53 protein-coding genes and 2 pseudogenes (2 of these 55 cut by a window edge) are annotated in these 57,671 nt (G+C 50.3%); 13 read left to right on the top strand and 42 right to left on the bottom strand.

Annotated elements, in window-relative coordinates:
* From AYY16_RS06155 to AYY16_RS20920, 4 genes are all read left to right on the top strand, one after another.
* Positions 1-621: the final stretch of a catalase gene (locus AYY16_RS06155; protein ID WP_067363409.1), read on the top strand. The gene continues 822 nt to the left of window position 1, outside the view; the window shows 621 of its 1,443 coding nt (coding positions 823-1,443); its start codon lies beyond the left edge, outside the window; the stop codon is at positions 619-621.
* Positions 622-879: 258 nt separating this feature from the next.
* Complete coding sequence (locus AYY16_RS20910) at positions 880-1,800, top strand: nucleoside/nucleotide kinase family protein (RefSeq protein ID WP_235846227.1); 921 nt, start codon at positions 880-882, stop codon at positions 1,798-1,800.
* Entirely contained in the window at positions 1,757-2,173 is a 417-nt protein-coding gene (locus tag AYY16_RS20915) for a cytidine/deoxycytidylate deaminase family protein (RefSeq protein ID WP_235846228.1), read from the top strand. The genes AYY16_RS20910 and AYY16_RS20915 overlap by 44 nt, the downstream gene beginning before the upstream one ends.
* 119 nt (positions 2,174-2,292) lie before the next feature.
* On the top strand, positions 2,293-2,505 hold the full coding sequence (locus tag AYY16_RS20920; RefSeq protein WP_235846252.1) for a deaminase: 213 nt from the start codon (positions 2,293-2,295) through the stop codon (positions 2,503-2,505).
* A 206-nt stretch (positions 2,506-2,711) separates the two neighbouring features.
* Here AYY16_RS20920 and menE read toward each other — a convergent pair whose 3' ends face one another.
* The 7 genes from menE to AYY16_RS20535 form a co-directional block, all read right to left on the bottom strand.
* Positions 2,712-4,106: an o-succinylbenzoate--CoA ligase gene (menE, locus tag AYY16_RS06170; protein ID WP_067363419.1), complete on the bottom strand. Its 1,395-nt coding sequence runs from the start codon at positions 4,104-4,106 to the stop codon at positions 2,712-2,714.
* A complete protein-coding gene (menC, locus tag AYY16_RS06175; protein WP_067363422.1) occupies positions 4,106-5,077 on the bottom strand; it encodes an o-succinylbenzoate synthase in 972 nt (323 codons plus the stop codon). The genes menE and menC overlap by 1 nt, the downstream gene beginning before the upstream one ends.
* Complete coding sequence (gene menB, locus AYY16_RS06180) at positions 5,077-5,934, bottom strand: 1,4-dihydroxy-2-naphthoyl-CoA synthase (RefSeq protein ID WP_067363426.1); 858 nt, start codon at positions 5,932-5,934, stop codon at positions 5,077-5,079. Before menB ends, menC begins: the two co-directional genes overlap by 1 nt.
* Positions 5,935-5,948: 14 nt before the next feature.
* Positions 5,949-6,734: a 2-succinyl-6-hydroxy-2,4-cyclohexadiene-1-carboxylate synthase gene (gene menH, locus AYY16_RS06185; RefSeq protein ID WP_067363429.1), complete on the bottom strand. Its 786-nt coding sequence runs from the start codon at positions 6,732-6,734 to the stop codon at positions 5,949-5,951.
* On the bottom strand, positions 6,731-8,401 hold the full coding sequence (gene menD / locus AYY16_RS06190; protein ID WP_067364799.1) for a 2-succinyl-5-enolpyruvyl-6-hydroxy-3-cyclohexene-1-carboxylic-acid synthase: 1,671 nt from the start codon (positions 8,399-8,401) through the stop codon (positions 6,731-6,733). Before menD ends, menH begins: the two co-directional genes overlap by 4 nt.
* 166 nt (positions 8,402-8,567) lie before the next feature.
* On the bottom strand, positions 8,568-9,080 hold the full coding sequence (locus tag AYY16_RS20925; protein WP_235846229.1) for a chorismate-binding protein: 513 nt from the start codon (positions 9,078-9,080) through the stop codon (positions 8,568-8,570).
* A complete protein-coding gene (locus tag AYY16_RS20535) occupies positions 9,013-9,906 on the bottom strand; it encodes a chorismate-binding protein (protein WP_235846230.1) in 894 nt (297 codons plus the stop codon). The genes AYY16_RS20925 and AYY16_RS20535 overlap by 68 nt, the downstream gene beginning before the upstream one ends.
* Before the next feature lie 184 nt (positions 9,907-10,090).
* Here AYY16_RS20535 and AYY16_RS20930 point away from each other — a divergent pair, with 184 nt between their 5' ends.
* From AYY16_RS20930 to AYY16_RS06205, 3 genes are read left to right on the top strand one after another with little or no spacing between them, the layout of a single operon-like run.
* The gene (locus tag AYY16_RS20930) at positions 10,091-10,702 is read left to right on the top strand and encodes a hypothetical protein (protein WP_235846231.1); all 612 of its coding nucleotides are present in this window, start codon (positions 10,091-10,093) and stop codon (positions 10,700-10,702) included.
* Positions 10,626-11,291: an alpha-xenorhabdolysin family binary toxin subunit A gene (locus AYY16_RS20935; protein ID WP_235846232.1), complete on the top strand. Its 666-nt coding sequence runs from the start codon at positions 10,626-10,628 to the stop codon at positions 11,289-11,291. The genes AYY16_RS20930 and AYY16_RS20935 overlap by 77 nt, the downstream gene beginning before the upstream one ends.
* Before the next feature lie 9 nt (positions 11,292-11,300).
* Positions 11,301-12,290, top strand: a complete 990-nt coding sequence (locus tag AYY16_RS06205; RefSeq protein WP_223861122.1) for an alpha-xenorhabdolysin family binary toxin subunit B — start codon at positions 11,301-11,303, stop codon at positions 12,288-12,290.
* Positions 12,291-12,353: 63 nt separating this feature from the next.
* On the opposite strand, the gene nuoN is transcribed toward AYY16_RS06205, so the two are convergent.
* The 14 genes and pseudogenes from nuoN to hexA all read right to left on the bottom strand — a co-directional run bounded on the left by nuoN (position 12,354) and on the right by hexA (position 28,879).
* Positions 12,354-13,811 (bottom strand): NADH-quinone oxidoreductase subunit NuoN, encoded by a 1,458-nt coding sequence (nuoN, locus tag AYY16_RS06210; RefSeq protein ID WP_067363435.1) that lies wholly within the window; start codon positions 13,809-13,811, stop codon positions 12,354-12,356.
* Positions 13,812-13,817: 6 nt separating this feature from the next.
* Positions 13,818-15,338, bottom strand: a complete 1,521-nt coding sequence (nuoM, locus tag AYY16_RS06215) for an NADH-quinone oxidoreductase subunit M (RefSeq protein WP_067363438.1) — start codon at positions 15,336-15,338, stop codon at positions 13,818-13,820.
* Positions 15,339-15,357: 19 nt separating this feature from the next.
* Positions 15,358-17,199 (bottom strand): NADH-quinone oxidoreductase subunit L, encoded by a 1,842-nt coding sequence (gene nuoL / locus AYY16_RS06220; protein ID WP_067363442.1) that lies wholly within the window; start codon positions 17,197-17,199, stop codon positions 15,358-15,360.
* The gene (nuoK, locus tag AYY16_RS06225; RefSeq protein ID WP_067363445.1) at positions 17,196-17,498 is read right to left on the bottom strand and encodes an NADH-quinone oxidoreductase subunit NuoK; all 303 of its coding nucleotides are present in this window, start codon (positions 17,496-17,498) and stop codon (positions 17,196-17,198) included. The genes nuoL and nuoK overlap by 4 nt, the downstream gene beginning before the upstream one ends.
* Positions 17,495-18,031, bottom strand: coding sequence for an NADH-quinone oxidoreductase subunit J (nuoJ, locus tag AYY16_RS06230; RefSeq protein ID WP_067363448.1), 537 nt, complete (start codon positions 18,029-18,031; stop codon positions 17,495-17,497). The genes nuoK and nuoJ overlap by 4 nt, the downstream gene beginning before the upstream one ends.
* Positions 18,032-18,044: 13 nt before the next feature.
* Positions 18,045-18,587 carry an NADH-quinone oxidoreductase subunit NuoI gene (nuoI, locus tag AYY16_RS06235; RefSeq protein ID WP_067363451.1) on the bottom strand — a complete coding sequence of 181 codons (543 nt, stop codon included), beginning with the start codon at positions 18,585-18,587 and terminating at the stop codon, positions 18,045-18,047.
* A gap of 13 nt (positions 18,588-18,600) precedes the next feature.
* Positions 18,601-19,578, bottom strand: a complete 978-nt coding sequence (gene nuoH / locus AYY16_RS06240; RefSeq protein ID WP_067363456.1) for an NADH-quinone oxidoreductase subunit NuoH — start codon at positions 19,576-19,578, stop codon at positions 18,601-18,603.
* Positions 19,575-22,298: an NADH-quinone oxidoreductase subunit NuoG gene (nuoG, locus tag AYY16_RS06245; protein ID WP_150384631.1), complete on the bottom strand. Its 2,724-nt coding sequence runs from the start codon at positions 22,296-22,298 to the stop codon at positions 19,575-19,577. Before nuoG ends, nuoH begins: the two co-directional genes overlap by 4 nt.
* Positions 22,299-22,356: 58 nt before the next feature.
* Positions 22,357-23,709, bottom strand: a complete 1,353-nt coding sequence (nuoF, locus tag AYY16_RS06250; protein WP_067363462.1) for an NADH-quinone oxidoreductase subunit NuoF — start codon at positions 23,707-23,709, stop codon at positions 22,357-22,359.
* Positions 23,706-24,209 (bottom strand): NADH-quinone oxidoreductase subunit NuoE, encoded by a 504-nt coding sequence (gene nuoE, locus AYY16_RS06255; RefSeq protein WP_412778952.1) that lies wholly within the window; start codon positions 24,207-24,209, stop codon positions 23,706-23,708. Before nuoE ends, nuoF begins: the two co-directional genes overlap by 4 nt.
* A gap of 48 nt (positions 24,210-24,257) precedes the next feature.
* Positions 24,258-26,054, bottom strand: a complete 1,797-nt coding sequence (gene nuoC, locus AYY16_RS06260; RefSeq protein WP_067364802.1) for an NADH-quinone oxidoreductase subunit C/D — start codon at positions 26,052-26,054, stop codon at positions 24,258-24,260.
* 77 nt (positions 26,055-26,131) lie between these two features.
* Positions 26,132-26,806: a NuoB/complex I 20 kDa subunit family protein gene (locus AYY16_RS06265; RefSeq protein ID WP_067363468.1), complete on the bottom strand. Its 675-nt coding sequence runs from the start codon at positions 26,804-26,806 to the stop codon at positions 26,132-26,134.
* An 18-nt stretch (positions 26,807-26,824) separates the two neighbouring features.
* On the bottom strand, positions 26,825-27,271 hold the full coding sequence (locus tag AYY16_RS06270; RefSeq protein WP_067363471.1) for an NADH-quinone oxidoreductase subunit A: 447 nt from the start codon (positions 27,269-27,271) through the stop codon (positions 26,825-26,827).
* Between the two features lie 692 nt (positions 27,272-27,963).
* A pseudogene (gene hexA / locus AYY16_RS06275) lies at positions 27,964-28,879 on the bottom strand (transcriptional regulator HexA).
* A gap of 815 nt (positions 28,880-29,694) precedes the next feature.
* Here hexA and AYY16_RS06280 point away from each other — a divergent pair.
* The 3 genes and pseudogenes from AYY16_RS06280 (at position 29,695) to AYY16_RS06290 (ending at position 32,088) form a co-directional block, all read left to right on the top strand.
* The gene (locus tag AYY16_RS06280) at positions 29,695-30,909 is read left to right on the top strand and encodes a pyridoxal phosphate-dependent aminotransferase (protein WP_067363474.1); all 1,215 of its coding nucleotides are present in this window, start codon (positions 29,695-29,697) and stop codon (positions 30,907-30,909) included.
* Positions 30,910-31,105: 196 nt separating this feature from the next.
* Positions 31,106-31,688: pseudogene (yfbR, locus tag AYY16_RS06285) on the top strand (5'-deoxynucleotidase).
* A 148-nt stretch (positions 31,689-31,836) separates the two neighbouring features.
* Positions 31,837-32,088, top strand: coding sequence for a hypothetical protein (locus AYY16_RS06290; RefSeq protein WP_082970603.1), 252 nt, complete (start codon positions 31,837-31,839; stop codon positions 32,086-32,088).
* Here the strand turns inward: AYY16_RS06290 and AYY16_RS06295 are convergent.
* The 4 genes from AYY16_RS06295 to yfbV all read right to left on the bottom strand — a co-directional run bounded on the left by AYY16_RS06295 (position 32,071) and on the right by yfbV (position 35,873).
* The gene (locus tag AYY16_RS06295) at positions 32,071-33,900 is read right to left on the bottom strand and encodes an SLC13 family permease (RefSeq protein WP_067364805.1); all 1,830 of its coding nucleotides are present in this window, start codon (positions 33,898-33,900) and stop codon (positions 32,071-32,073) included. The two genes, AYY16_RS06290 and AYY16_RS06295, sit on opposite strands and share 18 nt — an antisense overlap.
* A gap of 117 nt (positions 33,901-34,017) precedes the next feature.
* Positions 34,018-34,686 (bottom strand): sugar phosphatase, encoded by a 669-nt coding sequence (locus tag AYY16_RS06300; protein WP_067363477.1) that lies wholly within the window; start codon positions 34,684-34,686, stop codon positions 34,018-34,020.
* A 43-nt stretch (positions 34,687-34,729) separates the two neighbouring features.
* Entirely contained in the window at positions 34,730-35,224 is a 495-nt protein-coding gene (locus AYY16_RS06305; RefSeq protein ID WP_067363481.1) for a YfbU family protein, read from the bottom strand.
* Positions 35,225-35,417: 193 nt separating this feature from the next.
* Positions 35,418-35,873: a terminus macrodomain insulation protein YfbV gene (gene yfbV, locus AYY16_RS06310; RefSeq protein WP_067363484.1), complete on the bottom strand. Its 456-nt coding sequence runs from the start codon at positions 35,871-35,873 to the stop codon at positions 35,418-35,420.
* A gap of 368 nt (positions 35,874-36,241) precedes the next feature.
* Between yfbV and AYY16_RS06315 the strand changes: the two genes are divergently transcribed.
* The gene (locus tag AYY16_RS06315) at positions 36,242-37,444 is read left to right on the top strand and encodes an acetate kinase (RefSeq protein ID WP_067363487.1); all 1,203 of its coding nucleotides are present in this window, start codon (positions 36,242-36,244) and stop codon (positions 37,442-37,444) included.
* Between the two features lie 72 nt (positions 37,445-37,516).
* Complete coding sequence (pta, locus tag AYY16_RS06320) at positions 37,517-39,661, top strand: phosphate acetyltransferase (protein ID WP_067363489.1); 2,145 nt, start codon at positions 37,517-37,519, stop codon at positions 39,659-39,661.
* Between the two features lie 86 nt (positions 39,662-39,747).
* On the opposite strand, the gene AYY16_RS06325 is transcribed toward pta, so the two are convergent.
* The 6 genes from AYY16_RS06325 to yfcD all read right to left on the bottom strand — a co-directional run bounded on the left by AYY16_RS06325 (position 39,748) and on the right by yfcD (position 46,008).
* Positions 39,748-40,965: a 3-deoxy-7-phosphoheptulonate synthase class II gene (locus AYY16_RS06325; RefSeq protein ID WP_208020721.1), complete on the bottom strand. Its 1,218-nt coding sequence runs from the start codon at positions 40,963-40,965 to the stop codon at positions 39,748-39,750.
* Between the two features lie 19 nt (positions 40,966-40,984).
* Positions 40,985-41,383 carry a cupin domain-containing protein gene (locus AYY16_RS06330; RefSeq protein ID WP_067363492.1) on the bottom strand — a complete coding sequence of 133 codons (399 nt, stop codon included), beginning with the start codon at positions 41,381-41,383 and terminating at the stop codon, positions 40,985-40,987.
* Between the two features lie 61 nt (positions 41,384-41,444).
* Entirely contained in the window at positions 41,445-41,969 is a 525-nt protein-coding gene (locus AYY16_RS06335) for a prephenate dehydratase domain-containing protein (protein WP_067363495.1), read from the bottom strand.
* Between the two features lie 21 nt (positions 41,970-41,990).
* Positions 41,991-42,686, bottom strand: a complete 696-nt coding sequence (locus AYY16_RS06340) for an RraA family protein (RefSeq protein WP_067363498.1) — start codon at positions 42,684-42,686, stop codon at positions 41,991-41,993.
* Positions 42,687-42,858: 172 nt separating this feature from the next.
* Positions 42,859-44,937 carry a M48 family metallopeptidase gene (locus AYY16_RS06345; protein ID WP_067363501.1) on the bottom strand — a complete coding sequence of 693 codons (2,079 nt, stop codon included), beginning with the start codon at positions 44,935-44,937 and terminating at the stop codon, positions 42,859-42,861.
* 438 nt (positions 44,938-45,375) lie between these two features.
* On the bottom strand, positions 45,376-46,008 hold the full coding sequence (yfcD, locus tag AYY16_RS06350; protein ID WP_082970605.1) for an NUDIX hydrolase YfcD: 633 nt from the start codon (positions 46,006-46,008) through the stop codon (positions 45,376-45,378).
* Positions 46,009-46,373: 365 nt separating this feature from the next.
* On the opposite strand from yfcD, the gene AYY16_RS06355 reads away from it, so the two are divergent.
* Entirely contained in the window at positions 46,374-47,285 is a 912-nt protein-coding gene (locus AYY16_RS06355) for a TIGR01777 family oxidoreductase (RefSeq protein ID WP_067363504.1), read from the top strand.
* A 21-nt stretch (positions 47,286-47,306) separates the two neighbouring features.
* On the opposite strand, the gene AYY16_RS06360 is transcribed toward AYY16_RS06355, so the two are convergent.
* From AYY16_RS06360 to AYY16_RS06410, 11 genes are all read right to left on the bottom strand, one after another.
* Positions 47,307-47,897, bottom strand: a complete 591-nt coding sequence (locus tag AYY16_RS06360) for a UbiX family flavin prenyltransferase (protein ID WP_067363507.1) — start codon at positions 47,895-47,897, stop codon at positions 47,307-47,309.
* Between the two features lie 23 nt (positions 47,898-47,920).
* Complete coding sequence (gene purF / locus AYY16_RS06365) at positions 47,921-49,438, bottom strand: amidophosphoribosyltransferase (RefSeq protein ID WP_067363510.1); 1,518 nt, start codon at positions 49,436-49,438, stop codon at positions 47,921-47,923.
* A 14-nt stretch (positions 49,439-49,452) separates the two neighbouring features.
* Positions 49,453-49,959, bottom strand: coding sequence for a colicin V production protein (gene cvpA, locus AYY16_RS06370; protein ID WP_067363513.1), 507 nt, complete (start codon positions 49,957-49,959; stop codon positions 49,453-49,455).
* Positions 49,960-50,138: 179 nt separating this feature from the next.
* The gene (gene dedD / locus AYY16_RS06375) at positions 50,139-50,837 is read right to left on the bottom strand and encodes a cell division protein DedD (protein ID WP_067363516.1); all 699 of its coding nucleotides are present in this window, start codon (positions 50,835-50,837) and stop codon (positions 50,139-50,141) included.
* Entirely contained in the window at positions 50,827-52,128 is a 1,302-nt protein-coding gene (folC, locus tag AYY16_RS06380; protein ID WP_067363519.1) for a bifunctional tetrahydrofolate synthase/dihydrofolate synthase, read from the bottom strand. The genes dedD and folC overlap by 11 nt, the downstream gene beginning before the upstream one ends.
* Positions 52,121-53,086, bottom strand: a complete 966-nt coding sequence (accD, locus tag AYY16_RS06385) for an acetyl-CoA carboxylase, carboxyltransferase subunit beta (protein ID WP_067363522.1) — start codon at positions 53,084-53,086, stop codon at positions 52,121-52,123. Before accD ends, folC begins: the two co-directional genes overlap by 8 nt.
* 101 nt (positions 53,087-53,187) lie before the next feature.
* A complete protein-coding gene (locus AYY16_RS06390; RefSeq protein ID WP_396672796.1) occupies positions 53,188-53,880 on the bottom strand; it encodes a DedA family protein in 693 nt (230 codons plus the stop codon).
* Between the two features lie 42 nt (positions 53,881-53,922).
* Entirely contained in the window at positions 53,923-54,744 is an 822-nt protein-coding gene (gene truA / locus AYY16_RS06395) for a tRNA pseudouridine(38-40) synthase TruA (RefSeq protein WP_067363525.1), read from the bottom strand.
* Positions 54,744-55,754 (bottom strand): aspartate-semialdehyde dehydrogenase, encoded by a 1,011-nt coding sequence (locus AYY16_RS06400; protein WP_067363527.1) that lies wholly within the window; start codon positions 55,752-55,754, stop codon positions 54,744-54,746. The genes truA and AYY16_RS06400 overlap by 1 nt, the downstream gene beginning before the upstream one ends.
* An 82-nt stretch (positions 55,755-55,836) precedes the next feature.
* A complete protein-coding gene (pdxB, locus tag AYY16_RS06405; RefSeq protein WP_067363530.1) occupies positions 55,837-56,967 on the bottom strand; it encodes a 4-phosphoerythronate dehydrogenase PdxB in 1,131 nt (376 codons plus the stop codon).
* A gap of 159 nt (positions 56,968-57,126) precedes the next feature.
* Positions 57,127-57,671: the 3' portion of an AraC family transcriptional regulator gene (locus AYY16_RS06410; RefSeq protein ID WP_067363533.1), read on the bottom strand. It continues 229 nt past the right edge of the window; only the last 545 of its 774 coding nucleotides appear in the window; its start codon lies off the right edge, out of view — the gene reads right to left on this strand; it ends in the stop codon at positions 57,127-57,129.

Raw genomic sequence — 57,671 nt, forward strand, 5'->3', positions numbered from 1 at the left:
CCGTTTGATTTAACCAAAGTCTGGCCGCATGCGGATTATCCGCTGATGGATGTCGGTTATTACGAACTGAACCGCAACCCGGAGAATTATTTCTCTGATGTGGAGCAGGCTGCATTCAATCCCGCCAACGTAGTGCCGGGGATTGGTTTCTCACCGGACAAAATGTTGCAGGGGCGCTTGTTCTCCTACGGCGATACACAGCGTTATCGTTTAGGTGTGAACCATAGCCAGATACCTGTCAATAAGCCACGCTGCCCGTTCCATAATTATCACCGTGACGGCGCTATGCGTATCGATGGTAACAGCGGTAACAGTGAAACTTATGAGCCGAACAGTGCCGGGCTTTTTCAGGAACAGCCGGATTTCAGCGAGCCGCCATTAACCATTGAAGGGGCTGCTGATCACTGGAACCACCGCGAAGATACTGATTATTTCAGCCAGCCGCGTGCGCTGTATGAATTACTCAGTGATGCCGAGCATCAGCGCATGTTTGCCCGTATCGCCGGGGAGCTTATTCAGGCTGCACCGCAAACACAGGCACGTCAGATTGATCTGTTTAAACAGGTTCATCCGGGCTACGGTGCCGGTGTGGAAGCCGCAATGGCAAAACTGAAGAAATAACAGACTACTGTTAATATATAACCGGAGAGGTCGTGCACCTCTGCGGTTTTTTGTTATTTACAAGAACATAATAAAAAGAGTTTCTATAAATAAAACCCACAAAACCCCTGCCAGATAATTTTGTCACCATAATGTAATTACCTAACCAATAAGTGTTATCACGTATATTCATTACTATATTTATACTTTATTTGCTAAAAAATATAATTGTTAATATATTCATAGAGTAAATAATCTTACTTTAATATAGGTGTTGTCATGTCTGATACATCAACAGCAATTAGCAGTTTACTTATGAGTAACTCAGAATTCATTCTCATCGGTCTAACCGGGAGAACAGGTTCTGGTTGCACAACTACTGCAAAATTGCTAGGAACAAAAATATTAACATTCCCTGAATCTAATCTCGTTGAAAATATATATTCAGGTTTAAACTCTATACGATACAAAATTATAAAGAATTATACGAAAAACCACTGGATCGATTTTGATGTTATAACTATTAGTAATCTATTGACACTATATGCTTTGAAGACAGGTAAGGATAACTTCATTGGCTTTGTCAAACAAATTATTTCTAGTGATAAAAAACCAACTCTACAAAATTCAAATTTTGAACAAATATCTCAAATATTCTCTGATTGTAGGAATGATATTAATTTCAAACAGGATTTTTTAAAACTACTGGAGAGAGACTGTCAAGAAAACTATAGAACTATAAAAATAGAGCATAATGAATTTTTCAAAATATTAAAAGAATACTCTATTAAATTTAAAGAATCACTTAATAAAATAAACAATGGATTGTATATCAAAGTTTATCAAGAAATTGGTAACTCAATACGAAAAATAGGGAAAATCGACGGTGCTTATGCAGATAAAGAATTGGATACGGAAAATATATTTATAATTCCAGAGCTTATAAATACATTAGTTAAAATAATTAAATTAAATAATAACGCCGAAAACAAACTTACACGTATAGCTATTGATACCCTAAGAAACCCATATGAAGTTAAGTTTTTTAGAGATCGATACTCTGCATTCCACTTAATATCAATTAATACTAATGATGAAGATAGGCAAGCCTACCTGAGAAAGCACAGACAATTTTCTGATAGCGAAATTGATGATATTGATAAAAAAAGAAAGTGGCAAGTTAATAAAATCAACTACTGATGACTATCATTATTTCACATCACAGAATGTGAAAAAGTGTATTGAACTATCAGATATTCATTTTTACAATCCAAAGCATGAACCAGATAATAATAACGCTCTAAAGTCACAGATCGCATGGTATATAGGATTAATGTTACATCCTGGATTAATAACACCAACTACGATGGAAAGAACAATGCAGATTGCATATGCTGCAAAACTCAACTCAGGATGTATATCCAGGCAAGTAGGTGCTGTCGTTCTTGATTCTGAAAATTCAATAAAATCTGTTGGATGGAATGATGTACCAAAAGGTCAACTTCCTTGCTCCTTACGTTCACTTGATGGATTGGAAAATGATTTTCAGAAAAAAAAAATACAGTCCATTTGAGAGAAATAATACTGACTTCAGAGAAAAAGCCAAGCATTTGTTTGAAATATTTTCATCGGAAGAATATGATGGAGCTATGAAAGGATTGAATAAAAGTTATTGTTTTAAAGACATTAAGAATATTTCATCAGAAAAAAAAAGAAAATAATCAAGTTCATACCCGATCTCTTCATGCTGAAGAAAATGCTTTTCTACAAATATCAAAATATGGTGGCACCGGAGTTCAGCATGGTTCTTTATATACTACTGCTTCACCTTGTGAACTATGTGCTAAAAAAGCCTATCAGTTAGGAATAAAAGAAATTGTATTTATAGACCTTATCCGGGGATAGCAAAAGAGCATATCTTGGAATCAGGCGAAAATCCGCCAAAACTAACACAATTCAGAGGGGCGATAGGTCGGGCATATCACAAATTATATGAACCAATTATGCCTTACAAAGATGAATTAATTTATTCTACCTGTGGAAAAGCTGAATACGAAAAAAAAAATAAACTAGCATTTATTCGGGGAAATTAATTTCCCCGTTTATCTCCATTAAACCAGATGAAATAACTGTAATGCATAATCTATCAGTGGCGCGCGCGCGCGTTTTATACCACTGCCCGCCTCCGCCGGCGGTAAATCATAACAGGCGGCCGGGCGCATAAAAGGAGCCAGTTCAGTACGGCACCAGTCACATAACTGTTGCTTCTGATTTGCTGTCCATTGCGCGTAATCACGGATCAGGAAAACCGGTGATGCTCCAAATTCCGCACTGGCAACCGGCACAACATAGCATTCGGCTATCAGCGGATGCTGCATCAGGTGCTTTTCAATAATCTCCGGCTGAACATTCTCGCCGCCGCAGCTGAAAAGATTATCCAGACGCCCGTCAATCACCAGTTCCCCATCCTGCCAATGCCCTTTATCGCGGGTCGGATACCAGCCCGCTTCTGACGGCAAGGTGTGCAACCCGCCATCCAGCCAGATCCCTGCGGCAAAACTATCACCTTTGAGCCAGATTTGCTGTACATCATCCAGACGGACGGCTTTGCCGGAAAGCGGCTCACCGACACCCGGTTTACCATCTGCCTGTTTTGCGCAGACCGTTGACGCAAACTCTGTCATACCATAACCACACCAGCAGCGGATCCCGCGCGCTTGTGCGGCGTCAGTCAGCGCAACCGGAATAGCCGCGCCGCCAAGCAATACATCACGCAGCGGCGGCAACGCCATCAGTGACTGTAACAATCGCCAGAGCTGAGTCGGTACCAGCGACGCATGGCTGCACCCGCGCAGAGACTGCGCCAGGGTTTCGCCTTCTGCCCGTAATACCATCTGCCCGCCCTGCAACAACCAGCGCCAGAGAATACCCTGTCCGGAGACATGGTAAAGCGGCAGGGATAACAACCAACTGTCATCCGCCTGATAGTTAAGCAGGGAAACCACACTCTGCGCACTGGCAAAGTGTGCGACCGGACGATGTGCGATAGCTTTCGGCAATCCGGTCGAGCCGGAGGTCAGCGTCAGGGTTGCCAGGCGTTTCGGATGCGCAATCACATCCGGCGGCGCACTGCCGGTCAGTGTCGGGTTCAGTGATTTCACTCCGGGGACAGTATCGGCATCAGGATGCCGGTCACAGATAAAATCCGCCCCGAGCGAGGTGATAAGCGCCGTCAGTTGTGTGTGGGGCAATGCCGGGTTGAGTGTCAGCGTTATCGCACCACAACGCAGTAGTGCCAGAAAATCAATGACCAGCTCCGGGCTGTTTTTGCCGCGCAGCACCACACAGTTGCTTTCGCGCACTCCCTGCTGATAAAAACCCGCTGCCCGCGCATCAATGCGCAGGACTAATTCAGCCCATGTCAGAGACATCCCGCCACAGCGCAGCGCAATATTCTGCGGTGCCTGCAAGGCGCGGGAAACCCACGGCCATTCTGCTGTCGGCATTACCATTGTCCTGTGACGGTTAGTTCATCTTCAGTAATAAGCGGTAACGGACTGTCCGGCCAGGAGCGAACCAACTGAGACTGCATCAGTGACAGTGTATCCAGCCCCGGGAGGGTGTCCGGTGTCAGCCATCCGGCAAGACGGGCAAGTTGTGTCAGCCCGAAACTGCTTTCAACAGAAGAGCTGATTACCGCCTGCAAACCGGCACTGTGTGCCGCATCAATCAGTTCACGGCAGCGCGTGATGCTGCCGGTCAGTGTCGGTTTGATAACAATCGCCGCCACACCCGGTTGTGCCTGAACCACAAACCCCGGCTCCCGCACAGATTCATCCCATGCAATCGCAATCCCGGTATCCCGTGCGTAATCTAATGATTCGGCAGGTGTTTTACAGGGCTCTTCGAGGAAATCAATCCGGGCGCGGTGTTCCGGTGCCACATATTTGGCAAAACCATCTGCTTTCACACGGGTCCAGCTGCGGTTAGCATCCAGACGCAGACGTAAATCAGGCACCGCTTCCAGCAGCAGATTTACCACCATTCCGTCCCGCACTGCTTCATACAGCCCGACTTTGACCTTGGCAATTTTATCACCGCTCATCGCATCCAGCGCCAGGATCAGATCGTCCGGGTCGCCGGTACACAGTGGCGCTTTGCGGGTGCTGAGCGTCTCCGGCAATGTGTTGTCCAGCTCTGCCAGCGCACAACTCACGCCGAAAGCCACACTCGGCAGTGTGCTTTCAACCGGGTCTGAACCGCTGCACCAGTCCGCTATCCACGCCTGCGCGGCAGATAACGCATCATCTAATGATTCATGACTGAATTCCGGCAGCGGGGAGATTTCCCCCCGGCCTTCGCGCCCCGCTTCCCGCAGACAGACCAGCAGTCCGTCACGGGTTTTCAGGCGCTGATTGCGCAGAATAACGCCTGCCTCCATCGGCAGGCTGAACCGGTATAAGGTCGCGCTGCGCATTACGGATTACGTTTAAATTTAGAGAAGTCCGGCGCACGTTTTTCGTTAAATGCGTTACGTCCTTCCTGACCTTCGTCGGTCATATAGAACAGCATGGTGGCATTACCCGCCAGCTCTTGTAATCCGGCCTGTCCGTCACAGTCCGCATTCAGTGCCGCTTTCAGGCAACGCAGTGCCATCGGGCTGTTTTCCAGCATTTCACGACACCAGCGCACAGTTTCTTTTTCCAGATCTGCGTAAGGAACAACTGTGTTGACCAGTCCCATATCCAGGGCTTCCTGCGCACTGTACTGACGGCAGAGGAACCAGATCTCGCGGGCTTTTTTCTGCCCGACAATCCGCGCCATATACGCCGCACCCCAGCCGCCGTCAAATGATCCGACTTTTGGTCCGGTCTGACCAAACACCGCATTATCCGCAGCAATAGTCAGGTCACACATCATATGCAGCACATGTCCGCCGCCGATAGAATAACCCGCCACCATAGCAACAACCGGTTTAGGACAGGTACGGATATCGCGCTGTAAGTCCAGCACGTTCAGATGATGAACACCGGTATCATCCTGATAGCCGCCGTAATCGCCGCGGATTTTTTGGTCACCGCCCGCACAGAACGCTTTTTCACCCTGTCCGGTAAAGATAATAGTGCCGATACCATCGTCATAGCGGGCATTCGCCAGCGCACTGATCATCTCTTTGACCGTTAACGGACGAAAGGCGTTGCGGACTTCAGGACGGTTAATGGTAATTTTGGCGATACCATCTTTCGATTTATGAAAAAGAATATCTTTATAATCGCCGGTGCAATCAACCCATTCAACCGGGGCACAGAGCTGCTCTTCGCTCGGGTACATCATAACGGTGAGTTCCTTTAAACAGAATGTAATGATAAAAATGTCCGGATTGCGTGTGCAAATGCCGCAGGGTTTGCCTGATGGGTATTATGCCCGGCATCCGGAATTGTCCGTAACGTAAATTGGTGCGCGTGCGCGATGGCGCAAAATTTTGTATCCCGTTCACCGCAAATATACAACAGCGGGACGGTAAGCTGTTTCAGAATATCAGCCAGATCCGGCTGGTGCCCCAGCGAGGTGTCAGACAGCATATCTGCAACCGCACATGCATTATAATGCAGATGCTGCGCTACCCGCTGCTGTCGCTGAGCCTCACTGAGATCCGCAAATACCCCCTGACGATACCAGTCATACAGGAAGTCTGCCAGCGGGCGCTCACGTAACTGCTGCGCCAGGTGATTATCATGCCGGAGGCGGGCATTGCGTTCATCCGCTGTGGTAAGCCCGGAGTTTCCCGCTTCGATAATCAGCCCGCGCAATCCGGCAGGCTTGCCAAATGCAGCATGGTACATTGCCAGCCGTCCGCCCAGGGAATAACCGATCAACCAGTAATCATCAATACCGTTTGCAGAGAGTGTGACGTGAATCTGCTGGTTTACCTGTTCAAAATTTTCCGCACGCAGGGAGACAGACTCACCGTGTCCGGGCAGGTCAATCACCAGTGACGGATAATTCCCTGTGTTATTAATGATCGGCTGCCACTCTTCTTTGCATCCCCACAGTCCATGAAGCCAGACTAACCAGGGACCCGTCTTTTGTGTACCCTTTTGTGCAGCAAATTTGCGCGAGGCAAGCACCGTCATTGCGCTGTCTCACTGACGAGTTGCTGAAGACAGCGCGCGCCGGTGTCTCCGTTGGTCACCACTTCAATCACGGTTGCGCCATGTTGCGACCAGGCTTTTTTCAGTGCATCCGTCAGCGATGTCCAATCTGCCGGCGCACTGTAATTAAGACCGAACATCTGTGCGGCGGCGGCAAAACTGACCGATTGCGGCATACAGTAAAATTTTTGCCGTTCCTGCTCCGGTGTCGGCAGCATAGAAAAAATCTGCCCGCCGTTATTATTGACGATCAACAGAACAAACGGTCCGTTGGTATGACGCAGCAGCGCCAGACTGTTTAAATCATAAAGCGCGGAGATATCCCCGATGACCGCAAGTGTCGGTTTTGCACTGCCCCGCTGAACACCGGCGGCTGTGGAAATCAGACCGTCAATGCCGCTCGCCCCCCGGTTACTGTAAACAGGATAGCCGCACGGTAACTGTGCAAAGGCATCAATCAGCCGCACAATCAGGCTGTTTCCGGCAAATAAAATACCCTGCGGCGGTAACAACTCATCCAGACGGCGGGCTATCTGTGCCTCACCCCAACCGTCGCTCAGTGTTTCAGTGACATGTGCGCTCAGCGCCTGCGTCCACTCTGTCAGTTGCGGCGCCCACGGTGTGCGGCTCTGCGCCGGATGGTCGTCCAGCCATTCCCCCACAGAACAGTCAAATTTACGTCCGCGGTGATTTGCCGGGTCCAGGCGTCCTGGAATAGTGTCAATTATCCAGAACTCAGGCGGCGAGCAGGCAGCCTGCCACTGTAACAGGCGTTTACCGGTCAGACTTGAGCCGAACTGAATAATCACATCCGCCTGCGCGAGCACTTCACGGTAATGCGCAGATGCCAGCCAGAGGTCAGCATGCGGCAGCGATTGCCCGGTCTGGGAAAGCACGTCGCTTATCAGCGGCCAGCCAAGGCTGTCCGCCCACTGACGCAACTGTTTTCCCTCACCGGCCTGCATGCGCCCGGCAATAATCACGCCTTTCTTCTGCCGCCAGAAAAACCAGTCATCGACACTGATAACAGAAGTACAACGGGTTTGCTGTAGCCAGGGTTTATCACTCTGCCACCAGTTACCGAGCGGCGCCTGCCACTCTTTACCGGTGATACCGTCATCATCATACAGCGGTTCGGCAAACGGACAGTTTATATGCGCCGCACCATGTTGCAGGCGGTTCATGATGTCATCGAGCGAAGAGACAAGCCAGGCGGCTGTAATATCAAATGTCGGGCGCGGCAGTGCGAGTGTGGCTGACGGATGAGAGGAAAAAATCGTGGTCTGGCGGATAGCCTGGTTCGCGCCGCAGTCAATCAGTTCCGGCGGGCGATCAGCGGTCAGAAAAATCACCCGTTCGCCGGTCAGTCCGGCTTCAATCAGCGCCGGATAAAGATTCGCCACCGCTGTACCGGAGGTAACAATCACTGCCACCGGCATCCGCGTACTTTTCGCCAGTCCCAGCGCAAGATGCCCGAGCCCGCGTTCATCAAAATGGGTATGGCAGACAAATTTATCGTTTGCCGCCGCAGCCAGTGTCAGCGGTGTTGACCGGGAGCCCGGTGCAATGCAGATATGACGCAGCCCGTGGCGGCTCAGCGCCTCTAAAATCACCTCCGCCCAGCGGCGGTTTAATGCACTGTCAGACATCATTCACCTTCATTCACTAAATCAGTTATATTCCTGTAGTGTACGGATTGACTCAGAAAATACTTTAATACAGTTCAATAAACCGGATGATTATTTCAAAATCAACGCCATGCTATACCCGATGTCATTCAGGATGCAGACAGGCTATAAGCAGAATATGGCACACTCAGTGTGGCTCACCCTCCAGCAATGTCCGCAGCCCTGCCGCTTTATTTTCTATTTCGTTCCATTCCGCCTGCGGATCAGAGCCCGCGACAATACCGGCTCCGGCATACAAATCTATCTGACTGCCGTGAATTTGCGCGCAGCGCAGTGATACGGCAAATTCGCTTTGTGACGGACTGCACCAGCCGCCGCTGCCCGCATACCAATTGCGTTCAAACGGTTCATTTTTGCGCAAAAATGCCAGTGCCGCTGTACGCGGAAGCCCGGCAACCGCCGCCGTCGGCTGAAGGCGCTGTAAACAATCGTTGTCACGGGGTGTATATAACGTGGCAGAGATTGTCCGGTAAAGGTGCTGAACTTTGCGCAAACGGATGACGGTGGCATCACTCACTTTCAGTGTATTTACCGCACCAGACAGCCGCTGACAAATATCATCAACCACCACACTATTTTCGTGCACATTTTTTTTTATCAGCCAGAAGCCATCGCGCGGCGGCTTCTGCGCGGGCATCATCCGGGTAGCCTGCCACAGTACCAGCCAGGGCTTCAGTACAAAGCTGTGCGCCGGTTCTGAGATAGAGCCGCTCCGGCGGGGATGCCATAAAGGCATTATCCGGTGCGGTCGCCAGCATATAGTGATAGCAGTGGTGATTGCAGTCGCGGCTTGCCTGCATAAATGCCAGCGGGCGCACCGGTGCGGATAGTCTGAGCACTGTTTTGCGCGCGGTAACCACTTTTTCCATCAGACCGCCGGAAATGGCGGTCACTGCCGTGCGGACCAGTTGCATCCATCCGGCTTTATCAGGCTGATGCTCTGCACTGAGCACCGTTGTTTCAAGAACCGGCGGGATAACATTACCGCACAGCGAACGCAGAAAGGTCACGGTTTCTTCCGCCGGACGGCGGCTGTCGATATTGACCAGAAACTGAATGTTGCCCTGCACACAGCGCAGTTCCGCACGCGGAATAAACAGATAACTGCCGCCTGTTCCCTGCTCCGGTGTCAGGGAAATAGCATCAAACTGCCAACTGTTCAGCCCCCAGATCCGGATATTGCTCTGCTCCGGCAATGTATCGAGTACCGCCTGCGCCTCATTGATATGGGTAAAGCGGCATAATTCGCCGCACACCGCCGCAATATCCGTTCCGTCGCGGTGCTGCCAGTAAAATTGCGGATAACATATCTGCCCGTTCAGCCAGCCCGGCCAATCCGTCACCGGCAGCGCTGCCTGCAAAGACGGGGGCAGCGTCACGGCATACTGATAAATACCATTAGTTTCATTTTTGTTATGGGTTATTTCAGCACAAACCTGAGAAATAAAATCAGAAAAAAGAATCACTGCTTACTCCGGATATGTCAGACACGCGGGTCACGGTGATTATACGGTGAGATAAAAATTATTAAAACCATCCCTTTTTTTTTATCGTTGTAATGTTACCCGTTTTTAAGCAATTAATGCTGAAACCGATGTTATTTCGGCCACATCCACCCGGATTTATGTATCTCATAACAAGGGGATATTTATGCACACACAAACAATCGCTATTGACAGGATTATTCTTTCAAATGAAGTTGCACCAGCAACATTAAAGCTGCTTCTTAATGAGGAAGATAATACATTCCGTTCCGCCGGAATATTTACCCATGATGATTTAGTACAGATTAAACGCTATATCAATTACGGGCTGACACTTCCGCGTGAAGAAGAGGATGTTATTGATTTTATCGGCTATCGTGAAACTGAACTGGCCGGCTTCGAGCCACATAATATACAAACCCTGTTTAAGCATATTCATCAGCATGCGCTGAGCTGGGAGCTGGTGGAATCAGCAACCAAACAGCAGGCTATTGACCTGGAGATTGCCGGGTTCAATATCACCACCACCGGCAATTATATATTAAGTGCCATAAATGAAATGCCGATTATCACTCAGGCAAAAATAACCTTACAGGATGCATCATCTGAAAAATTAAAAAGTATCACGTACAAAAAACAGGATCATATTATCTCCGGGGAACTGGTGAAAATATTAGCCGCAATGAAAGAAGATATTATTGATGAAAGAAAAAAAAACACAGCGTGTGAAAAACATTATCGGCAGATTCCGCCTGGAACTGATTGGCGGACTGGATGAAACTGATAATGAAATTCCGTCACTGATGTATGAAGTCAAACGTAAACAGAAAAAATTACTTAAAAGTCAGAGTAGTGAAAAAACTGACGAAATTATGTCTGAAATCCGGATGAAAAATGAGGAAATAGAGATCCTCAAACGGGAATACAGCCAGTTTGTAAAACTGTCATTCTCAGGTCTGGTCGGCGGTATCATTGGTCTGATTATCACCGGTACCATTTTTGGTTACCGCGCAGAACAGGTGCGGCGGCGTAAAAACATACTGATCGACGAGGTTGCTGAGCTACAGGAAAAAGTCATTGCCCAGCAGGCGATACAAAAACTGATCATTAAACTGGATAAAGAACTCAGTACGCTGGATGGTTATTTCTCAGATGCACATATTGCCGTCGATCATCTCGATTTTATGTGGCAGGTCATGCTGACAGAAGTAACCGAATCCATGAATACCTTTATGCAGATAAATGATGCATACAGCCTTCTGCAATTTTCATTACAGCTAAAAAAAGTCACACTGCCGTGGCAGCGTGTACGCGGATATTCAAAAGAACTCCTCGCAATTTTTGATACTGCAATATTAGCCGCTTAACAGGAGAATATGATGATGAACTCTGACCTTATTCCTGAAAAAATCACATTGGCACGAATTAAACACACTATTAATAATATTAATTGTGTAATTGAAACCTTGTCACTGCCGACCGTTAATTTACATGCGCAAGTTCATAAAATAAAGCGCTGGCAGACCCGTATTCTGAATGCAGTGTCCGCTGAGTCCACCACGATTTATTCTCAGTTATACAGTTTTGACCTGGAAAATTTATTTCAGAGCATTTCATCTGATGCGGGATCAAATCCTCATGCCGCCCCGCATGAAAAACAAATCTATGAATTTTTAATCGGGCAAATTAATGCTGTCAATCACTCGGTAAACAGTATTAATAAAAAATTTAATGCAGAATATGACGTATCTGCTATCCCGCTATTGCAAGGAAATTTACTTCATTACCAATCATACCTTAACCGGACAATTGAAAATGCATTGCCGAATATTGATAAATTTATCAACGATAAATCCTACTGGGAGGAAAAACTGGCCGTCATTATTCAGTCTGAGGAAATTATCCATCAGCGGGGAATTCAGTCGCTCTTTGGTCCGACAACATTACCGACAGCCGATCAGCTGAAAAATGTACAGTTGTCCTCTTCTGAACGCCTTATTCTCAATGAGTTGTACCGAGTTATTTCCTCTATTATAAATACCTTGTCCGAAGGACTGAGTTATATTCAGTTAGTTGAAACCCGCACTATTCTCAGCCAGCGCATTTATGATCTCCACGGGGTTATCCGCAAACTGAAAAATGAGTTACAACAGATAAAAGACCAGGCGCATGAAATCAGTAATGCGTTAGTACTGCTTCCGCAACTGAGTGAATTCGATACCGGGGTCAATGCTGTGCTGCTGTTCTGGTTGCAGAGTGTTCAGCACTATGAACCGTATGTCAGTAAATCAGTACCACTGCCCGGACTGGATACTATTATCATTGCCCACCGCCGCTATTTTTCCGCATTCACCGGAATTGCATAAAACAAAGCCCGGTGCTGTCTGTACAGCGCCGGGCTTTTTTACTGTTTTATCCGGTGACCGGGATCAGTACGCTAATACCGCATGCCCCACCAGGGTAATAAATGGCTGCGGCCAAAGACCGAAAGCCACCACCACAATGGCAGAGAGCAGAACCACAATACCGCCGGCACTCATTGCCCAGTCAGATGGTGCAATACGAGCCGGTGTTTGTGAACCACGGATGTAGAGGCTCACCATCATGCGCAGATAATAATACAGACCTATTGCACTGCCGAGAACAACAGCCGCGGTCAGCCACCACAGTTGTGCATTCACAGCCGTTGCAACAACATAGAATTTACCGATAAACCCGAAGGTCATCGGGATCCCTGCCAGGGAAAGCATCATAACTGTCATCACGGCGGCCAGTATCGGCTTGCGCCAGAACAGACCACGATACGCATGGAGTGAATCAGCATCCGGTCCGCTGTACGGGCTGGACATCAGACTGACCACACCGAATGCGCCCAGGCTGGCAAACAGATAACCCGCCAGGTAAATCCCTGCGGTTTCTTCTGCCAGTTTCGGGTCATTAATCGCGATAAATGCCACCAGCAGATAACCCATATGCGCGACAGACGAGTAACCCAGCATCCGCTTGATACTGTTTTGCGTGATAGCCATCAGGTTACCGAACAGAATCGACGCAATCGCAATCACTGTCAGGACAATACGCAGCGTGTCTGAATCCGCCATCGGTGCCAGCGCCAGCAGGCGCAGAACTGCGGCAAAAATCCCGATTTTACCGGCAGTTGCCAGGAAAGTGGAAACCGGGGCAGGTGCGCCCTGGTAAACGTCCGGTGTCCATAACTGGAACGGGAACAGTGACAGTTTAAAGCCGATACCCACAATCATCATGCCCAGACCCACAAGGATCAGCGGCTGATGAAGCTGACTGTCAGCCAGGCTGCGTCCCAGTCCGGCAAAAGAGAGGTCACCGGACTCCGCGTACAACAGCGCCATCCCGAACAGCAGGAAAGACGATGCCGCCGCTGACATCAGCATGTATTTGATTGCCGCTTCCAGCGAGCGCTTCTGTTGCCGCGCGTAGCCGATAAGCCCGAACAGCGGCAGTGTCAGCAGTTCAATCCCGATAAAGAAAGACGCCAGATGATCCGCACCCGCGAGCAAAATACCGCCGAGCGTGGCTATCAGCACCAGCAGGTAGAACTCTTCTTTGTTATCCGGATACGTTTTCAGCCACGAATACGCAAACGTCGTGGTCGCCAGTGACGAAATCAGGATAAGCCCGGTGTAGAACATGCTGTAGCCGTCAATATGCACCAGCGGCGTAACATCCATTGCCGGTTGTTGTGCGGTGAAATACAAAGACACCAGCGCAAGGTTCAGACCAACGACAGTCAGAGTGGCATTGATAAAATGATCGCGTCGCCACGCAATGGACAGCATCACAACCACCACTGTCAACCCGACGATCAGCAGTGGTAAGAGTGCGATCAGTTGTTGAGGAGTTATTGTCATGGCGAATTACAACCCTGTAGTTGAAATGGAAGCAGAATACCACTGCTGAATATTCGCCATCGCGGCCGAAGAGGTATCCAGAACCGGCTGCGGGTAAACACCCAGAATAACCAGTAATACCACTAATAACATCACGATAGAGATTTCACGCAGATTCATGCCTGCAATAGGTTTATCCGATTTCGGTGTGCCGTAATACACCTGCTGCATCATCCACAGCGCGTATACGGAAGCAAAAACCAGTCCCGCCGATGAAATTACCGTGATCAGTGTGTAGCTGCCGAAGCTGCCGAACAGGATCATAAATTCACCAACGAAGTTACCGGTGCCCGGCATCCCGAGTGTTGCCACTGCAAAGAACAGGGAGAGTGCAGGCAGATATTTAATCCGTTTCCACAACCCGCCCATCTGGCGCATATCACGGGTACCCAGACGCTCATAGAGCTGACCACACAGGATAAACAGACCCGCAGCAGAAAGACCGTGAGCAATCATCTGCACCACCGCCCCCTGATACGCCAGCATACTTGCCGAGTAAATTGCAATCAGGACAAAGCCCATGTGCGACACACTGGTGTACGCGATAAGCCGTTTGATATCTGTCTGTTTAAACGCCATCCACGCACCGTAGAAGATGCCGATCACACCCAGCCACATAGCAATCGGGGTGAAATCCGCAGAGGCTTCAGGGAACAGCGGCAGCGCAAAACGCAGCAGACCATAGGCCGCTGTTTTCAGCAGAATACCGGCGAGGTCAACAGAACCGGCAGTCGGTGCCTGGCTGTGTGCATCCGGCAGCCAGCCGTGTAACGGCACTACCGGCATTTTGACCGCAAAGGCGATAAAAAAGCCCAGCATCAGCATATACTGCACACCATAGCTCATCGGCGTATTCAGCAGATCTTCATAACCGAAGCTCCACTGACCCGTCGCGTTAAAGTGCACAATCGCCAGCGCCATAATGGAAATCAGCATCACCAGACCACTGGACTGGGTATAGATGAAGAATTTCGTTGCCGCACCAATACGGGTTTTACCGTCAGAGCCGCTGTGTCCCCAGAGCGCTATCAGGAAGTACATCGGCACCAGCATCATTTCCCAGAAGAAGAAGAACAGGAAAAGATCCATTGCCAGGAACACGCCCATCACACCGCCTAAAATCCACAGCAGGTTCAGATGGAAGAAGCCCTGATACGGCTGGTTTTCACCCCACGAACAGAGGATAGCCAGCAAACCAAGAAGTGCGGTCAGCACCACCATCAGCAGTGATAAACCATCCAGTGCCAGGTGGATATTGATGCCGAAGCGGGGTATCCATGACAGGAAATATTCTGCCTGCCAGTCCGGGATACCTTTCGGGTTAATTAAGCTGTAATTCCCCTGTATCCACAGATACAGAGCAAGAAGTAACGTGATCCCCATCGTCAGCAGCGCTATCCAACGCGGCAACTTTGTGCCGAAGCGCTCGGTCTGCCAGCACAGCAGACCGCCGATGAAGGGAATTAAAATCAGCCAGGGTAATAGCATGGCGCAGTGTGTCCCTTATTTAAACCAAAAGCAGCAGAGCGAGAACCAGCACTGCACCCAGCCCCATAGAGGCGATATACCAGCGAACCTGCCCGTTTTCACTCAGGCTCAGTCCTTTGTTACTCCAGCGCGCAAACACAGCCGGAAGATTCATCAGGCTGTTAAGCGGATCACTTTGCAGCAACCAGCCCACCGCTTTAAACGGCTTAACAAAAATCACATCATACAGGGCGTCAAAGCCCCATGCTCGGAACCACCAGGCGGAGAAGAAACGCCCCGGTGCCGAATTCGCAATCGCTGTCACCAGCGTACGACGACCCAGCCAGAGAGCAGCAGCCAATAAGATACCGGCAACAGCCACAATACCTGAGGTGATTTCTGTCGTGGTTTTGTCCGCCGCGGTATTGATAATGGTTTCAGCCGGGAAGACCCCGTGTAACGGCTGCGGGATAAACGCCCCTGCCGCCGTGGATAAGATAACCAGTACCAGTAACGGGAAGGTATGGGTAAAGCCTTTCACTGCGTGTGCCTGTGTATGCTCTTTACCGTGGAACACGATGAAAATCATACGGAAGGTGTACAGCGATGTCATAAAGGCACCAACCAGTCCGGCGATAAACAACGGATTCTGACCCTGCGCCACCGCGCCCCACAGAATTTCATCTTTACTGTAGAAACCGGCGGTAATAATTGGCAGAGCAGCAAGCGCGGCACCACCGACCAGGAAACAGATATACACAAACGGAATTTTTTTCCGCAGTCCGCCCATCTTAAAGATGTTTTGTTCATGGTGGCAGGCGAGGATAACCGAGCCGGACGCCAGGAATAACAGGGCTTTAAAGAATGCATGGGTCATCAGATGGAAAATTGCCGCATCCCATGCCTGTACGCCGAGCGCCAGGAACATATAGCCAATCTGGCTCATGGTCGAATACGCAAGGACACGTTTGATATCCGTCTGAACCAGTGCGGCAAAGCCCGCCATCACTAATGTGACAGCACCGACAACGCCGACTAAATGCAGCACTTCCGGTGATAACAGGAACAATTCATGGCTGCGGGCAATCAGATACACACCCGCAGTTACCATGGTTGCGGCGTGGATCAGTGCTGAAACCGGCGTCGGACCTGCCATCGCATCAGCAAGCCAGGTTTGTAACGGCAATTGCGCCGATTTACCGACCGCACCGCCCAGAATCATCAGTGTCGCCCAGAAGATAATCTGAGAACCGGCTTCAAAGTGCTGAGGAGCCAGCACCGCCAGTTCACGGAAGCTCAGGGTGCCGAGTTTGTCCCACAGGATAAACATGCCGATTGCCAGGAACACATCACCGATACGCGTGACGATAAAGGCTTTCATTGCCGCCGCGCCATTTGCCGGATTGGTGTAATAGAAGCCGATCAGCAGATAACTGCACAGCCCCACCCCTTCCCAGCCCAGGTACATCAGCAGCATGTTATCTGCCAGCACCAGTATCACCATACTGGCGATAAACAGGTTGGTGTACGCAAAGAAGCGTGAATAGCCCTCTTCACCGCGCATATACCAGGAGGCATACATGTGGATAAGAAAACCAACACCTGTGACCACACCCAGCATAGTGAGTGATAATCCGTCCAGAACCAGGGTGACCGGAATGACGAAATCACCCGCGCTCATCCATGTCCAGAGTGTTTGTTCATACAAACCGCCACCGTTGGCAAGGAAATCCATCCCCGCCCACAGAGCCGTAAGTGCTGCCAGCCCGACAGAACCGGTGCCGATGATGGCTGACACATTTTCTGACCAGCGTCCGCGTGAAAAGGCTAATAACAGAAAGCCAATCAGCGGCAGCAAAATGGTTAAAAAGAGTAAGTTCATCCGCGCATCTCACTGACTTTATCAATATCAAGATCCTGACGCTGACGATGCAATTGCAGCAACAATGCCAGCCCGATACTCGCTTCCGCCGCCGCCAGACTGATGGCAAGGATATACATCACCTGCCCGTCCGGCTGATTCCAGTAGCTTCCGCCGACGACAAATGCCAGCGCAGCTGCGTTAATCATTATTTCCAGACCAATCAGCATAAACAGCAGATTGCGGCGGATAACCAAACAGGTAAACCCGAGGATAAAGAGCACCGCCGCGAGAATTAATCCATGATGAAGAGGGATCATACTTTTTCCTCCGTGTTGCGCTGACTGACCAGATCGCCGCCCGCTTTTTCATCGCGCCCGATATGATACGCGACCACCAGCCCCGCCAGCAGCAGGAAGGACGCCAGTTCAACCACCAGAACGTACGGACCGAACAGACTGATACCGACCTGTTTCGCCGTAACAACTTCACCGGCAATACCATTGTCTTTCAGTGTGCGGATACCATAAATCATCACACCCAGCAGCACCGCAGAGAGCAGACCCGGTCCCATCCAGACAGACGGCGACAGCCATTTGCGTTCCTGATCCACCACCGCACGCCCCAGATTGAGCATCATCACCACGAATACGAACAGCACCATAATGGCACCCGCGTAGACGATGATTTCCAGCGCACCGGCAAAGTACGCGCCGAGGGCAAAGAACACGGCAGACAGCGCCAGCAGTGAAGTTATCAGATACAGTAAGGCATGCACCGGATTGGTTTGCGTGATAACACACAGTGTTGCCAGAATGGCAATCAGCCCGGCGACATAAAAGGTTATTTCCATTTTTCCGCTCCTCTTATGGCAACAGACTTTTCACATCAATCGGTTTGGCTTCGTTGTCGGCTTCGCCTTTGGCTTTGCCTGCAACCGCCATACCGGTTTTGTGATAGAAGTTATATTCCGGATATTTACCGGGACCTGAGATCAGTAAATCATCTTTCTCATACACCAGATCCTGGCGTTTAAATTCACCCATTTCAAAATCCGGCGTCAGCTGAATGGCGGTTGTCGGACACGCCTCTTCACACAGACCGCAGAAAATGCAGCGGGAGAAGTTAATACGGAAAAATTCCGGATACCAGCGACCGTCTTCGTGCTCGGCTTTTTGCAGCGAGATACAGCCCACCGGGCAGACCGCCGCACATAAGTTACAGGCAACACAGCGCTCTTCTCCGTCCGGATCGCGCGTGAGCACAATTCGTCCGCGGTAACGGGGCGGCAGGTAAACCGGCTCTTCCGGGTACATCTGAGTTTCGCGTTTGTGGAAGGCGTGGAGGCCTATCATCCAAATACTGCGTACCTGGGTGGCGAAACCAACCACTAACTCTTTCAATGTCATGGTTCGGCTCCCCTTATTGAGCAATCAAGATAACGGCTGCTGTCACCAGCAGGTTAATCAGCGTCAGCGGCAGACACACTTTCCAGCCGAATGACATTACCTGGTCATAACGCGGACGCGGCAGCGAAGCGCGGATCAGGATAAACATCATCATAAAGAAGGCGGTTTTCAGTGCAAACCAGATGAACGGCGGCAGGAACGGTCCGTGCCAGCCCCCGAAGAACAGGGTCACAATCAGGGCGGAAACCGTTACGATCCCGATATATTCCCCGACAAAGAACAGACCGAATTTCATCCCGGAATATTCAAGGTGATACCCGTCCGCCAGTTCCTGCTCTGCTTCCGGCTGGTCAAACGGATGACGGTGACACACCGCCACACCCGCTATCGCAAAGGTGATAAAGCCGAGGATCTGCGGAACCACGTTCCATAAAGATGCCTGGGAATTCACAATATCCAGCAGATTAAATGACCCCGCCTGCGCCACAACACCCAGCACAGATAACCCGAGGAACACTTCATAGCTGACCGTCTGTGCAGATGCACGCATTGCCCCGAGCAGCGAGTATTTGTTGTTACTCGCCCATCCGGCAAACAGCACCGCATAAACTGCCAGCCCTGCCAGCATCAGGAAGAACAGTATCCCGATATTGAGATCAGCCACCACCCATGACGGACTGACCGGGACAATCGCAAAGGCCAGCAACAGCGCGGTAAACGCAACCATCGGTGCCAATGTGAAGATAAAGCGGTCAGCGAATTTCGGCGTCCAGTCCTCTTTAAAGAACATTTTGATCATGTCCGCCACTAATTGCAGCGAGCCGCCCCAGCCCACACGGTTTGGTCCGTAGCGGTTCTGGAACAGACCCAGCAGGCGGCGCTCCCCGAAGCTCATAAAGGCCCCGCAGGTGACAACCACCAGCAGGATCACCACGGCTTTCAGGATGCTCAGCAGCACATCAATTAATTCAGGTGTAAACCAGCTGCTCATTGTGCCACCTCCTGTACATTAACCACCGCACCCGCCAGTGCCGGCGAAATTCCCGGCATGCCTAACGGCAGACCAATCTGTCCCGCACCAAGCTGCGTGCTGATGCGGACCGGCAGCGCGAGTGTGCTGTCTGTCAGTCTGATAGTCAGTGACTGCCCTTCTGCCACATTCAGCTGTTGTGCATCCTGCGCACTCAGCATCACATAGGCATCTGTCATTCGTTCCTGAATGACCGGCGCGCGCTGGGATAATTCTTCACTGCCGAACAGGTGATAATACGGCGCTACTGTCCATACACCCTGCTGTGGCACAAATGCCGCAGGAACAGTATCGAAGTAATCCATACCGCCGTCTTTTTCACTGAACAACCGCACACCGGGGTCACCGAAGCGCAGATGACCACCGACTTCCGCCTGGAATTTATTCCATGCCTGCGGTGAGTTCCATCCCGGCGCCCAGGCAAACGGAATTTGCTGACGCGGTGCAAGCGGACTGTTGTTTCCTTCCATCGAGAAGGCAAACGGTGAGTCAATGTCCTGCGGCTGACGCTGCTCATGCACACTGATATCTGCCAGCATGGATGTGCGTCCGCTGTAACGGTGAGGTTCACGCGCCAGTTTCTGACCACGGATACGGAAAGTGGCATCAGGCGCGGCATCTTTGATACCCGCCAGTTGCGGCAATTTCTCAATACAGGCGTCAATCACATGATCAAGCTGCGACCAGTCACAGCCCTGCTCATTCATTTCACTTTGCAGATCTGCCAGCCAGCGCCAGCTTTCATGCATGATGATGTGTTTGTCGTAGAATGACGGCTCATACACCTGATAGAAACGCTGTGCGCGACCTTCATGGTTGATAAGCGTACCGTCACTTTCCGCAAAACTTGATGCAGAGAGAACCAGAGAGGCTTTCGCCATAATCGCCGTATGCTGATGATCCAGCACAATCAGATTGGCGACTTTATCCAGCGCGTGATCAATCAGCGCTTTGTCGCCGTGGCGATAGAGATCGTTCTCCATCACTATAGCTGTATCTGCGCTGCCGTCCGCTAACAGAGCAAGAGCGCTGTCCAGCGGCTGAGCCTCAAGCATTGCCACACCGAAGCTGTTTGCTTCTGCGCCGACAAATGTCAGACCAACCTGAACGCCTTTGTCTTTCAGCGCCCATGCCACGTTAGCAGCCGCCTGAATCACCGCATCACTGCCCGCATTGCTGCCGCTGATAATCAGTGGTTTTTTAGCAGTGCTCAGTGCCAGCGCAATCATCTCTGCCTGCGCTTTCAGCTCAGGTGATAAATCATTTACCACAGGTGCGGTGTTATCAATCGCGTGAGCGACAGCAAAACCGAGCCGCGCCTGATCGTCAACCGGCGCGTTGTAATGCAGCGCAGCGACATCGTCCAGACGGGTGGTATCAACGTTAGTGACAAACAGCGGGTGTTTCGCACGCTGCCCGATATTCTGGATAGCGGCAATCTGCCAGTCCGCGACTTTCTGTGCGGCGGCCATTTCACGCGCTTTGCCTTTTACTGCCTGACGGACAGAAAGTGCCACACGCGCCGCTGTCTGGGTTAAATCTTCGCCCAGGATAAGCACCGCGTCATAGCTTTCAATCTCACGCAGTGACGGGGTATACACGCCGCCCTGTTGCAGAATTTCCAGCATCATTTCAAGACGATGCTGCTCAGCACCTGACAGTCCGCTGAAGAAATTTTCTGTGCCGACCAGTTCACGCAGCGCAAAGTTACTTTCCACACTGGCACGCGGCGAGCCGATACCGATAGTCCGGTTTGCCTGACGCAGAATATCCGCTGCACCATGAGCGGCCTGCTCTGCATTGATAGCAATCCATGAATCACCACGGCGCTGCTGCGGCTGACGCGGTCTGTCTTTACGGTTCACATAACCGTAGCCGAAACGACCTTTGTCGCAGAGGAAATACTGGTTAATGGTGCCGTTATAGCGGTTTTCGATGCGGCGTAATTCACCGTAGCGCTCACCCGGGCTGATATTACAGCCGACACTGCACTGCTGGCAGATGCTTGGCGCAAACTGCATATCCCATTTACGGTTATAGCGTTCAGAGTGGGTTTTATCCGTGAAAACACCGGTCGGACATACTTCGACCAGATTTCCGGAGAATTCACTTTCCAGCGTCCCGCTTTCCGGACGACCGAAATAGACGTTATCGTGCGCGCCGTAAACCCCGAGATCGGTACCGTCCGCATAATCTTTGTAGTAGCGGACACAGCGGTAACAGGCGATACAGCGGTTCATTTCATGTGCAACAAACGGACCCAGATCCTGATTCTGATGGGTGCGTTTTGTGAACCGGTATTTGCGCATGGAATGCCCGGTCATAACGGTCATATCCTGAAGATGGCAGTTACCGCCCTCTTCACAGACAGGACAATCATGAGGATGGTTGACCATCAGCCATTCCACCACGCTTGCCCGGAACTGTTTGGCTTCTTCATCATCAATAGAAATGAAAGTACCATCCTGCGCCGGTGTCATACACGACATTACCAGACGACCACGGGTGTCATCGGCATTCTGATACTGCTTTACCGCGCACTGGCGGCAAGCGCCGACGCTTCCGAGCGCCGGATGCCAGCAAAAGTAGGGAATATCAAGCCCGAGGGAGAGACAGGCGTGTAACAGGTTATCTGCCCCGTCGACTTCATATTCTTTGCCGTCTACATATATTGTAGCCATAGTCAGCATGCTTCCAAAAGGCCTGCATTGCAGGCGTTAAACGAAAATCCGTAAGGGATCACCAACGCTGTTTCAGCAGGTTCGGCTGGATCCCGGCGATGGTCTGCACATTGGCGTAAACCGGCTGTACAATCCCTGCTTCAAATTCATCACGGAAATATTTGATTGCACTCTGTAACGGCTCTACCGCGCCCGGCGCGTGTGCGCAGAAGGTTTTACCGGGACCTAGGAAACGACATAATTGCTCTAATGTCTCAATGTCTCCGGGCTGCCCTTCCCCTTTTTCTATTGCGCGCAAAATTTTCACACTCCATGGCAGTCCGTCACGGCACGGTGTACACCAGCCGCAGGATTCACGGGCAAAAAATTCTTCGAGGTTACGGGTCAGCGACACCATATTGATTTCATTATCCACCGCCATTGCCAGTGCTGTCCCGAGACGGCTGCCGGCTTTGCCGATATGTTCAAAATCCATCGGTAAATCAAGATGATCCTGTGTCAGGAAATCCGTTCCTGCCCCGCCAGGCTGCCAGGCTTTCAGGGTTAACCCGTCACGCATGCCACCGGCGTAGTCTTCCAGGATCTCACGGGCGGTTGTGCCGAACGGCAGTTCCCACAGACCCGGATTTTTTACGCGACCGGAAAAGCCCATCAGTTTGGTGCCTGCATCCGCACTTTTGCCTTCGCTCAGCCCGGTGTACCACTCTTTGCCGTGGGCAAGGATTGCCGGGACATTGCACAGGGTTTCGACGTTGTTTACACAGGTCGGTTTACCCCAGGCACCGGAGCTTGCAGGGAAAGGTGGTTTGGAGCGCGGATTGGCGCGGCGGCCTTCGAGGGAGTTAATCAGTGCGGTTTCTTCCCCGCAGATATAACGCCCGGCGCCGGTATGGACAAATAATTCGAAATCAAACCCGGTGCCGAGGATATTTTTCCCCAGCAGCCCGGCGGCTTTCGCTTCTTCAATTGCATGGCGCAGATGCTTCGCCGCTTCAATGTATTCACCGCGCAGGAAGATATAGCCACGGTATGCTTTCAGGGCAAAGGCGCTGATCAGCATGCCTTCCACCAGCAGGTGCGGCAGTTCTTCCATCAGTAACCGGTCTTTGTAAGTCCCCGGCTCCATTTCGTCGGCGTTACACAGCAGATAGCGGATATTCATGCTTTCGTCTTTCGGCATCAGACTCCACTTCAGACCTGTGGAGAAGCCCGCACCGCCGCGACCCTTCAGACCCGCGTCTTTGACAAGATTGACTATCTCATCCGGTGCCATGCCTTTCAGTGCGCGCTCAGCACCCGCGTAACCATTTTTGCTGCGGTATTCATCCAGCCACACCGGCTGGTGATCATCACGCAGCCGCCAGGTAAGCGGGTGCGTTTCCGCCGTACGGCAAACCGTTTTCACTGTCATGGATACTGCTCCAGTAACGTTTCAATAGCCTCCGGGGTGACGTGACTGTGGGTATCTTCATCAACCATCATGGTCGGCCCCTTGTCACAGTTCCCCAGGCAACAGGTCGGCAGCAATGTGAAGCGGCCGTCCGTGGTTGTCTGTCCCGGCTGAATATTTAATTTGCGCTCCAGGGCGGCCTTGATCCCCTGATAACCGGTGATGTGGCACACCACGCTGTCACAGTAACGGATCACATGGCGCCCGACCGGCTGGCGGAAAATCTGGCTGTAGAATGTCGCCACACCTTCAATATCACTCGCCGGAATACCGAGAACATCACTGATGGCGTAAATAGCGCCGTCTTCCACCCAGCCTCTGTGCTTCTGCACTATTTTCAGGGCTTCGATAGAGGCTGCGCGCGGATCCTCGTAGTGATGCTTTTCCGCTTCAATTTCTGTGCGCTCTTTTTCACTGAGCACAAAATCAGGTTGTTTTCCGGCAGGTTGTGCCGCATTCACGGCACCTTGCAGTGTTTTTTTTTGCTTCAGGGTTCAGTTCTTGCATAATCAGCGATCCACATCCGACATTACGAAATCGATACTCCCGAGGTACACAATCAGGTCAGACACCAGACTGCCGCTGATCACTGACGGGATCTGCTGCAAATGGGCATAACTTGGTGTACGGATACGGGTACGGTAACTCATGGTGCTGCCGTCACTGGTCAGGTAATAGCTGTTGATCCCTTTGGTGGCTTCAACCATCTGGAAGGATTCATTCGCCGGCATTACCGGACCCCATGACACCTGGAGGAAATGGTTAATCATGGTTTCAATGTGTTGCAGGGTGCGCTCTTTCGGCGGCGGCGTGGTCAGCGGATGATCTGCTTTAAACGGCCCTTCCGGCATATTTTTATAACATTGTTCCAGAATGCGCAGGCTCTGACGGACTTCTTCCACCTTCAGCATCACGCGGTCATAGCTGTCGCCGTTGGCGGCCACCGGGATGTCAAAATCAAAGTTTTCATAACCTGAATACGGACGCCACTTGCGCACGTCAAATTCAATACCGGTTGCACGCAAACCGGCACCGGTCACACCCCACTCAAGCGCTTCTTTGGCGTTATAGGCTGCAACGCCGATGGAGCGCCCTTTCAGGATGGAGTTTTTCAGTGCCGCCGTAACATAGGATTCCAGGCGTTTCGGCATCCAGTCGAGGAAATCACGCAGCAGACGCTCCCAGCCTTTCGGCAGGTCATGCGCCACACCGCCAATCCGGAACCACGCCGGATGCATACGAAAACCGGTGATAGCTTCCACCACATCATAGATTTTCTGGCGATCGGTAAACGCAAAGAAGACCGGTGTCATCGCCCCGGTATCCTGAATAAAGGTACTGATGTACAGCAGATGGCTGTTGATGCGGAACAGTTCAGAGAGCATCACGCGGATAACATTGACGCGATCAGGGACTTCAATACCGGCAAGTTTTTCCACCGCCAGTACATACGGCATTTCGTTCACGCAGCCACCGAGGTACTCGATACGGTCAGTGTACGGAATATAACTGTGCCATGACTGGCGCTCGCCCATTTTTTCCGCACCACGGTGGTGGTAGCCGATATCGGGAACGCAGTCGACAATCTCTTCGCCGTCGAGCTGTAAGATAATCCGGAACGCACCATGAGAAGACGGGTGATTCGGGCCGAGGTTCAGGAACATAAAGTCCTCGTTCTCATTGCCGCGCTTCATTCCCCACTCTTCCGGTTTGAAGGTCAGCGCCTCCATTTCCAGATCTTCTTTCTGTTTGGTCAGAACAAACGGATCAAATTCCGTTGCACGCGCCGGATAATCTTTACGCAGCGGGTGCCCTTCCCAGGTCGTCGGCATCATGATGCGGCGCAGGTTCGGGTGACCATCGATAATAATACCGAACATTTCCCAGGTTTCGCGCTCATACCAGTTGGCATTCGGGAAAGCGGGGATCACGGTCGGAATGTGTAAATCGTTTTCACTCAGCGCCACTTTGAGCATGATGTCGCGGTTACGCTCAATGGAGATCAGGTGATAGAAAACGGAATAATCCGCGGCCGGCAAGCCTTCGCGGTGTGTGCGCTGGCGCTCATCCATGCCGTGCAAATCGAACAGCATTACATACGGTTTCGGCAGTGATTTCAGGTAAAACATCACCTGCGTGAGCTGTTCACGCTTCACCCAGACAACCGGCATCCCGGTTCGTGTCGGCTGCACCGTAAAGGCGTCAGGTCCGAACTTGCGGCGCAGTTCCTCTACTACCGGGTCATCCAGGTAATCATGAGTGTGCCACGCGGGACGCTGTCCGGTCTGCGTATTATCTTCTGTCATCATTCTTCACCACAACAGTTGTTCAGGGTTCAATGGACACAACACATTGCAAGATTGTGTCCGGTGGCCCGAAAGCCTTAAATTTCGTCCGGGGAGCGCAGGTTTGTCACCGCAATCCGTTCACCGCGTTTTCGTTCTTTTTCTGACTGCATATTGGCACGGTAAACGCCCTGATCACCCACCACCCACGACAGAGGGCGGCGCTCTTTTCCGATGGATTCCTGCAACAGCATCAGTGCCTGCATATAGGCTTCAGGACGCGGCGGGCAGCCCGGGATATACACATCAACCGGGATAAATTTATCAACGCCCTGCACGACAGAATAAATGTCATACATACCGCCGGAGTTTGCACAGGCGCCCATGGAAATAACCCATTTCGGTTCTAACATCTGATCATACAAACGCTGGATAACCGGGGCCATTTTGGTGAAACACGTTCCTGCAACCACCATAAAATCAGCCTGACGCGGAGACGCACGCAGTACTTCCGCACCAAAACGCGCCACATCATGTACAGCCGTAAAGGATGTCACCATTTCGACATAACAACAGGACAGACCGAAGTTAAACGGCCACAGGGAATTTTTGCGTCCCCAGTTCACCATGTCGTGTAATGCATGATCGAGTTTCCCCATGTACACGCTGCGGTGAACATGCTGATCCAGCGGATCGCCTGTAGTCTCTTGTTTTTGCAGGGGGTAACGGTCATTCTCACCGTTTGGATCGATGCGGGTGAGCGTATAATCCATCTTGTGCCTCACTATTAACTACGGTTGATTGTTGTTGATTTTGCTGACGACGCTCGGGTGTTTCACCTCACGGCGGGAGCGTGCAGGAGTCCAGTCCAGCGCACCAATACGCGCCAGATAGAAAAGCCCTGCCAACAACACCAAAATAAAGATTGCCGCTTCGATAAAGCCAATCCAGCCCGCTTCTCTGACAGCAACAGACCAGGCGAACAGATATAAGGCTTCAACGTCGAAGATGACGAAAAACATGGCGACCAGGTAAAATTTTGCCGACATACGCAGTCTTGCACTGCCGACAGAATCAATACCGGATTCGTAAGGAAGATGTTTTGCACGGGCTTTGGCGCGGCCGCCGAGATAACGGGCGCCCAGCAGCATAAATGCACATAACCCGAGAGCACCTAAAAGATAGACCGCAAATGCCCAGTTATGGGCCAGGACTTCAGTGGCTGTTGACATACTCATTGCTTACTCATCAAAAGGTGGTGTTGCCTGCCGTACCTGCATACAGCACCACAGCGACACACGAAAGGAACAATACCGGGACGGACACAGCACATATCGTGATGAAAAAAAACGGCTGACCCGTTTTTTTTTGTTCCCCGCTCCTTCCAATTTAGTCACATTAAAATCACATTAACTTAACACGCCGTGCGACTTTATCGCTAAAACGTGTCAGTAAGTAACTAAATTGAAAATTAACTTTATTATATTAACTGATACATCGCTTTTACCATTCCATTATCTCAGGAAAAACCTGTCTTTCCATCGGCAAACAGGGGCAATATTTTTGATCTCAATCACACTTTGATGGAAAATTATTTAACAAATGTTTAATTTTTACTCATTTCGTAAAACCCGACAAAATTAGTCAGGTTTTTAACAAAGTTTCTCTGTTATGTAATCAGAGCTGTTAATTTTAGCAATTACAGAAAGTGTGTTTTGTTAACATTGTAACAAACAAGTAAACAAAACTGCGATGCCGCGCTTAAAATCACATCAAAAAACAGAACATGCCGTGATGCTGTTAACATTTGCATGATGTGGTTTTCCGCGAAGAGTTCCACAGAGAGAGCATACAAAAAAGCCGGGGGAAAATATCCCCCGGCTGCGTGTCCGACTGTCACAAATTATGTCAGTTTCACGTCAGATGATGATTACTCCGCAGAGGACTTATCATCTTCAGCCGGTGTAACAGCATACGGTGTTTTTTTTGTTTTCAATCGCCTGGTAAACTGTGAGCACAGACTCACTCTGTTCATCACTATTGCGGTATAACCAGTACTGAATCTCCGGTAAGCGCGGCAGACCTTCGCTGACACTCAGGATACGCAGATCCGCATTCTGCATTTCAAGCGGACGTGCCGTTATTCCGACTTCCGCATTGACCGCTGCACGTACAGCAGACAGAGACGCGGCTTCATACGCCACGCGCCATGGTACACCCGCCTCATCCAGCGTTTCTGCTGCCAGGTGACGGAACGGGTTGGTTTCATCCATAACCACTAACGGGATAGGTTCATTAGCCTGCAACTGAAAATCAGGCGCACAGTGCCAGAGCACCGGCGCGGTACGCAATGCGGTACGCGGGTGATGAGCAATCCGCGCCGTCGTCAGTGCGAGGTCGATTTCATGGTTATCCAGCATACCTTCAATATACTGGCTGCGTTTAATGCGGACATCAACCGCCATACGCGGATAAACCGAGGCAATCCGGTTGAGTAAAAAAGGCAGCAGTGAGTCAACGGAATCATCGGATGCACCGATGCGTAACTCCCCTTCTGCATCATTGTAGGCCAGTGATGCGGTTGCATCATCATTTGCCCGCAGAATTTGCCGGGCATAACCCAAAAGTTGTAACCCGTGATCGGTCAGTAGTTTATTACGACCGTGGCGGGCAAACAGTTCGCGTCCGACAAGTTGCTCCAGACGCTGCATTTGCTGACTGACAGCTGACTGGGTACGGCATACTGCCGCCGCCGCTGCCGCGAATGTGTTCAGATCGGCCACTGCAACAAAGGTCCGCAGCAGGTCGAGGTCAAGATTTAACACTGGACGGTTTGAATTTATCATTTTTTTTTTCTTCACTAATTTTGATTTTTAATACTACCTGGTGTTTATTGGCGTGAAAAAAAGCATCGCCAACGAAGACATTACCCTATACCTCAGGGTGGAGTAAAACATAACTAACACTAACAAAACTACGTAACTGTGAGTAACCCTCCTCCGGATTACTGTTTACTAAGCCATCTCTGCCGGTATACAAACACACAATGTTTCCGTATATTACAACATTATTTTCTTAATATTACGAAATGAAACAATTTGTAAGTGTTAAAAACCCATGCTGTCTATGAGTATACATGCAATATAAACCTTTTATTTAGGCAAATTTAAGGTCAAATACTCTGAAAAGCCACTAATGCAGACAAACCATGTCAGTTATACTACTAATCATTAGCTACATCAGTATTTAATATATAAGAAAAGATTATACAATTTCAACAACTGCTGGCCATTTAGTAAAAACACTGTATTACTTTACTAATTATGATCTTCCTATAGATAACTTTACAAAGCCAGAATGACCCACCCCCAATAGTGAAACACTCTGAATTTATCACAAACACCAACATACAACTCCGACATACCCGATACTAACAACTACTTCTAATCCTTTCCCAAACGAAACCTGTTGTTTTTAACCAAAAGCTGTTTACCGTCTTCAAAAGGCCGGACGGGAGGAGTACAGTGGTTTATCACAGGTTTTTCCTGATAAAACACCTATTATACCCAAGGTCATTCAAGATGCAGGCAGGCGTCGTTCCGCTAACGAACCTGCAGTTTGAATGAATAAGGGAACATTTACGCGCTAAGGTCCTGAACAGATGAATATAATAAGAAAATCCGACAAACTCGATAATGTCTGTTATGACATTCGCGGGCCTGTGCTCAAGGAGGCTAAACGTCTCGAAGAGGAAGGCCAGAAAGTTCTCAAGCTGAATATCGGAAATCCTGCGCCATTTGGTTTTGATGCGCCGGATGAAATTCTGGTTGACGTGATCCGCAACCTGCCGAGCTCACAGGGCTACAGTGATTCCAAAGGTCTGTACTCCGCCCGTAAAGCCATTGTTCAGTTCTATCAGGAACGCGACATGCGCGACATGACCGTTGAAGATGTTTACATCGGCAATGGCGTCTCAGAACTTATTGTGCAATCCATGCAGGCGCTGCTGAACAACGGCGACGAAATGCTGGTCCCTGCTCCGGATTACCCGCTGTGGACGGGGGCGGTAGCACTTTCCGGCGGTAATGCTGTTCACTATATGTGTGACGAAGAACAGGGCTGGATGCCGGATATCGACGATATCAAAAAGAAAATCACCCCGCGTACCCGCGGCATTGTGGTGATTAACCCGAATAACCCGACCGGGGCTGTCTACAGTAAAGATTTGTTACAGGAGATTGTCGAAATTGCGCGGCAAAATGACCTGATTATCTTTGCTGATGAAATTTACGACAAAATTCTGTATGACGATGCCGTTCACCATTCTATTGCAGCAATGGCTCCGGATTTACTGACTGTGACCTTTAACGGGCTGTCAAAAACCTACCGTGTCGCCGGTTTCCGTCAGGGCTGGATGGTACTGAACGGACCGAAAAAACACGCAAAAGGCTATATTGAAGGTCTGGAAATGCTTGCATCCATGCGTCTGTGCGCTAACGTCCCGATGCAGCATGCCATTCAGACCGCAATCGGCGGCTATCAGAGCATCAACGAATTTATCCAGCCGGGCGGTCGTCTGTATGAACAGCGTAACAAAGCATGGGAACTGATTAACCAGATCCCGGGCTGCTCCTGCGTAAAACCGATGGGCGCACTTTATATGTTCCCTAAATTTGATGCCAAACGCTTTAATATCCACGATGACCAGAAAATGATCCTCGACCTGCTGTTACAGGAAAAAGTATTGCTGGTTCAGGGAACTGCCTTTAACTGGCCGGAGCCGAACCACTTCCGTATTGTGACACTGCCGCGTGAAGATGAGCTGGAGCAGGCTATCAGCAAATTCGGGCGTTTTCTCTCCCACTACCGTCAGTAATCTGTTTACAGGTTTGTGTACAACGGCTTCCGCACAGGAGGCCGTTTTTATTCATACCCAACGTCATTCAGGATGCAGGCAGGCTGAGTGCGGCCAACGAACCTGCAGTTTGAATGGATAAGGGTATACATCCGGTTAAGAACATCGCAAAATAACTAATATCACTTTTATCATGCTGCTGTCAGGAATGCTGTTTATGAGTTACTTTTTTGCCCACCTTTCACGTCTGAAACTAATCACCCGCTGGCCGCTGATGCGCAACGTAATCGCGGAAAATGTGTCAGAGCACAGCCTTCAGGTTGCGTTTGTCGCGCACGCACTTGCTGTGATTAAGAACCGAAAATTCGGTGGCTCGCTTAACCCGGAAAAAATTGCCATGCTGGCGATGTATCATGATGCCAGTGAAGTGATCACCGGCGACCTGCCGACACCGATTAAGTATTACAATCCGCAGATTGCACATGAATACAAAAAAAATTGAGCGCATGGCGCAGAAAAAATTGCTGGCCATGATCCCGGAAGAATTACAGGCAGATTTTGCCCCGATCCTCGATGAAGATGCACATTCAGAAGACGATGCAGCGATTGTCAAACAGGCAGATGCCCTATGTGCGTACCTGAAATGTCTGGAAGAGATAGGTGCCGGTAATACCGAATTCAATCTGGCGAAAGCCCGGCTGGAAAAGACACTCGAAGAGCGCAGCAGCCCGGAAATGGACTATTTTCGCGAGGTATTTATCCCGGGATTCAGCCTGTCACTGGATGAGATAAGTCAGTAACCCGGAGTTCCCGAAATGAATGAAACAGATTTATTCAGGTTGCTTATCCGTCAGGAAAAAATATTGCACCGCCCGTTATACCGCAATGATAAATCTGTTCTGAATACGCTGTTACATACCGATTTTTTTTGAATTTTGCCAGTCGGGTGTGTCAACAGATAAAAAAGATACTGTAGGCGGACTGAATAATCCTGTCACCTGTGCGCAGCAAATCTATTCAGAAAATTATCACTGTGCGCGGATCAGCAGTAACAGCGTACTGATGACTTACCGCAGTTTTCAGTTTGCCGGAGAAAAATGCATCAAAGCAACTAACCGCGCTTCCCTGTGGTTTGAAACCACCCCGGATCATTGGCAGTTGCGTTTTCATCAGGGAACTCCGTCAGAACGGGAACAGTAACGGGATAACCGCAATACTGATAAGCATCACCACAAAGGTAAACGGCACCCCGATTTTGACAAAATCGCTGAATGTATAATGCCCGGGACCGAGTATCAGCGTATTTACCGGTGAAGAAACCGGTGTCATAAAGGCGGCTGAAGCCGCGACGCCCACCACCATCGCAAACGGCAGCGGTGAAACCTGCATTTCATACGCCGCCTGAATAGCAATCGGTGCCATCAGTACGGCTGTCGCCGTATTCGAAATAAACAACCCGATGGTGGCACACAATATAAACAGGGCTGTCAGCATCACATGCGGTCCCATGTTCCCCGCCACATCCATCAGCCCTTTAACTATCAGCGTGATCCCGCCGGTTTTTTGTAATGCCAGGGCAAACGGCATCATCCCGACGATCAAAATAATACTCGGCCAGTGTATGCTGCGGTATGCGCTCTCCATATCAATACAGCGGAATTTCCCCATCAGCAGGCAGGCTATCAGCGCCGCAATGAAATTCGGGATCTCATTTGTCACCATCATCGCCACCATCAGAGCAAGACAAAACAGGGCATGCGGTGCCTGTGACGCTGCCGGAACCACTGTTTCAACCTCTGCGGCAAGGTTGAGGACAATAAAGTGGCGGCGCTTGGTGGCAAGTATGCGGATAAGTTTCCAGTCACCGACCACCAGCAGGATATCCCCCAGTTGCAGAGGCTCATCCACAATATTGCCGCTGAGGGCTTTTCCTTCGCGGCGCACCCCGAGCACATTCAGCCCGTAACGGGTACGAAACCCGATATCGCGCAGACCTTTTCCGATTAATTCACTTTCCGGATTCAGGGAGACTTCCGCCATTCCCACATTACGTGCCTGCTCCGAGAAATATTCGCCGCGCAGGATCATCGGCTCCAGCATTTGCTCAGCACAGAACTCACGCAAATCTGTATCACCGGCGGACATATCAATCAGCAGAACATCGCGGTCACGCAGTTCCATACCTCCGGTTGCACCGACCATCACGCGGCGAAAATGCCGCCAACGCTCGATCCCCACAATATTGGCACCGTAGCGGGTGCGCAGATGAAGTTCATCGAGTGTTTTACCGATAAGCGGTGAGCCGTTGCGGACAGCCAGACGCCGGGCGCGTCCGCTCAGTTTGTAATCACGGATAAGGTCGCGGAATGTGCGCTGCACGCCATCACCTGCTTTTTCCGGCTGGTTACTGCCCAGCCAGTGCCGGGCAACCAGCATATAAGCGACACCCGCGAGTAAAACCAGTATGCCGATCGGGGTAATTGAGAAGAAATTAAAACCTTTGATCCCTTCCGTTTCCAGAAGACTGTTCACGACCATATTCGGTGGCGTGGCAACCAGCGTCATCATTCCGCTGATAAGCCCGGCAAAGCCGAGCGGCATCATCAGCCGGGAGGGAGAGATCTTCATGCGGGCAGAAACACTCAGTACCACAGGGATAAAAATAGCGACCACACCGGTTGAGCTCATAAACGCGCCCAGCCCCGCCACACTCACCATCAGGAAAACCAGCAGTTTTGTTTCACCGGAGCCTGCAACGCGCACCAGCCAGTCGCCCATCTGGTAGGCAACACCGGTGCGCACTAATCCCTCCCCGATGACAAACAGGGCGGCAATCAGCAGAATATTGGGATCACTAAAGCCGGCAACGGCTTCAGTTAAGGTAAGCGTACCACTGAGTACGAATGCGATGATCACCAACAGCGCCACAACATCCATCCGGACTTTGTTGGTGGTAAATAAAACAATGGCAATAAAAAGCAGGGTTAATACCCACGCAAGTTCCGTATTCACCAACGACCTCTTTCGTCAATGCCCGGACAGCCAACATCCTGTCTCACAGTTTTTTTGTCAACGTACCAATCCCGCATTTTCACACACATCCGTGCGGGAGTTGATGCCGGGTATTGTTCAGCCCGGCAGGCAGGTCAGCGTAACAGAGCCGTCCGCTGCTTTATCCACCTGTAATTGCGTCAGTGAATTCACCCGCAGCGCCAGTTCATCTGTACGCGGTGTTCCGGGTGGTACATGCACAGCAATGACTTTACATCCGGCATCAAGACCGGATAACAGCCCGGCGGTGGCATCTTCAAAAACAAAACAGTCCTGCGGTGCCAGCCCCAGTTTTTCCGCCCCGAGCAGATAAGGCTCCGGATGCGGTTTACCCCGGGTGATATTGTCTGCGGTCACCCAGGCGTCCGGCTCCGCAAGACCTGCGGCGGTATGGCGGGGACGCGCAATCGCCACAGTACCGGAAGTGACTATCGCCCAGGGAATACCAAGAGATTGCAGGCGCAGCAACAACGCTTTTGCCCCGGGTAAATCTGTCACTTCGCCGCTTTCGCGGATTTCCATCTCTGTTACCCACGCCAGTTGTGCGGCAATTTCTGCATTATCCGCATCCGGCAGGAAATGGCGGATAGACTCCACCGCCGGTTTTCCGTGGATAAACTGCTTCACGTCTTCTTCATCCGCCCCGATCCGGCGGGCAAATGCCAGCCAGGCGCGCTCAACGACATGCAGGGAATCTGCCAGTGTACCGTCCAGATCAAACAGAAAGCCTTTTGCAGTCAATGCCATTTGTGCCTCTCAGAATGCGGATAAAGTAAGGGGTCAGCTAAAATCAGGCGTTAAGAACCTGATTAATTTCCACTTCGCTCAGGTGATACTGACGCGGGCAGCCATGCCATGCACCCAGCATACGGACATATTTATCCCACATTGGTGTCTGGGAGTTAAAACCGTGGCTGCCGCTGTCAAAGTGCGTATAACGCCCTTCGGTATTAACCAGGAAGCGGACATAACTTAAATAGCGGGCTTCAGTCGCCGCATCGAAACCTAAGAAGTGGATACGGCGTGCATCAATATCAGCCGCATTTTTCAGGTTATCAAAGGAGATACGCAGTGCATGGTACATTTCCATCATATCAATCACGCGGCGGCAGATATCTTCCGGTAATTCACCGAAATCGCGATCCAATTCGCGCATCTGTAACCCGAAGCCACGTTCAATAATAGTCTGCTGGCGGCGGTAACGCTCGGCATTATCCGGATCCATCATTGCCATCATTTTATATTGGTTAGAGAGGATAAGGCGTTGGGCGTTATTCATTTCCATGGTGTATCTCCTGAAAAGGTAATCCGGTGTATGTCGGAATCATCGCATTACTCAATTCTATAAGATAGTGAAATGCACCCCTTTTTTGATCCCGGCGGGGAATTTTAAACAGGTATTTATCCCCGGTCAGTAAATGCCTGAAAACACATAGCTGAATCGATTAATAAATGAAAGACCGGGAAATGACGGATTTTTATAAATCATCCAGAAATGAGTTATCCAATTGCTTAAAGGCGCGTTTGAGTAATTCTGCCAGCGCCATATAGTCCGGTGTTCCTTCCACAGGGGCAATCGCAATACCGGCTTCACTGAATTTAGCGCGGATCTCATGAAACCAGTTCAGCAGACCGGCAGGCAACGGAGTGGCGGCGCGCCGTCCTAACCACCATAATCCCTGTAGCGGCAGAGAACAGGCAAAAAGAGCGGTTGCAATAGCGGGACCTAAGGCTCCCCCGAGGGCTATCTGCCAGGTCAGGGTAAATACGGCAACAGGCGGCATAAAACGGATACCAAAACGGGTCGCTTTAATGACACGGTTCTCCGGGAAAACCGGTGCAAGCTGCTTTACCACAGGCCAGAGTGTGGCATAGCGCTGACCAAGGCGCAGAGAACGGAATAAGCCCTGCTTTTCCGGTGCGTTCATAGGCATTATGACCTCAATCAATAAAAAACATAATAATTAAAATATGGCTACAAACAGTCAAAATATTTTTGTAGGATTAAGTATATTTTGAATTTGCTGTCATCTGCGGGTATGCTACGCCCGTTTAATCACGGTGAAATAATCCTGTAGTAATTATTTTGTCTGATGTCGTCTTTTTCAAGGGCAAAATGTGTTTTTTTTTGCGCTTTAACATGTAAGACAACGTATTATAACAATGTTTGCCGTCTGATATAAAATTTGCATGATGTTAATCATGAACAGCGCTGAAATAATGCGCTACGCTTAGATAGATTACGTTTTAACCACTGTCTTAATACATAAGACTTATCCACAACACGATTATAGGTAATTCCATGTCAAGTAAGCTGGTACTCGTACTTAACTGCGGTAGTTCTTCACTGAAATTTGCAATCATTGACCCTACATCCGGTGATGAATATCTGACGGGTCTGGCGGAGTGTTTTAACCTGCCGGAAGCACGTATCAAGTGGAAAATGGATGGTGCTAAACACGAAGCACAACTGGGCGCAGGTGCTGCACACAGTGAAGCGCTGCGTTTCATCGTGAAAGATATCATGGGTGCCAAACCTGAGCTGTCTGCACAGATCGGCGCTATCGGTCACCGTCTGGTTCACGGTGGTGAGAAATTTGCTCACTCTGTTATCGTCACTGATGAAGTTATCAAAGCAATGGAAGAGTGTTCTGCTTTTGCTCCGTTGCACAACCCGGCTAACCTGTTAGGCGTTGAAGAAGCGCTTCAAGCGTTCCCGCACCTGGCTGATAAAAACGTCGGCGTTTTCGATACTGCTTTCCATCAGACTATGCCTGAAGAAGCGTATCTGTATGCCCTGCCGTACAGCCTGTACAAAGAGCACGGTATCCGCCGCTATGGTTTCCACGGTACAAGCCACTATTTCGTGAGCCGTGAAGCCGCTAAAATGCTGAACAAACCGGTTGAAGAACTGAACGTCATTACCTGTCACTTAGGTAACGGTGGTTCTGTTGCTGCTATCGTTAACGGTGAATGTGTTGATACTTCTATGGGTCTGACTCCGCTGGAAGGTCTGGTAATGGGTACGCGCTCAGGCGATATCGACCCGGCTATCATTTTCCATCTGCATGATTCAATGGGTATGAGCGTTGATGCTATCAATACTATGCTGACTAAAGAATCAGGTCTGCAGGGTCTGACTGAAGTCACCAGCGACTGCCGTTATGTTGAAGAAAACTACGGTGAAAAAGCTGATGCAACCCGCGCAATGAATGTATTCTGTCACCGTCTGGCAAAATACGTGGGCGGCTATGCAACGCTGATGGAAGGTCGTCTGGATGCTATCATCTTCACCGGCGGTATCGGTGAGAATGCTGCGATGGTCCGCGAGCACACGTTAAATAAACTGGCTCTGCTCGGCTTTAAACTGGATCACGAACGTAACCTGGCTGCCCGTTTCGGTAATGCAGGTAAGATCACAACAGATGACAGCAGCATCGCACTGGTTATCCCGACTAACGAAGAATTAGTCATTGCACAAGACGCCGCGCGTCTGACTGCATAATCTTTGCTCTCCGCCGGCGCCCGCCGGCGGATTTATTTTGAACACCGAATTGTGAAAAAATAAGAGGTTCATGTGTCCCGTACTATTATCCTCATTCCTACCGGCACCAGTGTTGGTTTAAGCAGCGTCAGCCTCGGGGTTGTCCGCTCAATGGAACAAAAAGGCGTCAGCCTGAGCTTTTTCAAACCTATCGCGCAACCACGCCATGCCGGTACTGAAGATCAGACCACCAATATCTTACGTGCCCACTCTTCCCTGAAAATGGCCGAGCCGCTGGATATGGATTATGTTGAATCCATGCTGACCAGCGACAAAAAAGATATCCTGATGGAAGAAATTGTTGCCCGTTACCACGACCACACTCAGGGTGCAGAAGTTATCCTGATCGAAGGTCTGGTTCCGACCCGCAACTATCCGCACGCACAATCACTGAACTACGATATCGCTCAGACCCTGGGCGCGGAAATCGTATTCGTAACTGCACCGGGCAATGATACCGCGGCAGAAGTGAAAGAGCGTCTGGAACTTATCCGCAATGAATTTGGTGGTCATAAGAACACCAGCATTGCCGGTGTGATCGTCAATAAAGTAAATGCACCTGTTGATGAACAAGGCCGTACCCGCCCTGACCTGTCAGAAATCTTTGATGACTCGTCCAAAGCGGTTATCGCGCACCTGAGCGCGGACGACCTGAAATCCCTGCCACTGCCGGTTGTCGGCTGTGTGCCATGGAATTTCGACCTGATTGCCACCCGTGCAATCGATATGGCGAATCACTTAGGCGCAAAAATTGTTAACGAAGGCGATATCAAAACCCGCCGCGTTAAATCTGTGACTTTCTGTGCGCGCAGCATTCCTCATATGCTGGAGCACTTCCGTCCGGGTTCCCTGCTGGTGACGTCTGCTGATCGTCCTGACGTGCTGGTTTCTGCCTGCCTGGCAGCGATGAACGGCGTGGAAATCGGTGCTATCCTGCTGACCGGCGGTTATAAAATCGACGACAGCATCGCGAAACTGTGCGAGCGCGCTTTTGAAACCGGCCTGCCAATCTTCACTGTCAACAGCAACACCTGGCAGACCTCGCTGAACCTGCAAAGTTTCAGCCTGGAAGTCCCTGCTGACGACCGTGAGCGTATTGAACTGGTTCAGAACTATGTTGCCGGTCACATCGATACCAAATGGATCGATTCCCTGGTTGCAGACTCAGAGCGTCCGAACCGTCTGTCGCCTCCGGCATTCCGTTACCTGTTAACTGAACTGGCACGTAAAGCGAAAAAACGTGTTGTTCTGCCTGAAGGTGATGAGCCACGTACCGTTAAAGCCGCTGCAATCTGCGCTGAACGCGGTCTGGCGACCTGCGTACTGTTAGGTGACCCGGAAGAAATCCGCCGTGTTGCAGCAGCACAGGGCGTTGAACTGGGTACAGGTATCGAGCTGGTTGATCCGAAAGACATCCGCGAGCTGTATGTTCCGCGTCTGGTTGAGCTGCGTAAGAGCAAAGGCATGACAGAAGTCGTTGCCCGCGAGCAGTTACAGGATAACGTGGTTCTCGGCACACTGATGCTGGAGCAGGATAAAGTAGACGGTCTGGTATCCGGTGCGGTTCACACCACAGCGAATACTATTCGTCCACCGTTACAGTTAATCAAAACAGCACCGGGCAGCTCACTGGTTTCATCTGTGTTCTTCATGCTGATGCCGGAAGAAGTGCTGGTCTATGGTGACTGTGCGATTAACCCGGATCCGAATCCTGAACAGCTTGCTGAGATTGCCATTCAGTCCGCTGATTCTGTAAAACTGTTCGGTATCGACCCGCGCGTTGCGATGATCTCTTACTCTACCGGCACATCCGGTCAGGGTGATGATGTTGAGAAAGTCCGCGAAGCGACCCGCATTGCCAAGGAAAAACGTCCTGATCTGTGCATCGATGGTCCGTTACAGTATGACGCCGCTGTGATGGCTGACGTTGCTAAAACCAAAGCACCAGACTCACCGGTTGCAGGCAGAGCAAACGTCTTCATCTTCCCTGACCTGAACACCGGTAACACCACGTATAAAGCGGTTCAGCGTTCAGCAGACCTGGTGTCTATCGGACCGATGCTGCAAGGCATGCGTAAACCGGTTAATGACCTGTCACGCGGTGCGTTAGTTGATGATATTGCTTATACCATCGCACTGACTGCTATTCAGGCAGCACAGAACGACGCTAAAAAATAAGTTTTAGTCGCTACTGAAAATCCCGGCCGGAGAAATCCGGCCGGGATTTTTTTATCTGTCATATTTAATTATGACTTATACAGCCATCAGAACTGACCTGTCAGCCCGGCAATCTCTGCCGACTGAGAACGGTTCAGTCTCGGGTCACACAGTGATTCATACCGCCCGCCGACATCATCATCGGCAATCCGCTGCAAGCCGCCTGTACACTCTGTCACATCGCGCCCTGTCATTTCCAGATGCAGACCGCCCGGATGCACGCCCTGCCCGCGTAAAATCTGCATAAAGAGACGAACCTCTTCACACACAGTAGCAAAATCACGGGTTTTCAGACCGGACATTGTACTGCGGGTGTTGCCGTGCATCGGATCTGTCAGCCAGATAACCGGACTTTTCAGTTTTGCCACCGCCTGTAATAACAGAGGTAGTTTTTCCCGGATATGTGCCACACCCAGCCTGACAATCAGCATAATTTTGCCGGGTTTATTCTGCGGATTAAGCCGTTGTAATAATGCGCCCAGCTTTTCCGCCGTCATCGACGGTCCGCATTTTATACCCACAGGGTTCGCTATTCCCCGCAGATATTCCACATGCGCCTCAGATGGCCCGCTGGTGCGATCCCCCAGCCAGACAGTATGCGCCGCGCCGTTATACCATAACTTATCCGCCTGATTCAGACGGGTCAGTGCGCTGTCATAAGGCAATAGCAGTGCCTCATGACTGACATAGAACGGATCAAATACCGTATCTGATCTGCCTGGCTGACGGAGACTGTTATTATGCAGAGCATTCAGAGTGACCGCCGCACGGTGGTAAGCACCCAGCATCCTTTGCGGATCAGGTATCCGCTGTGCCACAGAAAATTCGTGGCCATTAATAATATCCCCGCGATAGCTCGGCAGTGAAATACCATTGCGCGCCTCATCCGGACTGCTGCGTGGTTTGGCGTACTGACCGGCAATACGCCCGATTTTCAATACCGGCTGCGATAATCCGCCGCACAAAAGCGTGGTCATTTGTGATACCGTGTCAGTCCAGTCATTGAGTACATCCTCACGGCATTGCGAAAATGCTTCGGCGCAGTCCCCGCATTGCAGAATAAACCCCTGACCATCACTGACCTGCTTTAATGCCAGGGTCAGTGATTGTATCTCAGAGACAGATACCAGCGGTGGTGCTGCCTGTAGCTGTTGCTGAACATACCGGACTGACTCCGGCTCCGGATAATCCGGCTGCTGCTGAGCCGGAAATTGCATCCATGAGGAAGGCGTCCATTCCTGCAGCCCGTCCTGTTTTTTTATCACCTGACAACTCCTGAAATAGTTATGTACGATCTTGTGATGTGGCCAGGTAAGTTTCAAATTTACCTGTCTGACGCGCGACATAATCCTCACGCACCGGGGTATACACATCGATCACTTCAGAGGCTTCAAGTACCTCGGCTTCATGCGTTGCCCATGAAGGAACAAGACCTGAATCACCGGCATGCAGGATCAGGGTTTCGCCATCAACAACCAGGCGCAGCGAACCCGATAAAACAGTCGTCAGCGTTTCATGTTCATGCCGGTGTTCCGGAATAATCGCGCCGGTTTTAAAAGTCCAGAACGTCACGGTGAACGCCGTACCATGAATAAACTTAGCCAGCGCTTTACTCTCTTCCCCCTCTTTGCGGGTTAAGTCCATATCATACGAAATCAGTTCATTTCCCGGTATTAAGCCCATAATGTGCTCCTGCTGAAGTAGTAAATTAAATTCAATAAAATGAAATTAAATAAAAGAAATGCTATTTAGGGGCATGAATAGAAAAGCCCATCGGAACCGGTCCGAAATCATGCAAAATATGCAGATGGTATTTTTGTGCCGTACTGAGTGTGGTAATACAGGCATCAATAACACCATGCGCACATTGCACACCGGCCTCACTGTTTGAGGTAAACAGTGACTTTCTGACATCTTTATTCAACAGCGGTAATTCATTAAACAGATCCTGCGGAGCCGGATGAGAACCGACATGGCGGATATCGTTATAATCAGTGTGACGGCTGGCAAGTAACATATTATGTGTATCCAGCACAAAGCAGGCCTTTAATTCCAGTGATAACAGATTCTGAAAAACAATATTATGTAAATCCGGATAAACAATGCAGCCAAGCAATACGCCGTCGTTATCACACTTTACCGCTTCAACGGCTTTTTCCAGTGTCTGATATAATTTCACATTGCCTTTTATATTATTTTCACTTAACCAGTAATGCGCTGCTTTCTCACAATTCGTTCCGTTAGGACCGAGTGTATGAATGGTTAACACGATAAATACTCCTTCAGATAATTATATTCTTCCGGTTTTACTGATTAAATCAGGAAGCCGTTCGCCATGCTGTATTTTCAGTAACATGTCATTTTCAATATCGGTAATTTCAAGTGCTTTATTTAACACCGGATCAATAAATTCATAAGGAACAATAACCACCCCGTTAATATCTGCGACAATTAAATCACCGGTATGAACAGTTGTTTGTTCTATCTGGCATGAACCACCTGTCTCAGATATATAATAAGCGCCCTGGGTATCTGTCGGTGTTAAATTTGTGGCGATGACAGGAATGGTGAGCGCATTAAGATCCTGCCCGTCCCTGACCGCCCCGCCTAATATCACACCTTCAAATCCAAGTTTTTCGAAATAGGTACAGCTCATGCCGCCTGCTAATGCCGCATCACGAATGCACTCTCCGCTGCCCGCGACATACACCATATTCTTTGCGTCATATAATTCCGGCACCAGAAAATCACGCACCTGCTCCCAGGTCGATTCTGACGGAGCCAGAATACTGCTTCCTTTACGGACAATTTTCCATTGAACGGTATAAGCTTGTGCCGCCATATAATAATCACGGCAATTAAATGATGTTAATTTATAACTTAATGTACTGCCGGTTTTAAATCCATCCATGATATCAACAAGGGTGGATGTACTTATTTTAAGTTCTCTGATCGTATTTAATTTAGCAATATCAATTTTTTGCATTTCTTACCTCCGACACAAAGTCTACTTAGTCAGACGGAGGTTGTAATTGTTATTAATTGTCACGACATACTTAAAACTTAATTAATTTAGCAATAAATAAACAAAAGTGTTTTAACTAAAAAAAACCTCCTTACGGAGGTTTTTAATATAAAAATATTTTTCTAATATATAATTATCTATGTAACTCATGCCGCGCATGGGCTGTTTGTAACTGTCCGTGGATGAGCTCAGAGAGTTCCTGTAACGATAACGTTTTTCCCTCCCAGAGCCGGACGCCCCCCATCATGATCAGCAACTTCTGTTTTTTCGCATCAAATTTAAAGAAGCGATTTTTCCCTGCCATAGCAGGTGCCGGTGCGCCATCAGCCACATGCAGTGTGACGGTCACCATTCCTGATGTTTCACTGAGATCATAATCAACGATGTAGTGCAGCGGATACGCTTGTGCCAGGTTGTCACTGACAAGTTGCCCGTGACGAAAGGAAAACAGCGGTGTTTTGCCCCGGTTGCGGTACATAAAAGCCACGCCCCAGAACAATAACAACAGCCAGCCGGCATAAACCGCAGGGGAGTCAAGCAGGTTGCTGATCCCCATGTTCACCGCTGCTATCCCCATTCCTGCCGCGGTCAGCGCCCCGAGGATAAACATTGTCCGGAAGGTTTTACGCCGCTCGCCGAGCACGACTTCATCAGCGGCAGTTGACTCATTCAGCAGCGTTTCCAGAACTTCAGTGCGTTGCGTATTATGCTCCGTTGCCTCATTTGACAGCGACGCGGTCAGCATCATGGAAATCGCTTTGGCATCCGTAAAGAGATCAGAAATATTCTCATAATCCTGCGCCTGCACTTCACGGGAGGCCGCCGCCAGCAGTTCAGTATCAATCTCCTGAGACAGCGCTTCAATGCGGGCACGGGTCTGCGGGTGAGTATCGCTCGGGTGAGTCGTTGCGTCATCCAGAAAGGCCTCAGCCGCCGGAACGCCGCGCTCACGCAGGCGGTTCATTACAACCGGCAGCAGGTCATCAGTCTGTAATGTACCGTCATATAACTCAGCCAGTGTTTCATAAATAACCTCGCTGACCGCCGAAATACGCAGCAATGAGCCGGATACCGCCGCCGGTGAGCTGACAGCAGCCCCCGCTTTGTCTGCTTCCAGCTCACGGATACGGCTCCAGTGGCTGACAGCAAAATCAAATTGCTCCAGGAAAAACAGCCCCAGATACACTGACGGGCTCATAATCACCTGACTGTATACATCCTGCACCTCATCAGCCACCAGAGAAATACTCTGACTCATCCCCGCGTAAATCGGCGCAAAGTTCAGGCTGTATGTGGTATCTTCCCCGGTGAAATGCCCCAGTTCATGACCAATAACCGCCGTTGCTTCTTCCCGGTTAAGCAGCGCGGAATAGAGCAGCGGAAAATACAGGGTTTTTCCTTCAATCTGCTGCGCGTCATTCAGGCAGATAGCATGTGATGTCACGTAAAAACATTCAGTCATACCCACAATGATATGATCCGGTGACGCCGTACCGACCTTCCCGGCTGTTTCATCCACCCACTGCCAAAGACCCGGTGCTTCATCACGGCTGACAGCATGCCCGATAACAGAAGATGGCTCACTGCGGAACATGGCAAAGCTTTTACGCAGCTTGAACAACCCTTTGATGATGTAACTTGCGATAAGCAAAATACTGATCAGGATAAAGATCATCATCTTCACCCCGCCACCGCTCATCTCAAAATTACCGGCAAACCACATGCCCTCATAAACCAGCGCACAAAGAATACTCAGACCGATCAGCGTCATCTGCCCGGTCAGAATAAACGGTAACTGTTTGCGGCAACGGGCAAAAACAATTAATAATTCATCGCGGGAGCGCCGGGCTCTGCGCCCGCTGCTGATACACAGATAAATCGCCATCCCGCCGAATATCAGAGAGAGAACACCTGTTATCATGGTTGCTTTACTGACGTCGACACGCGCCACTATCAGCATAATTTCGCTGCTGTATTTATTCAGCTCGCGATTCAGCATTCCTAATTGTTCACCGGCAGACGCCGTTTCGCCGTCCTCAAATGTTATCTGTGTATCCGGATCGTCGGCAATCAGACGTTGCAGGTCTTCTTTCTCTTCCAGCACATATTGATATGCCTGGTATTCCTCACTCATCCGCCAATATTGGAATGCACCGTACGCCGTAAGCACCAGAGGTAATAACAACAACCAGCTTAATAATTTATTTTTCATGTTACTCTCGTTTACGTTATATCCCGTCATGGAACGAACATTAATTATGAGATAATTCTTATCGTCTGTTACATTATATTTTCAGCTACCGATAATATTTTCCGCAGATGAATAAAATAGCAGAAGAAACTACTTAGCAACCATCAATACACAGGTATTACAATTAATTTATATTCAGTCAAGCGCTAATCCTGATGCCAGACAAATAACGCGATTAGTAAGTAAAACACATAATGTGTTGATATATTTTTTTGATGATATTCAGCGCGGCATTCTACAGGAAAAAAACAAAAGTCAGAAATGGAAAACATATAATTTATATTAATGAGATTTTTTTTCATTCTGTTTCCGGATATATAAACTGGCGACATTTTGTTTTAATCATTTTAAATATAAAAAAGCCTGCATATTGCAGGCTTATCCAACTTTTATTCTTTTTTATTCGTTTTCACTGCTCATTTCAGCAGCAGGCGTTTCCACCGGTATTTCCGGTACAACGTCCCGGGTGGCTTCCGGCTCAGGTGTAACCGGTTTTACCCGATCACCGGCAATATAGCTCACCTGATTGTTACGGGTCAGCCAGAGCGACAGCGCTTTCAGTGAATCGGGTGTGAATTCATCACACCGGGCGGTGATTTCAGCCGGTGTCAGCCAGATAACCTGAGCGACTTCACACTCCTGCAACGCAAACGGCCCGTGAGTCACACAACTGAATAATCCGCCCCAGACACGGCAAACCGGCTCTTCGTAATAAAATACACCGTGCTCTGCAAACGGAACACCGGCAATGCCCAGTTCCTCTTCTGCTTCGCGGCGGGCTGAATCCAGCATATTTTCACCCTGCTGAACCACGCCGCCTGCGGTGGCATCCAGCAATCCGGGATAAAAATCTTTACTCTGCGTCCGGCGCTGAACCAGAATTTTGCCCATGCCATCATGCACAACAATGTAGGTTGCCCGGTGACGCAGATTTTCTGCCCGCATCTGATCGCGGGTTGACTGGCCGATGACATCATTGTTTTCATCAACCACATCCACCCACTCAATATCGCTATTACCGACTTGTCCCATCCCCTAACCTTATCTTTTTTTATCAGCAATATGTGATTGTCACAGCCGCTGCTTCTGTTTTATCAGTGACATGCCCTGACTGATGTATTATCGGCGCTAATCTTATACCCTTATTCATTCAAACTGCAGGTTTGTTGGCTGCATCCTGAATGACGTTGGGTTTATACTGCATTTGTATACCAAACAGGTAATGATAGTGTGCCATTATGGTCATTGCAGCAGTATATCAAGAATTGATAGCGGTTCTATGATTGATTTAACCGCAAACGTAATTCCGGAGTCTTATACTCTTATTCCTCCCCGATCACATATCCCGCCCGCAATTGCTGCTATAGTCTGAGGAGACCCGGGCATAAGGAGTGACTATGCGTATCCTGATAACAGGTGGTACAGGACTTATAGGTACACCGCTGGTACAGGCGCTTATCGCCCGTAAACATCACGTGGTGGTGCTCAGCCGTTCTCCACAGAAAGTCTATTCCCGTTTTTGTTCTGCTGCACAGCACCTAAACTCTCTTGCCGGATTAACGCATCTTAATGATATTGATGCTGTTATTAATCTTGCCGGTGAACCTATAGCGGATAAACGCTGGAGCAAAGAACAGAAAGAACGGCTGTGCGAGAGTCGCTGGAAGATAACAGAGCAACTCACCACGCTGATTAATGCCAGTGATACGCCGCCTGCGGTGTTTCTTTCAGGCTCAGCTGTCGGTTGGTACGGCGATCAGGGACAGGCGGTGGTGACGGAAGCGGAAGAGCCGCATCCGGAATTTACCCATACACTCTGCGCCCGCTGGGAAGCCCTGGCGCTCTGGGCGCAAAGTGATAAAACCCGCGTTTGTCTGATGCGCACCGGTATTGTGCTCTCTCCCGAAGGCGGTGCGCTGGCAAAAATGCTGCCGCTATACCGTGCAGGTCTTGGTGGACCTGTGGGTAACGGACGTCAATATATGCCGTGGATCCACATCAGTGATATGGTCAGCGCCATCCTGTTCCTGCTGGATAATGATGCGATGAGCGGCACCTTTAATATGACTGCGCCATATCCGTGCCACAATGAACAGTTTTCCGCCGTACTGGCGCAGGTTCTTCACCGCCCGCACCTGCTGCGGGTGCCTGCGTTTGTGATTAAAGCCATATTGGGTGAGGCCGCCGTGCTGGTTCTGGGCGGACAAAATGCCCTGCCTGAGCGGCTGGAAACGGCAGGATTTACCTGTCAGTTTATTAATCTCGAAGATGCACTGCGGGATTTACTTGAACGCCCGGCTGACGGCTGACAGCCGGGGTAATCTGACGATTTACAGTGTGCCACGCGGGGGTTTTGCCCCGCTCCAGCGGGTGAATAAGTCCTGTGGCAAGTCAATATCAAACTGATCAAGTACGCGGTTGACAGTCTGGTCGATAATATCCTGAACCGTCTGTGGCTGGTGATAAAACGCCGGCATCGGCGGCATAATGACCGCGCCCATTTCAGCCGCCTGCGTCAATAACCGCAGATGCCCGAGATGCAACGGCGTCTCCCGTACACACAGCACCAGTTTGCGCCCCTCTTTGAGCACCACATCCGCCGCACGGGTCACCAGGGTGTCCGTGTAACTGTGCACAATGCCTGATAAGGTTTTCACCGAGCACGGCAAAATCACCATACCTTTAGTTCTGACCGAGCCGGATGAAATACTTGCGGCAATATCACGCTCATCATGTACCACATCAGCCAGCGCCTGCACATCACGCAGGCTGTATGTGGTTTCCAGCGCCAGTGTCTGCCGCGCCGCCTGACTGATAATCAGGTGTGTTTCAATGTCCGGTACATCCTGCAGGATCTGCAATAAACGCACGCCATAGACAGCACCACTTGCGCCCGTCAGTCCCACAATCAGTTTTTTCATCACATCACCTGCCAAAAAAGAGATTAACCCTCATTATATATCTCAAGGTTCTCAATGTCGGTATGATCACGCAACTTTAATTCATCATCCTTACGCAGGTTTTCCACATAATCGAGATAATCCTGGTCTATATCTTTTGTGACATAGATACCGTCAAACACCGATGCCTCAAGGACACGGATATCCGGGTTCTCTTCGCGGACAGCCGCCACAAGGTCTTCCAGATCCTGGAAAATCAGCGCATCCGCACCAATCAGTTTGCGGATCTCTTCCGTTTCACGACCATGCGCAATTAACTCGTTGGCGTTAGGCATATCGATACCGTAGACATTCGGGAAGCGCACTTCCGGTGCCGCAGAAGCAAAATAGACCTTCTTCGCACCTGCTTCACGGGCTAACTCCACAATCTGCTCTGATGTGGTGCCGCGTACAATTGAGTCATCCACCAGCAGGACGTTTTTACCACGGAACTCTGTCCGGTTGGCATTGAGCTTACGGCGTACCGATTTTTTCCGCTCCTGCTGACCCGGCATGATAAATGTCCGCCCCACATAGCGGTTTTTCACAAACCCCTGACGGTACGGTTTTTTCAGGATATGGGCGATTTCCAGCGCGCTGTCGATGGAGGTTTCAGGGATGGGGATCACCACGTCAATATCAAGGTCATCCCACTCGCGGGCGATTTTTTCCCCGAGTTTCTGCCCCATGCGCAGGCGGGCGTTATAGACGGACACTTTATCAATAACGGAATCCGGACGGGCAAAATAAACAAATTCAAACAGGCACGGCGTCAGTGACGGATTTGCCGCACACTGGCGGGTATAGAGCTGCCCGGTTTCTGTGATATACACGGCTTCACCCGGCGCCACATCGCGCAGGAATTCAAAACCGAGGGTATCAAGCGCGACACTCTCAGAGGCAACCATATACTCTTCGCGCCCGTCACTCAGCGCGCGTTTTCCGAGTACCAGCGGGCGTATTCCGTTAGGGTCACGGAAAGCCAGAAGTCCATGCCCGATAATCAGCGCAACACAGGCGTAAGCACCACGGATTTTGCTGTGCATGGCACCAACAGCGGCAAAAATGTTATCCGGCTCTAACGGATGCCCGTCAAAGCGATCCAGTTCATACGCCAGTACATTGAGCAGGATTTCAGAGTCTGAGGTGGTATTCACATGACGGCGGGCAGTTTCAAATAACTGACGTTTCAGCGTGTGTGCGTTAGTCAGATTCCCGTTATGCGCCAGGGTGATGCCGAAAGGCGAGTTTACATAGAAAGGCTGCGCTTCTGATGCGCTGGAGCTGCCGGCTGTCGGGTAGCGGACATGCCCTATCCCGAGTGTTCCCTGTAAACGCAGCATGTGGCGGGTTTCGAAAACATCTTTCACCAGTCCGTTGGCTTTACGGAGCCGGAAACCATTGTTACTGTCAATGGTTGCGATACCGGCTGCGTCCTGACCACGGTGCTGTAACACCGTGAGCGCATCATAGATTGATTGATTGACCTGTGTAAAACCAACGATCCCAACAATACCACACATGTAGTTTTTCCTCATCAGCCGGGCGGAGAAGGAAAGTTCTCCGGCAGGAAACTGGACGCATTCTGAAGGTAGTCAAAGAACCACCTGATAACATGACTGAATTGGGGAATGAGTTGTGACTGCTGCCAGTCGCTGCTCTGACTCATCTGCGTGAAGCTGTCGAGGAAGAATAATATTGCCGCCACGATCAGCACCCCGCGCAGAGCACCAAAACAGACCCCGAGAACACGATCTGTGCCTGATAAGCCTGTCGTGCGGACCAGTGAACCAATAACATGGTTAATCACCGAGCCGACAATAAGTGTCGCGACAAACAAAATCGCAATCGCGATACCGTTGCGGACCAGCGGGTCATCAAAACGCGTGAAATAGTCCGCCAGCAACGGGAAAAACTCGCTGGCCACATAAAACGCGCAGACCCAGGTCACTAACGATAAGGCTTCACGAACGAAACCACGAACCAGGCTGACTAATGCCGAGAATGCAATAACTGCAATAATTGCGTAATCAATCCAAACCATATCACTATCCAAATTGATGGCCCAGCATCAGTGACGGGCGCATTCTAACAGAAAACGAAAACGTTTGCGTAACGGATTTTTGCACTATCAGAAAATAAATTGCGGCGAAATAAAAAATTATAATCGCCGCAAAGAGTTAACTGTTTTTATTAACGGATACCGCTAATCCATTAAATTTACTAAGGTTTATATGCCCTGACCTCGCCATTGAGTTCACTGAGTTGTTTCAGTTCACCTAATGAGGACTCTAACTGTGCTTTGGATGCCGACGGTCCGACCATAATCAGGGTAACTTTCCCGCGCGGTACAGTATATACCTGATAACCCGACAGCCGCAGTGTGGCGACAATCTCTTCCACCCGGCGGGCATTGGATAATGCACCGAGCTGAACCACCCAGGCCTGTCCCTGCGGTGTTTTTTCCGGCTTAGGTTCAGGTTTTGGTTCAGGTTTTGGTTCAGGTTTTGGTTCAGGTTTTGGTTCAGGTTTTGGTTCCGGTTTAGGCTCAGGTTTTGGCTGAGGCTGTGGTTCCGGTGGTTTTTCCTGCACCACAACCGGCGGCAGGGGCTCAACGCCCGGCGGAACATTCGACGTGGTACCGGAGCTTGTCACATCAGCCGGTGTACTGCTGCCGGTCTGTGCCGCTTCCGTTATCATTGCACTCGATGCGCCTTCCGACGGCATTGACGGCATGGTCTGATTAATCGGGTTTACCGCATCAATCTCATCCTGCTCACCCTCTTTCGGGATAAGCGGGATGGAGGCGAACTGGTCTTCGTTATATTTCTTATCGCCATCCAGCAGCACCGGCAGGACAATCACGCCCACCGCAACCAGGATAATCGTTCCGACTAAGCGATTCTGAAATTTACTGGCCACCCGCACCTTCCTCTGATGATAAAACGTCCATAACATGCGCGACAGTATGGAATGATCCGCACACAACAATGATGTCACCGGCATCCGCATCCAGGCACGCCTGTGCCCATGCGCTTTCCACATCAGCAAACAATTGTGCGCCCGGAATATGCTCAGCAAGCTGTTCTGCCGGTGCGCCGCGTAACTCTGTCAGCGGGGCAAAATACCAGTCTGTCACCTGCTCACTCAGCACCGCCAGGGTGCCTTTAATATCTTTATCTCCCAGCATCCCCACCACCGCACGGACACGCGAGTCTGCGGTGCGTGGTAATTGTGCCAGTTTTGAAACCAGATATCCTGCCGCATGCGGATTGTGCGCCACATCCAGCACCGTCAGCGGGTGCTGCGACACAATCTGGAAGCGCCCGGGCAGTTGTGCCTGACGCAGACCGGCATCAATCGCTTCACGATTAATTGCCCGCCCGGTTTTATCTTTCACCAGACGCAGGTTATGAATAACCGCCAGTGCGGTTGCGGCATTTGCCAGAGGGACATTCGGCAACGGCAGATTTGTCAGGGTTTCATCCTCACACTGCCATGTCCAGTGGTCGCCCTGTTCTTTATACGACCAGTCATCCACACGGCAGAACAGTGATGTTTCCAGCTTGTTTGCCACATCGGCAATAGTGTACGGTGCATCAGGCTCGCCAATCACCGCCACACAGTGCGGACGAAAAATACCGGCTTTTTCACGGGCGATATGTTCACGGTCAGCACCCAGCCAGTCGGTATGATCCAGCGCGATACTGGTGATCGCGGTAATATGCGAATCCACAATATTGGTGGCATCCAGACGCCCGCCAAGACCGACTTCGAGGATAACGACATCAAGATTGGCTTCGCGGAATAACTGCAATGCCGCCAGCGTGCCCGCTTCAAAATAGGTCAGCGTGATATCGCCGCGCTGCGCGTCAATATCAGCGAAAACACGGCAGAAATCAGCTTCAGAAGGGTTTTCCCCCTGAATACGGACGCGTTCAGTGTAATTGATCAGATGCGGGGAACTGTACACCCCGACCCGCAACCCGGCCGCGAGAAAGACAGACTCAAGCGTATGGCAGGTGGTGCCTTTGCCGTTGGTTCCGGAGACGGTAATAACTTTCGGGGCGGGATAGCGCAGATTCATGATATCTGCCACCGCACCGACGCGTTCCAGTCCCATATCAATAACCTGCGAATGCAGGTCACCCAGATAAGAAAGCCACGCCATCAATGATGACGCGGCTGTCAGTTTCTCTTGCTTATCAGACATCGCGTTTTTTGACATCTCGTTTTTTAACGTCAGCTGTTGTTTCAGAAAATAAAACAGTATCAGGTTCGTCTGCGGTCAGGATCTCAATTTCACCCTCTTCACAGGGGAACTGATAGTTTGTCAGTTTTGACAAAATTTCAGCAATGGTATCGCGCATGTCCGGACGACGGACAATCATATCAATCGCGCCTTTTTCCAGCAGAAATTCGCTGCGCTGGAATCCCGGTGGTAATTTCTCACGCACTGTCTGCTCAATAACACGCGGACCGGCAAAGCCAATCAGGGCTTTCGGTTCACCGATATTGATATCACCCAGCATCGCCAGACTGGCGGAAACGCCACCCATGGTCGGGTCTGTCAGAACTGAGATATACGCAAGGCCGCGTTCCTGCAATTTCGCCAGTGCCGCACTGGTTTTCGCCATCTGCATCAGTGACATCAGTGCTTCCTGCATACGGGCACCGCCGCTCGCGGAGAAACAGACCAGCGGGCAGTTATCTTCAAGCGCCTGTTCAACTGCACGGACAAAGCGTGCACCGACAACAGAAGACATAGAGCCGCCGATAAACGCAAACTCAAATGCAGTTGCCACGATCGGCATGGTTTTCAGTGTCCCTTTCATCACAATCAGCGCTTCTTTTTCGCCGGTGGTTTTTTGCGCGGACACTAAACGATCTTTATATTTTTTGGAATCACGGAATTTCAGAATATCTTTCGGTTCAAGATCCGTTCCGAGTTCCGTTGTGCTGCCTTCATCCAGGAACGTTTCCAGGCGATTGCGTGCCGAAATCCGCATGTGATGATCACACTTAGGGCACACCCCGAGATTGCGCTCTACTTCCTGCCGGTAGAGCACCTGACCACAACTGTCACATTTAGTCCAGACACCTTCAGGAATGCTCGCCTTACGGTTCTGGTTAATTGGGGTCTTATTCAGAATTTTTTCAATCCAGCTCATTAATGACCTTTCCGTCTGAAATCTGGCTCAGCCAGTGTAATTATTGTTTGCCATTAAACCACATTGCTTACGCACTGTGGATAAAAAAGTGCTCAGACCACTCAGGCATCATCACGTTTCTGTGCTTTTTTCGCCGCCCGGCGGTGACGCCAGACCTCGATGATACCGGGTAATATGGAGATAAAAATAATCGCCACGATGAGTAATTTCAAGTTCTTCTGCACAATCTCGGTTTCCCCGAAGATATAACCGGCATACGCAAATAAAACAACCCACACCACCGCACCAATCACGTTAAACATAGCAAAGTGGCGATATGACATTTTACTCATTCCTGCAACAAACGGGGCAAATGTCCGCACGATCGGTACAAATCGCGCAAGAACGATAGCTTTACCGCCATGCGTCTCAAAGAAAGCATGGGTTTTGTTCAGGTAACTGCGGCGGAAAATTTTCGAGTCCGGATTGCGGAACAACCGTTCACCGAAAAAGTGCCCGATGGTGTAATTCACCGCATCACCAATAATAGCCGCGGTGATCATCAGCAGCACCATGATATGGATATTGAGGTCGTTTGACGGCAGTGCCGCCAGTGTTCCCGCCACAAATAACAGCGAATCGCCCGGCAGAAACGGCGTGACCACAAGACCGGTTTCACAGAACAGGATAAGGAATAAAATAGCATAGACCCAGATCCCGTACTGCGCCACCAGCTCCTGCATGTGCAAATCAATATTCAGAATAAAATCAATTAAGAACTTTGCAATATCCACAATGTGGTTAAAAAATTCCATCATTTTCCCCGTTCGTTATCACCCGGTGATACAAACCTAAAATTAATCAGCTAAAAACAGCGGTCCCATAACCGGTGACGGCAATTCAAATTCCGCAGGATAGTCAACACGGACCAGATACAACCCGTTCGCCGGCGCTGTTGCTGCGGCTTTGGCGCGATCTTTGAGCGCCAGCAGTTCTGATACACGGGTAATGTCCTGATTGCCCCGGCCGATCTCCAGCAGGGTGCCGACAATATTGCGCACCATGTGATGCAAAAACGCATTGGCTTTAATATCCACAATCACATACTGCCCCACGCGGGAGACATTCGCATGGATCATCGTACGCCACGGACTTTTTGACTGGCACTGCACTGCGCGGAAGGAAGTGAAATCATGCTCCCCCAGCAGGCTCTGTGCCGCCGCATGCATCCGGGTTTCATCCAGCGGATAATGAATGTGTGTAATGCCGTTTCCGAGGACAGCCGGACGACAGCGGTGATTATATATAATATACCGGTAGCGCCGCGCCGTTGCACTGAAACGGGCATGGAAGTGCTCCGGTACCGTTTTTACCCAGCGCACTGCAATGTCTGACGGTAAATGGGTATTAACACCCATTGTCCAGGCGGCATCGTTACGCACAGATGTGGTATGAAAATGCACCACCTGACCGGTGGAATGCACCGCGGTATCCGTCCTGCCCGCACAAATTACGGCGATCGGTTCATTTGCTATCTTTGATATTGCCTGCTCCAGCCGCACCTGAACACTGACTACGTCTATTTGCCGCTGCCAGCCGAAATACCGGCTGCCGTCATATTCAATGCCCAGCGCAATGGTCATTTTTACCGCGTCCGGCGGTGAAATTGCGTCAGTCATCAGTAAAACTGCTCCTGCATGAGACACTCGGCAATTTCAATTGCCATCAGTGCGCCACCGAACTGCACGTTATCCGCAACAGACCAGAAATGCAGAATTTCCGGGATACCATAATCATTACGCAGGCAACCGATATTCAGGAAATGATTACCGGAAGCATCTGTTACCTGAGTAGGATAATCCTGCTCATCCGATAACTGAATATCTCCCGCGCGCTCCAATTCGTCCCGCGCTTCATCACTGCCGAGCGGGCGCAATGTTTCCAGCTGAACCACCTGCCCGTTGCCGTAGAACACCGGCGACTGCACACAGGTCACGCTGATTGGCAGCCCTGCATCCTGTAATACTTTGCGGGTTTCTTCCACAATGCGGCGCTCTTCTGCCACACTGCCCTGTTCATCTGTCAGTAACGGCAGCATATTAAATGCAAGCTGTTTGCCGAAACGTCCGCCTTCCGGCGGAATACCGTTAAGTAATTTCGCACTTTCCCCGGCCAGTTCCTGCACCGCACTTTTACCAAAGCGGGAAACAGATAATAAGTTAGTCAGATTAATGCGCGACAGTCCGGCGCTCGCCACCAGCGGACGGATAGCGGTAAGCAGCTGACTGACACTGCTGTCTGCCAGCGCAATCAGATTGCGGTTACGGTATTCGCTTAATGCCTGCGGGTTCACCGACGGCACCACTAACGGCACATCCGGTTCCAGCGCAAACAGACCGCTGCTGTCTATCACAATACAGCCGTTGTCAGTCGCCGCTTCATAATATGCAGTGGTTGCATCCTGTCCCGCCACAAAGAACGCCAGTTGCACCTGTGACCAGTCAAAATCACGGGCATCGGTCACCAGATAACTTTTGCTGTTCATGCGGACAGTTTCGCCCGCACTGCGCTCACCGGCTAATAAGAAAAGCTCACCGACAGGAAATTCACGCTCTTCCAGCAGAGTAACAAGGGCGCTGCCGACAGCACCGGTCGCACCTAATACAGCAATATTCCAGCCTTCTGACATAGTCGTCTCCAAAACAAATACTGCACGGCGAAGCCGCCGTACAGTCAAAAATTAATGATATATATTCTTAATAATCAGTAAATTATCCGCAGTATTGCGCGGTAAAACCAAGGCCGGATAACAGTGCGGCGCTCTGTGCATCATCACAGATAATCGTCAGTGATGACCATTCGCGACGATCCGGATAGAATTTACGCAGTTTATCAAACTCACCCTCAATGGTGGCAACTGCGCGCAATGGTGCATCATCACGGCGTACATCATAAACCAGATGCATTAAACGTTTGAGAATACTTTGCGTTACTTTACCTGAGAGCGTTATGGAGCCGAATTCCGGCGCAGGTAACAGCTCTGTCAGTGATACTTTTTGCGGCTGCCCGATAAACGCAGACCAGGCTTCAAACACCTGAGTCGTACCGCGCGCTTTGCCCTCAAGGGTATAACCGGCAATGTGCGGCGTGCCGATATCAACCAGGGAGAGCAGTTCAGCAGACAGTGCCGGTTCCGGCTCCCAGACATCCAGGATGACACTCAGCGGTTTACCGCCTGCAAGCACTGCCAGCAATGCGCTGTTATCCACTACCGGACCACGGCTGGCATTGATCAGAATACCGTTATCTTTCATCGCCTTCAGGCGGGCTTCGTTCATCAGGTGCAATGTAGTGTAATCACCTGATTTATTCAGCGGGGTATGGAATGTGAGAATATCCGCCTGTGCCACCAGAGTGTCGATATCATAAAACTCACCGGCATCGCCGTTATCCGCACGCGGTGGGTCACATAACAATGTTTTAATCCCGAGCACTTCCAGACGTTTTGCCAGGCGACCGCCGACATTTCCGGCGCCGACAATCCCGACGGTTTTATCCGTCAGCTGAAAACCATCACGCTCCGCCAGCAGCATCAGTGCAGAAAAAACATACTCAACTACCGCAATCGCATTACAGCCGGGAGCTGAAGAAAATCCAATATTGTTTTGCTCCAGCCAGGCTTTATCCACATGGTCAAAACCGGCAGTCGCCGTGCCGACAAATTTTACCGGCGAGTTTTGCAGCAATTCTGCATTGACCTTTGTGATTGAGCGAACCATCAGCGCATCGGCGTCATCCAGAGCACCATCCGGTAACGGACGTCCGGGTACTGCAATCACCTCTCCCAGACGGGAAAAAAGGGCGTCGGCGTAAGGCATATTTTCATCTGTAACGATTTTCACGGGCTTCACCTTTATACTGTCGGCGGCCGGCAAAACGTGTTCAGCACGGCGGCACAACCGAAATTAAAACGGATGGCCGCTATTTTGCCACTTCTGCGTGATAAAACCTACGCCCCGCGCACTGATTGTTGCTAAAGAGAGCAATTAATCCTGCAACACTCACTGGTGGCGAAAACGTTCCGGTGTGACCCCGGCTAATTGAGAGAACATGGCAATAAAAGCCGAAGAGGAACTGTAACCGACATCCAGCGCCACATTCTGCACGCTCCGCCCTTCCTGCAACAGTGCAACCGCCCGCAGAAAACGCAGACGCTGGCGCCATTCACTGAATGACATGCCCAGTTTCTGCTGACAGCGCCGGGATAAGGTGCGCTCAGAGGTAAAGCTGCGCACCGCCCATTGTGCCAGAGAGGAATTATCCGCAGGATCACGCTCCAGCGCACTGAGAACCGGCGCAAGCAGCTTATCATCCGTACCCGGCAGATAAGTCGGCTGACAGCGGGAGATCATCAGCTGATCTGTCAGTACCTGCGCCAGGCGCTTGTCTTCATCAGTTTGCGGCTCGCGGATTGCCCGTCTGAAAAAATCCTGCATTACAGCACTGAATACCGGCGTCATTTCTATCACGCACGCAGTATCCGGCAGTACCGGCACCCATTGCGGGGAGATATCGATAATTTTAAATGAAACACAACTTTTATTAT

Origin of the sequence: Morganella psychrotolerans, assembly GCF_001676155.1 — a bacterium.
Classification (GTDB): Bacteria; Pseudomonadota; Gammaproteobacteria; order Enterobacterales; family Enterobacteriaceae; genus Morganella; species Morganella psychrotolerans.

Bases quoted from the DNA above. Each gene is read 5' to 3' on its own strand.
- AYY16_RS20910 (WP_235846227.1), top strand. From the start codon at position 880: ATGTCTGATACATCAACAGCAATTAGCAGTTTACTTATGAGTAACTCA.
- menE (WP_067363419.1), bottom strand. From the start codon at position 4,106: ATGCCGACAGCAGAATGGCCGTGGGTTTCCCGCGCCTTGCAGGCACCG.
- menC (WP_067363422.1), bottom strand. From the start codon at position 5,077: ATGCGCAGCGCGACCTTATACCGGTTCAGCCTGCCGATGGAGGCAGGC.
- menB (WP_067363426.1), bottom strand. From the start codon at position 5,934: ATGATGTACCCGAGCGAAGAGCAGCTCTGTGCCCCGGTTGAATGGGTT.
- menH (WP_067363429.1), bottom strand. From the start codon at position 6,734: ATGACGGTGCTTGCCTCGCGCAAATTTGCTGCACAAAAGGGTACACAA.
- menD (WP_067364799.1), bottom strand. From the start codon at position 8,401: ATGTCTGACAGTGCATTAAACCGCCGCTGGGCGGAGGTGATTTTAGAG.
- AYY16_RS20925 (WP_235846229.1), bottom strand. From the start codon at position 9,080: ATGATGCCCGCGCAGAAGCCGCCGCGCGATGGCTTCTGGCTGATAAAA.
- AYY16_RS20930 (WP_235846231.1), top strand. From the start codon at position 10,091: ATGCACACACAAACAATCGCTATTGACAGGATTATTCTTTCAAATGAA.
- AYY16_RS20935 (WP_235846232.1), top strand. From the start codon at position 10,626: ATGAAAGAAAAAAAAACACAGCGTGTGAAAAACATTATCGGCAGATTC.
- AYY16_RS06205 (WP_223861122.1), top strand. From the start codon at position 11,301: ATGATGATGAACTCTGACCTTATTCCTGAAAAAATCACATTGGCACGA.
- nuoN (WP_067363435.1), bottom strand. From the start codon at position 13,811: ATGACAATAACTCCTCAACAACTGATCGCACTCTTACCACTGCTGATC.
- nuoM (WP_067363438.1), bottom strand. From the start codon at position 15,338: ATGCTATTACCCTGGCTGATTTTAATTCCCTTCATCGGCGGTCTGCTG.
- nuoL (WP_067363442.1), bottom strand. From the start codon at position 17,199: ATGAACTTACTCTTTTTAACCATTTTGCTGCCGCTGATTGGCTTTCTG.
- nuoK (WP_067363445.1), bottom strand. From the start codon at position 17,498: ATGATCCCTCTTCATCATGGATTAATTCTCGCGGCGGTGCTCTTTATC.
- nuoJ (WP_067363448.1), bottom strand. From the start codon at position 18,031: ATGGAAATAACCTTTTATGTCGCCGGGCTGATTGCCATTCTGGCAACA.
- nuoI (WP_067363451.1), bottom strand. From the start codon at position 18,587: ATGACATTGAAAGAGTTAGTGGTTGGTTTCGCCACCCAGGTACGCAGT.
- nuoH (WP_067363456.1), bottom strand. From the start codon at position 19,578: ATGAGCAGCTGGTTTACACCTGAATTAATTGATGTGCTGCTGAGCATC.
- nuoG (WP_150384631.1), bottom strand. From the start codon at position 22,298: ATGGCTACAATATATGTAGACGGCAAAGAATATGAAGTCGACGGGGCA.
- nuoF (WP_067363462.1), bottom strand. From the start codon at position 23,709: ATGACAGTGAAAACGGTTTGCCGTACGGCGGAAACGCACCCGCTTACC.
- nuoC (WP_067364802.1), bottom strand. From the start codon at position 26,054: ATGACAGAAGATAATACGCAGACCGGACAGCGTCCCGCGTGGCACACT.
- AYY16_RS06265 (WP_067363468.1), bottom strand. From the start codon at position 26,806: ATGGATTATACGCTCACCCGCATCGATCCAAACGGTGAGAATGACCGT.
- AYY16_RS06270 (WP_067363471.1), bottom strand. From the start codon at position 27,271: ATGAGTATGTCAACAGCCACTGAAGTCCTGGCCCATAACTGGGCATTT.
- AYY16_RS06280 (WP_067363474.1), top strand. From the start codon at position 29,695: ATGAATATAATAAGAAAATCCGACAAACTCGATAATGTCTGTTATGAC.
- AYY16_RS06300 (WP_067363477.1), bottom strand. From the start codon at position 34,686: ATGGCATTGACTGCAAAAGGCTTTCTGTTTGATCTGGACGGTACACTG.
- AYY16_RS06305 (WP_067363481.1), bottom strand. From the start codon at position 35,224: ATGGAAATGAATAACGCCCAACGCCTTATCCTCTCTAACCAATATAAA.
- yfbV (WP_067363484.1), bottom strand. From the start codon at position 35,873: ATGCCTATGAACGCACCGGAAAAGCAGGGCTTATTCCGTTCTCTGCGC.
- AYY16_RS06315 (WP_067363487.1), top strand. From the start codon at position 36,242: ATGTCAAGTAAGCTGGTACTCGTACTTAACTGCGGTAGTTCTTCACTG.
- AYY16_RS06330 (WP_067363492.1), bottom strand. From the start codon at position 41,383: ATGGGCTTAATACCGGGAAATGAACTGATTTCGTATGATATGGACTTA.
- AYY16_RS06340 (WP_067363498.1), bottom strand. From the start codon at position 42,686: ATGCAAAAAATTGATATTGCTAAATTAAATACGATCAGAGAACTTAAA.
- AYY16_RS06345 (WP_067363501.1), bottom strand. From the start codon at position 44,937: ATGAAAAATAAATTATTAAGCTGGTTGTTGTTATTACCTCTGGTGCTT.
- yfcD (WP_082970605.1), bottom strand. From the start codon at position 46,008: ATGGGACAAGTCGGTAATAGCGATATTGAGTGGGTGGATGTGGTTGAT.
- AYY16_RS06355 (WP_067363504.1), top strand. From the start codon at position 46,374: ATGCGTATCCTGATAACAGGTGGTACAGGACTTATAGGTACACCGCTG.
- AYY16_RS06360 (WP_067363507.1), bottom strand. From the start codon at position 47,897: ATGAAAAAACTGATTGTGGGACTGACGGGCGCAAGTGGTGCTGTCTAT.
- purF (WP_067363510.1), bottom strand. From the start codon at position 49,438: ATGTGTGGTATTGTTGGGATCGTTGGTTTTACACAGGTCAATCAATCA.
- cvpA (WP_067363513.1), bottom strand. From the start codon at position 49,959: ATGGTTTGGATTGATTACGCAATTATTGCAGTTATTGCATTCTCGGCA.
- folC (WP_067363519.1), bottom strand. From the start codon at position 52,128: ATGTCTGATAAGCAAGAGAAACTGACAGCCGCGTCATCATTGATGGCG.
- accD (WP_067363522.1), bottom strand. From the start codon at position 53,086: ATGAGCTGGATTGAAAAAATTCTGAATAAGACCCCAATTAACCAGAAC.
- AYY16_RS06390 (WP_396672796.1), bottom strand. From the start codon at position 53,880: ATGGAATTTTTTAACCACATTGTGGATATTGCAAAGTTCTTAATTGAT.
- truA (WP_067363525.1), bottom strand. From the start codon at position 54,744: ATGACTGACGCAATTTCACCGCCGGACGCGGTAAAAATGACCATTGCG.
- AYY16_RS06400 (WP_067363527.1), bottom strand. From the start codon at position 55,754: ATGTCAGAAGGCTGGAATATTGCTGTATTAGGTGCGACCGGTGCTGTC.